This is a genomic window from Pseudomonas alcaligenes (assembly GCF_014490745.1).
Taxonomy (GTDB): domain Bacteria; phylum Pseudomonadota; class Gammaproteobacteria; order Pseudomonadales; family Pseudomonadaceae; genus Aquipseudomonas; species Aquipseudomonas alcaligenes_C.
In genome coordinates, this window is the sequence record NZ_LZEU01000001.1 from 507,680 (window position 1) to 564,904 (window position 57,225).

General features: G+C 61.7%; 47 protein-coding genes and 1 pseudogene (2 of these 48 only partly in view). 7 read left to right on the plus strand and 41 right to left on the minus strand.

Going from position 1 to position 57,225, the window contains the following annotated elements:
- The 9 genes from A9179_RS02310 to A9179_RS02350 form a co-directional block, all read right to left on the minus strand.
- Positions 1-1,116, minus strand: the 5' portion of a protein-coding gene (locus A9179_RS02310) for an HAL/PAL/TAL family ammonia-lyase (RefSeq protein WP_187804251.1). Its footprint begins 414 nt before the window's first position; only the first 1,116 of its 1,530 coding nucleotides appear in the window; its start codon is at positions 1,114-1,116; its stop codon lies off the left edge, out of view.
- Complete coding sequence (locus A9179_RS02315) at positions 1,109-2,041, minus strand: LpxL/LpxP family acyltransferase (RefSeq protein WP_187804252.1); 933 nt, start codon at positions 2,039-2,041, stop codon at positions 1,109-1,111. The genes A9179_RS02310 and A9179_RS02315 overlap by 8 nt, the downstream gene beginning before the upstream one ends.
- On the minus strand, positions 2,038-2,772 hold the full coding sequence (locus tag A9179_RS02320; RefSeq protein ID WP_187804253.1) for a glycosyltransferase family 2 protein: 735 nt from the start codon (positions 2,770-2,772) through the stop codon (positions 2,038-2,040). The genes A9179_RS02315 and A9179_RS02320 overlap by 4 nt, the downstream gene beginning before the upstream one ends.
- Positions 2,773-2,898: 126 nt before the next feature.
- Positions 2,899-4,560, minus strand: coding sequence for an acyl-CoA synthetase family protein (locus A9179_RS02325; protein ID WP_187804254.1), 1,662 nt, complete (start codon positions 4,558-4,560; stop codon positions 2,899-2,901).
- On the minus strand, positions 4,557-5,102 hold the full coding sequence (locus tag A9179_RS02330; protein ID WP_187804255.1) for a COG4648 family protein: 546 nt from the start codon (positions 5,100-5,102) through the stop codon (positions 4,557-4,559). Before A9179_RS02330 ends, A9179_RS02325 begins: the two co-directional genes overlap by 4 nt.
- A gap of 3 nt (positions 5,103-5,105) precedes the next feature.
- Positions 5,106-5,366, minus strand: a complete 261-nt coding sequence (locus tag A9179_RS02335) for an acyl carrier protein (protein WP_187804256.1) — start codon at positions 5,364-5,366, stop codon at positions 5,106-5,108.
- 10 nt (positions 5,367-5,376) lie between these two features.
- Positions 5,377-5,637 (minus strand): phosphopantetheine-binding protein, encoded by a 261-nt coding sequence (locus tag A9179_RS02340; RefSeq protein WP_187804257.1) that lies wholly within the window; start codon positions 5,635-5,637, stop codon positions 5,377-5,379.
- Entirely contained in the window at positions 5,618-6,427 is an 810-nt protein-coding gene (locus A9179_RS02345) for a lysophospholipid acyltransferase family protein (protein ID WP_187804258.1), read from the minus strand. Before A9179_RS02345 ends, A9179_RS02340 begins: the two co-directional genes overlap by 20 nt.
- Positions 6,400-7,113 (minus strand): beta-ketoacyl synthase chain length factor, encoded by a 714-nt coding sequence (locus A9179_RS02350; protein WP_187804259.1) that lies wholly within the window; start codon positions 7,111-7,113, stop codon positions 6,400-6,402. The genes A9179_RS02345 and A9179_RS02350 overlap by 28 nt, the downstream gene beginning before the upstream one ends.
- A 309-nt stretch (positions 7,114-7,422) precedes the next feature.
- Here A9179_RS02350 and A9179_RS02355 point away from each other — a divergent pair, with 309 nt between their 5' ends.
- On the plus strand, positions 7,423-8,187 hold the full coding sequence (locus A9179_RS02355) for a ParA family protein (protein ID WP_187804260.1): 765 nt from the start codon (positions 7,423-7,425) through the stop codon (positions 8,185-8,187).
- A gap of 96 nt (positions 8,188-8,283) precedes the next feature.
- Here A9179_RS02355 and A9179_RS02360 read toward each other — a convergent pair whose 3' ends face one another.
- The 5 genes from A9179_RS02360 to A9179_RS02380 form a co-directional block, all read right to left on the minus strand.
- Complete coding sequence (locus tag A9179_RS02360) at positions 8,284-9,078, minus strand: universal stress protein (protein ID WP_187804261.1); 795 nt, start codon at positions 9,076-9,078, stop codon at positions 8,284-8,286.
- 109 nt (positions 9,079-9,187) lie between these two features.
- Positions 9,188-9,631 (minus strand): PaaI family thioesterase, encoded by a 444-nt coding sequence (locus A9179_RS02365; RefSeq protein ID WP_187804262.1) that lies wholly within the window; start codon positions 9,629-9,631, stop codon positions 9,188-9,190.
- 228 nt (positions 9,632-9,859) lie between these two features.
- A complete protein-coding gene (gene trxC / locus A9179_RS02370) occupies positions 9,860-10,294 on the minus strand; it encodes a thioredoxin TrxC (protein WP_187804263.1) in 435 nt (144 codons plus the stop codon).
- A 60-nt stretch (positions 10,295-10,354) separates the two neighbouring features.
- Positions 10,355-11,632, minus strand: coding sequence for a bifunctional O-acetylhomoserine aminocarboxypropyltransferase/cysteine synthase (locus tag A9179_RS02375; RefSeq protein ID WP_187804264.1), 1,278 nt, complete (start codon positions 11,630-11,632; stop codon positions 10,355-10,357).
- A gap of 129 nt (positions 11,633-11,761) precedes the next feature.
- Positions 11,762-12,739, minus strand: coding sequence for a sulfite exporter TauE/SafE family protein (locus A9179_RS02380; RefSeq protein ID WP_187804265.1), 978 nt, complete (start codon positions 12,737-12,739; stop codon positions 11,762-11,764).
- 199 nt (positions 12,740-12,938) lie between these two features.
- On the opposite strand from A9179_RS02380, the gene A9179_RS02385 reads away from it, so the two are divergent.
- A complete protein-coding gene (locus tag A9179_RS02385; protein WP_187804266.1) occupies positions 12,939-14,183 on the plus strand; it encodes an MFS transporter in 1,245 nt (414 codons plus the stop codon).
- Between the two features lie 34 nt (positions 14,184-14,217).
- Here A9179_RS02385 and selO read toward each other — a convergent pair whose 3' ends face one another.
- From selO to A9179_RS02405, 4 genes are all read right to left on the minus strand, one after another.
- A complete protein-coding gene (gene selO, locus A9179_RS02390; RefSeq protein WP_187804267.1) occupies positions 14,218-15,678 on the minus strand; it encodes a protein adenylyltransferase SelO in 1,461 nt (486 codons plus the stop codon).
- Positions 15,679-15,757: 79 nt separating this feature from the next.
- Entirely contained in the window at positions 15,758-19,126 is a 3,369-nt protein-coding gene (gene mscK, locus A9179_RS02395; protein ID WP_187804268.1) for a mechanosensitive channel MscK, read from the minus strand.
- A gap of 127 nt (positions 19,127-19,253) precedes the next feature.
- On the minus strand, positions 19,254-20,996 hold the full coding sequence (locus tag A9179_RS02400; RefSeq protein ID WP_187804269.1) for a potassium/proton antiporter: 1,743 nt from the start codon (positions 20,994-20,996) through the stop codon (positions 19,254-19,256).
- 283 nt (positions 20,997-21,279) lie between these two features.
- Entirely contained in the window at positions 21,280-23,082 is a 1,803-nt protein-coding gene (locus tag A9179_RS02405; RefSeq protein WP_187804270.1) for an acyl-CoA dehydrogenase, read from the minus strand.
- Positions 23,083-23,262: 180 nt separating this feature from the next.
- Between A9179_RS02405 and A9179_RS02410 the strand changes: the two genes are divergently transcribed.
- A complete protein-coding gene (locus A9179_RS02410; protein WP_187804271.1) occupies positions 23,263-24,099 on the plus strand; it encodes a 23S rRNA (adenine(2030)-N(6))-methyltransferase RlmJ in 837 nt (278 codons plus the stop codon).
- Positions 24,100-24,109: 10 nt separating this feature from the next.
- On the opposite strand, the gene A9179_RS02415 is transcribed toward A9179_RS02410, so the two are convergent.
- From A9179_RS02415 to A9179_RS02425, 3 genes are all read right to left on the minus strand, one after another.
- A complete protein-coding gene (locus A9179_RS02415; protein WP_262410509.1) occupies positions 24,110-25,165 on the minus strand; it encodes a methyl-accepting chemotaxis protein in 1,056 nt (351 codons plus the stop codon).
- Positions 25,166-25,290: 125 nt separating this feature from the next.
- Positions 25,291-26,547, minus strand: coding sequence for an HD-GYP domain-containing protein (locus tag A9179_RS02420; RefSeq protein WP_187804272.1), 1,257 nt, complete (start codon positions 26,545-26,547; stop codon positions 25,291-25,293).
- A gap of 65 nt (positions 26,548-26,612) precedes the next feature.
- Positions 26,613-27,149: a PadR family transcriptional regulator gene (locus A9179_RS02425; protein WP_187804273.1), complete on the minus strand. Its 537-nt coding sequence runs from the start codon at positions 27,147-27,149 to the stop codon at positions 26,613-26,615.
- A 125-nt stretch (positions 27,150-27,274) separates the two neighbouring features.
- Here A9179_RS02425 and A9179_RS02430 point away from each other — a divergent pair, with 125 nt between their 5' ends.
- Entirely contained in the window at positions 27,275-28,924 is a 1,650-nt protein-coding gene (locus A9179_RS02430; RefSeq protein WP_187804274.1) for a phytoene desaturase family protein, read from the plus strand.
- A 225-nt stretch (positions 28,925-29,149) separates the two neighbouring features.
- On the opposite strand, the gene A9179_RS02435 is transcribed toward A9179_RS02430, so the two are convergent.
- The 9 genes and pseudogenes from A9179_RS02435 to A9179_RS02475 all read right to left on the minus strand — a co-directional run bounded on the left by A9179_RS02435 (position 29,150) and on the right by A9179_RS02475 (position 35,610).
- Positions 29,150-29,656 (minus strand): tetratricopeptide repeat protein, encoded by a 507-nt coding sequence (locus tag A9179_RS02435; protein ID WP_187804275.1) that lies wholly within the window; start codon positions 29,654-29,656, stop codon positions 29,150-29,152.
- A 356-nt stretch (positions 29,657-30,012) separates the two neighbouring features.
- Positions 30,013-30,150, minus strand: a pseudogene (locus tag A9179_RS23135) (RHS repeat-associated core domain-containing protein); the annotation flags it as partial.
- A 33-nt stretch (positions 30,151-30,183) separates the two neighbouring features.
- Positions 30,184-30,585: a type II toxin-antitoxin system MqsA family antitoxin gene (locus A9179_RS02445; protein ID WP_187804276.1), complete on the minus strand. Its 402-nt coding sequence runs from the start codon at positions 30,583-30,585 to the stop codon at positions 30,184-30,186.
- Positions 30,586-30,587: 2 nt separating this feature from the next.
- Complete coding sequence (locus tag A9179_RS02450; protein ID WP_187804277.1) at positions 30,588-30,884, minus strand: type II toxin-antitoxin system MqsR family toxin; 297 nt, start codon at positions 30,882-30,884, stop codon at positions 30,588-30,590.
- A gap of 72 nt (positions 30,885-30,956) precedes the next feature.
- Entirely contained in the window at positions 30,957-31,907 is a 951-nt protein-coding gene (locus A9179_RS02455) for a tyrosine-type recombinase/integrase (protein ID WP_187804278.1), read from the minus strand.
- Positions 31,897-32,751, minus strand: coding sequence for a hypothetical protein (locus A9179_RS02460; RefSeq protein WP_187804279.1), 855 nt, complete (start codon positions 32,749-32,751; stop codon positions 31,897-31,899). The genes A9179_RS02455 and A9179_RS02460 overlap by 11 nt, the downstream gene beginning before the upstream one ends.
- 2 nt (positions 32,752-32,753) lie before the next feature.
- Positions 32,754-33,503 (minus strand): IS21-like element helper ATPase IstB, encoded by a 750-nt coding sequence (gene istB / locus A9179_RS02465; protein ID WP_187804280.1) that lies wholly within the window; start codon positions 33,501-33,503, stop codon positions 32,754-32,756.
- Positions 33,496-35,040, minus strand: coding sequence for an IS21 family transposase (gene istA / locus A9179_RS02470; protein WP_187804281.1), 1,545 nt, complete (start codon positions 35,038-35,040; stop codon positions 33,496-33,498). The genes istB and istA overlap by 8 nt, the downstream gene beginning before the upstream one ends.
- 267 nt (positions 35,041-35,307) lie before the next feature.
- Positions 35,308-35,610 carry a hypothetical protein gene (locus tag A9179_RS02475; protein WP_187804282.1) on the minus strand — a complete coding sequence of 101 codons (303 nt, stop codon included), beginning with the start codon at positions 35,608-35,610 and terminating at the stop codon, positions 35,308-35,310.
- A 204-nt stretch (positions 35,611-35,814) separates the two neighbouring features.
- Here A9179_RS02475 and A9179_RS02480 point away from each other — a divergent pair, with 204 nt between their 5' ends.
- Positions 35,815-36,657 carry a hypothetical protein gene (locus A9179_RS02480; protein ID WP_187804283.1) on the plus strand — a complete coding sequence of 281 codons (843 nt, stop codon included), beginning with the start codon at positions 35,815-35,817 and terminating at the stop codon, positions 36,655-36,657.
- 447 nt (positions 36,658-37,104) lie between these two features.
- On the opposite strand, the gene A9179_RS02485 is transcribed toward A9179_RS02480, so the two are convergent.
- The gene (locus A9179_RS02485) at positions 37,105-40,389 is read right to left on the minus strand and encodes a P-loop NTPase fold protein (protein ID WP_187804284.1); all 3,285 of its coding nucleotides are present in this window, start codon (positions 40,387-40,389) and stop codon (positions 37,105-37,107) included.
- Positions 40,390-40,661: 272 nt separating this feature from the next.
- Between A9179_RS02485 and A9179_RS02490 the strand changes: the two genes are divergently transcribed.
- Entirely contained in the window at positions 40,662-41,594 is a 933-nt protein-coding gene (locus tag A9179_RS02490) for a HEPN domain-containing protein (protein ID WP_187804285.1), read from the plus strand.
- 315 nt (positions 41,595-41,909) lie between these two features.
- On the opposite strand, the gene A9179_RS02495 is transcribed toward A9179_RS02490, so the two are convergent.
- The 8 genes from A9179_RS02495 to A9179_RS02530 all read right to left on the minus strand — a co-directional run bounded on the left by A9179_RS02495 (position 41,910) and on the right by A9179_RS02530 (position 55,082).
- Positions 41,910-42,149 (minus strand): hypothetical protein, encoded by a 240-nt coding sequence (locus tag A9179_RS02495; protein ID WP_187804286.1) that lies wholly within the window; start codon positions 42,147-42,149, stop codon positions 41,910-41,912.
- On the minus strand, positions 42,146-44,845 hold the full coding sequence (locus A9179_RS02500; RefSeq protein WP_187804287.1) for an RHS repeat protein: 2,700 nt from the start codon (positions 44,843-44,845) through the stop codon (positions 42,146-42,148). Before A9179_RS02500 ends, A9179_RS02495 begins: the two co-directional genes overlap by 4 nt.
- A 19-nt stretch (positions 44,846-44,864) precedes the next feature.
- Positions 44,865-46,508 carry a DUF6531 domain-containing protein gene (locus A9179_RS02505; protein ID WP_187804288.1) on the minus strand — a complete coding sequence of 548 codons (1,644 nt, stop codon included), beginning with the start codon at positions 46,506-46,508 and terminating at the stop codon, positions 44,865-44,867.
- A 21-nt stretch (positions 46,509-46,529) separates the two neighbouring features.
- A complete protein-coding gene (locus A9179_RS02510) occupies positions 46,530-47,705 on the minus strand; it encodes a DUF6531 domain-containing protein (protein WP_262410510.1) in 1,176 nt (391 codons plus the stop codon).
- Between the two features lie 402 nt (positions 47,706-48,107).
- Positions 48,108-49,643 (minus strand): DUF6531 domain-containing protein, encoded by a 1,536-nt coding sequence (locus tag A9179_RS02515; protein ID WP_187804290.1) that lies wholly within the window; start codon positions 49,641-49,643, stop codon positions 48,108-48,110.
- A gap of 62 nt (positions 49,644-49,705) precedes the next feature.
- Positions 49,706-51,211, minus strand: a complete 1,506-nt coding sequence (locus tag A9179_RS02520) for a DUF6531 domain-containing protein (protein ID WP_316851810.1) — start codon at positions 51,209-51,211, stop codon at positions 49,706-49,708.
- A 391-nt stretch (positions 51,212-51,602) separates the two neighbouring features.
- Positions 51,603-52,250 (minus strand): peptide-methionine (S)-S-oxide reductase MsrA, encoded by a 648-nt coding sequence (gene msrA / locus A9179_RS02525; protein ID WP_187804292.1) that lies wholly within the window; start codon positions 52,248-52,250, stop codon positions 51,603-51,605.
- A 132-nt stretch (positions 52,251-52,382) separates the two neighbouring features.
- Positions 52,383-55,082, minus strand: a complete 2,700-nt coding sequence (locus A9179_RS02530; RefSeq protein WP_187804293.1) for a putative bifunctional diguanylate cyclase/phosphodiesterase — start codon at positions 55,080-55,082, stop codon at positions 52,383-52,385.
- 81 nt (positions 55,083-55,163) lie between these two features.
- Between A9179_RS02530 and A9179_RS02535 the strand changes: the two genes are divergently transcribed.
- Entirely contained in the window at positions 55,164-55,694 is a 531-nt protein-coding gene (locus A9179_RS02535) for a hypothetical protein (RefSeq protein WP_187804294.1), read from the plus strand.
- Here A9179_RS02535 and A9179_RS02540 read toward each other — a convergent pair.
- Both A9179_RS02540 and aceF read right to left on the minus strand, forming a co-directional pair.
- Positions 55,660-55,896 (minus strand): hypothetical protein, encoded by a 237-nt coding sequence (locus tag A9179_RS02540; protein ID WP_187804295.1) that lies wholly within the window; start codon positions 55,894-55,896, stop codon positions 55,660-55,662. The two genes, A9179_RS02535 and A9179_RS02540, sit on opposite strands and share 35 nt — an antisense overlap.
- Positions 55,897-56,092: 196 nt before the next feature.
- Positions 56,093-57,225, minus strand: the 3' portion of a protein-coding gene (gene aceF / locus A9179_RS02545; RefSeq protein ID WP_187804296.1) for a dihydrolipoyllysine-residue acetyltransferase. Its footprint extends 523 nt past the window's final position; 1,133 of the gene's 1,656 nt are visible here — the last part of the coding sequence; the start codon falls outside the window, past its right edge; its stop codon occupies positions 56,093-56,095.

A 57,225-nucleotide genomic window follows, 5' to 3' on the forward strand; every position in this document is an offset into this window, starting at 1 on the left:
CAGGTTGCTCGGCAGGCCGTGGTTGTAGCGGGTGTCGACCAGCAGGGCGAGCTGGCGGTCGAGCAGGTCGGCGACGTTGCCGACCAGGTTCTTCAGGCTGTCCATGGCGAAGGCGATATGCCCGCCGTAGAAGTGGCCGCCGTGCAGGGTGCGCTCGGTTTCGGCGTCGAACAGCGGGTTGTCGTTGGCGCTGTTCAGTTCGATCTCGATGAACTGACGGAGCAGGCCCAGGCTGTCGGCCAGCACGCCGAGCACGTGCGGCGCGCAGCGCAGCGAGTAGCGATCCTGCAGGCGGTGCAGCGGCGGCAGCGGCTCGGCCACGGCCAGATCCTCGCGCAGCCAGGCGGCGACCTGGGTTTGGCCCGGATGCGGCTTGGCGGCGAACAGGCGCTCGTCGAAGTGTTCCGGATTGCCTTCCAGCGCCACCACGTTGAGCGCGGTGATGCGCGTTGCCAGTTGCAGCAGGTAGTCGGCGCGCGAATAGGCCAGACAGGCCAGGGCGGTCATCACCGCCGTGCCGTTCATCAGCGCCAGCGCTTCTTTCGGGCGCAGGGTCAGTGGCGTCCAGCCGAGTTCCTTGTGCACTTCGGCGGAGCTGCGGCGCTCGCCCTGGTACATCACCTCGCGCTCACCGCTGAGGGTGGCGGCCACATAGGACAGCGGGGTCAGGTCGCCGCTGGCGCCGACCGAGCCCTCTTCCGGGATCAGCGGCAGCACATCAAATTCGAGGAAGGCCTGCAGGCGCTCCAGCAGCTCCACGCGCACCCCGGACACACCGTGGCACAGCGACTGCAAGCGCGCGGCCAGCACGGCGCGGGTGCTGGCCTCGTCGAGCAGCTTGCCCAGGCCGCAGCCGTGGAAGGTGAACAGGTGCCTGGGCAGCGCCTCGACCTGGTGCAGCGGCACGGCCACCACGCAGGAGTCGCCGTAGCCGGTGGTCACGCCGTAGATCACGCCTTCCTTGTCCAGCAGGGTGTCGAGGAAGCGCGCGCCCTTGGCGATCTTCTCGCGGTAGGCGGCATCGCCCTGCAGCTGGGCGCGGGCGTTGCGGCTGGCCAGGGCGACCACCTGCTCGATGGTCAGCTGGGCTTCGCCGAAGGTCACGTGGTCAGTCATGGGCATTCCAGAACGGGTAGAAGTTGAACCATTGCCGCGGAGCGTTCAGGCAGCGTTCGCCAAGACGCTCGGCATAGCGTTGTACCCAGCCGCGGATCACCTCGTCGCGCTCCTTGCGTGTCCACTGCACGCGTTTGGCAAAGCGTTCGAGGATCACCTGGTAGCGGCCGTCGATCTTCAGGCAGCTCATCAGGTTGACCGGGCATTGCAGGAGTCCTGCCAGCAGCCAGGGGCCCTGGGGGAAGGCGGCCGAATGGCCGAGGAAATTCACGCTGACGTTGCGCCCGCCATGCAGCGGCACGCGGTCGCCGGCGATCGCCAGCCACTCGCCGCGCTCCAGGCGCTCGGACAATTGCAGCATGATCGCCGCATCCAGTTCGCTGACCTGGATCAGGCGCAGGTGGCTGGCGCCGGCCTCGCCGAGCAGGCGATTGAACTGCTCGGCGTGCTTGGTGTGCACCAGCACGTTCATCTGCACCTTCTCGCCCAGCTCGGCCAGGGCGCGGCACACCTCGAGGTTGCCCAGGTGGGCGCCGACCAGCATCTGCCCGCGCGGCTCGCTGTGCAGGCGCTGGCGGATGCCGTCGGGGTCGACCAGGGTGATCTGTTCCAGGCCGAGGCGGCCGTTCCACACGTCGAGCTTGTCCAGCAGGGCATCGGCGAAGGCCATGAACTGGGCGAACACCGAGCCGAAGCGCGGCGCCAGTTCGCTGCGTCCGCTCCAGCTGGCCAGGTTGTGCTGGTACTGGCGGATGCTGCGCCGCGCCTGGCGGCCGAAGGCGAAGAAGTACAGGACGATGGCGTACAGCAGTGGCGTCAGCGCGCGGCGGCCGAGCAGGCGCACGGCGCCGGCGGTGAACTTCATCAGCAGGAAGTGGCCGCGCTCGCGCTGGCCGGCCCAGTGTTCGGCCTTCTGCCCGTTCATCCGCGCCACCTGCGCCAGAGAATCAGCGGCGCGCGCAGCAACATGCCGAAGAACAGCTTGGCGTGCATCTTCGAGATCAGCGCGTTGTCGTGCAGCAGGCGGAAGTGCGACAGGCCATCCAGCGGGTAGTGCACCTTGGTCGGCAGCCACTGCATCGGCTGGTTGCGCCAGGCCAGGCGCACGAGGATTTCCGGGTCGAAGTCCATGCGCTTGCCCAGCTTGCTGGCCTCAATCAGCGCCACCGTGGCCGGCAGCGGGTAGACGCGAAAGCCGCACATGGCATCGCGGATCGACAGCGACAGGCTGTTGATCCACACCCACACATGGGTCAGATAACGGGCATAGAGACGGCTCTTCGGCACGCTGGCGTCGTACTGCGGGTAGCCGCAGACCAGCGCCTGCGGATGCTCGCGGGAGGTGCCGAGGAAGGTGGCGATATCGGCCAGGTCGTGCTGGCCGTCGGCGTCCACCTGCAGGGCGTGGGTAAAGCCCAGGCGCTGCGCCTCGCGCAGACCGGCCATCACCGCGCCGCCCTTGCCCTGGTTGAGCGGCAGGCGCACCAGGTAGGTGTTGTCCTGGGTGGCCAGCTGATCCATCACCGCCGCGCAGCTCGGGCTGGAAGCATCGTCGACCAGCACGCAGGGCAGGCCGGCCTGGTGCAATGCGGCGACCACCACGGGCAGGGCGTGCTCGTGGTTGTAGACCGGGATGACGGCACAGGGCTTATGCATGGGTTTCCCTCACCCCAGCCCTCTCCCAAAAGGAGAGGGGGCTGTCCGCGCGGGAGGCGAGTGCGTGCTTCCCCTCTCCCCTTGGGAGAGGGGCCAGGGGTGAGGGGCTGCCAGGCGCGAACAGACTCACTGGGCAGCCCCCAGCAAGATGCGCCCGGAGGAGCAGGGCACCTCGCCATTGCGGTAGGCGAAGTACAGCTTGCCGCGCTCGGCGTCGAAACGCAGGGTCAGCTGGATGCGGTCGCCGGGGCGTACCAGCTGCTGGAACTTGAGTACTTCCATGCCGCAGAAACGCGGCGGCAGCTCGGTGATCAGTTGGCGCGCCAGCTGCTGGGCCCAGTCGATCTGCACTACGCCAGGCAGTACCGGGGTCTGCGGGAAGTGGCCGGTGAAGTGGGCCAGATCCGGCGGCACGTCCAGTTCCAGCTGCCATTCGCCATCGACCAGCGCGGCCTGGCGCGGCTCGACGCGGGTCGGTCGCGGCGCGGCGACCAGTGCGTCGACAGTTGCCTGGGCCAGCTTGCCCTGGCTGCTGTAGGGCAGCTCCAGCAGCAGGCGCCAGCGGCGTGGCAGGGCGATGGCCTCGCAGTGGCCGGCCAGGTGCTTGCGCAGTGTCTCGGTGACGGTCTTGCGGCCCTGGTTGCGCAGGGCATGCAGGCCGGCCGGGCTCAGCGCCAGCAGGGCGCCGAGGAAGGCGCGGCCTTCCTGGATCACGCCGAGGCGGGCGTCGGCGACCCACTCATGTTGGCTCAGCGCCTGCTCCAGCATGGGCAGGGAGATGCGCTTTTCTTCCAGCTTGACGATGCGATCCAGGCGCCCGCGCAGGGCGAAGCGACCATCGGCCTGCAGTTCGGCGGCATCGGCACTCTGCTCGATATGCCCGGCCGGCAGGTAGGGCGAGGCGATGCGCAGGGCGCCTTGGTCATTCAGGCTCAGCTCCACGCCGGCAAACGGCGTCCACAGCTCGCCGCCCTGGCGCCAGGCAATGCCGCCAGTCTCGGAGCTGCCGTAGATCTCGGCGGGCTGCTGGCCGAGCTGGGCGCCCAGCTCGACGGATACCTCTGCCGGCAGCGCGCCGCCGGAGGAGAACACCCGGCGCACGGCGCCCAGGGCATTCCAGTCGAGGTTGTTGCCCATGCGTTTGAGCAGTGCCGGGCTGGCCACCCAGGCGAAGGCCGGTTGGCCCAGGCTCTCGCGCTGCAGGTCTTCGGGGAACGGCAGGGCGCGGCGCCAGAACGGCCGACCGGCGCACAGCGGCCAGAGCACGCGGAACAGCAGGCCATAGATATGCTGGGCGGCGACGCTGCCGAGAATGGTCGCGCCAGCCAGATCCTGGCCCCACAGCTGTTCCAGGGCCTCGACCTCGTTGGCCAGCTGGCGCAGGGACTTGTCGATCAGCTTGGGCTCGCCGCTGGAGCCGGAGGTGCACAGGGTCAGGCGGCAGCTGTCGAGATCGAGAGTGGCGGGGGCCAAAGCTTCGCCATCAAGACCGTCGAGGCTGTCCAGCCACAGATCGGCCTGCTCGCTGAGGCGCTGGCGGCTCTGCGCCTGGGCATCGGCCGGCAGCAGCACGGCAGCGCCGGCACGCCAGGCACCGAGCAGGGCGATGGCCAGCTCACCGGCATCTTCCAGGTACAGTGCCACGCGCTGCACACCGCGCGCCTGCAGGGCGCCGGCCAGGCGCAGGGCGCGCTGCTGCAGCTGGGCATGCTCGAGCGCCGGCTCCAGCGCCACGGCGCGGCCGGCCAGGGGTTGCAGCAGCTGCTCGGCGAGTCCCAGCCAGCTCATCCATGTCTCCTTACTTGCTGGCGGATCAACCACTCAGCGGCAAACAGCAGGCCCATCAGGGCGTAGGCGATCAGCCCGGTATACAGCGTCCACCAGCTCAGCGGCGCCCACAGGGTCAGGGCGCTGGCGATCAGCGCGTTGACCAGGAAGAACCCGGCCCACACCGCGGTGACCTTACGGGTGTAGCGCACCGCATGTTCCGGCAGCTCCGGCTCGCGCAGGCGCGCCAGGCGCTCCACCAGCGGCGGGCCGAATTTCAGCGACAGGCCGAACAGCGCCAGCAGCATCAGGTTGAGCAGCACCGGGTACCAGCGCAGCAGCGCCGGCTCGCCGGCCAGGCCGAGCAGCAGGCAGAAGGCCAGGGCGGCGCCGGCCATCCAGCGGCTGCCGGGCTTGTCGCGGTTGCTCAGCGCGCGCGCCAGCCACAGGCCGCCAAGCAGGGCGGCGAACAGGCGCGGCGACAGGTGCTCCATGCCGTAATACACGGCGAACGGGTAGAGCAGGCCGGCTACCACCAGCAGCAGGCCAAACAGGCGAGCCATTGCTTAGTCTTGGGCCGGGGCGTTGACGACCTGGAACACGGCTTCGACTACGTCGCCGACGGTGCGCACGGCCTTGAATTCCTCGGCGGCGATCTTCTTGCCGGTCTGGCGCTTGATGTGGTCGATCAGGTCGACGGCGTCGATGCTGTCGATTTCCAGATCCTGGTACAGGTTGGCTTCGAGGGTGACACGCTCGGCGTCCAGTTCGAACAGCTCGACCAGGGCGTCGCGCAGGGTGGCGAAAATCTCTTCACGGCTTTGCATTGCGACGTCCTCAGGCAGCCTGTTTCGCGGCAACGAACGCCGCCAGGCTGGCCACGTTGGCGAAGTGCTGGCGGGTGTCCTTGGCTTCGGCGTCGATCTTGATGCCAAAGCGTTTCTGGATGGCCAGACCCAGTTCGAGGGCGTCCACCGAGTCCAGGCCCAGGCCGTCGCCGAACAGGGCGAGGTCGGCGGCGATGTCTTCGGCGGCCATGTCTTCCAGGCCCAGGGCCTCGATGATCAGGTTCTTGATCTCAGTTTGCAGATCGCTCATCTGTTGCGAGCTCCTTCATGAAGTGGTGATGCAGGTGGTCATTGAGCTTGCGCGAGGCAATCGGCAACGGGGCCCGCTCGGTGAATTGTCGCGGGTCGATATCCTCCCCGACCCGCAGGCGAAAATGGAAACGGCGCGACGGAATGCTGTACCAGGGCTCGGCCTTGGTCAGGGTGGTGGGCGTCACGCTGATCACCACCGGGGTGACCACGCTGGCGCCGCGCACCGCAATGGCCGCGGCGCCGCGATGAAATTCGGGTGTCTGCCCCGGCGTAGTGCGGGTGCCCTCGGGGAATACGATCAGAGTCTGGCCCTGCTGCAGGGCGCCGGCGGCCTCGTCGAGCATGTCCAGGCTGCCGCTGTTGCTGATGTAGCCGGCGGCGCGGATCGGCCCGCGCATGCACGGGTTGTCCCACAGGCTCTGCTTGACCACGCAGTTGGCGTCGCGGATGAAGGCGATCAGCACCACCACGTCGATCAGCGAAGGATGGTTGGCGATCACCATCTGCCCCGGGCGGCCAAGGCGCTCGGCGCCTTCCACTTCGTAGGTCAGCACGCCGCTGCGGAACATGAACTGGACGAACCAGTAGAAGGTGCGGCTGACCACGGCGCGAGCGCGGGTACGGCGGGCCAGGGCGTCGCCCGGCAGCAGGGCGAGCAGCGGGAACACGACGATGCGCAGCAGTACGCCGCCGATGCCGAACAGCGAGAAGCTCAGCGCGGTGGCGATCAGGCGCCAGGCGTAGGGCGCGCTGCGTGGGCTCAGGCCCTGATGGGTGACCAGTTCCATTGCCGGTTGTTCCAGTGATGTTGCAGGGAGTCCGCTTGGCCACACAGGGCGCGAACCAGGTTGAGGGCGTGCGGCCAGACGGCACGCGGGCCGCTGCCCTGGCTCAACTCCAGTTGCCAGTCGTGGCCAGGTGTGAGCAGCAGGGCGACGGCATAGGGAAAGGGCACGTCGTCGATATAGGGGCCGTACAGCGCCGGCGGGGTTTCCTCGGCGATCACCAGCAGCACGGCCGGGGCGCCTTCGCCGAGCAGGGTACTGGCTTCCAGCAGGGCCTGCTCGAGGCCGTCGCCTTCGGCGGCCAGGGCGGTCATCTCGCTGGTGTCGCCGCGCTGGATCGACCACAGGCCGATAATCGCGTTGTGCACCGAGAGGCTGAACTGGGTGGGCGACAGCGGCTCGTCGTGGGCTAGGTCGGTGAGAATGGCCAGGGTGCGCGGGGTTTCGCCGTGGCGCGAGGCGAACACCAGCGGCAGCGGGCCGGTGGCATCGGCCAGCGGCCAGGCGACATGGAAGGCCATCCGTGCCAGGCGGCTCAGGCGGCGGCGTTGCAGGGCGGGGAGGAAGCCGACATCCGGCTGCTGCTGATCGTCGGCCAGGCGCAGCGGGGCCCGGCTCCAGTCGGCCCAGTCATCCCTGCTGTCCAGCCCAGGGGCCCAGGCGCGCCATTGATCGATCCTGAAATGCATCACGCGAAGCTCTGCTTGGCCCCTTCGGGCGTCCTTGTCTACTGCGGCTGACCCTCGTCGACAGGCGACGTGTGGCGGGCGCCATGGCGAGGTGCTGGCATTATCCAGACCGTGCGGGGGTGGCGCAAATATTGGCACGACCGTTCGGACAGGAGGGCGGCGGTCACGGGATGACCAAATGGCTCGCCCTTGTCATGCGCTTTGCATAGAATTCAACGCCGTTTTGGGCGCAGAATCCGTCCTGCAGCCGGCCGCTGTGCGCCTTGGGCGTGGCACCGGTGGCGCTCGGGACTCTCAGGGAGGTGTGGTATGCGGCGCGTAGTGTTCAACCAGAAAGGCGGTGTGGGTAAATCCAGCATCGCTTGCAACCTGGCGGCGGTGAGTGCGGCGGAGGGCTATCGCACCCTGCTGATCGACCTGGATACCCAGGCCAACTCGACTCATTACCTGACCGGCCTGACCGGCGACGATATCCCCCTGGGGATTGCCGAGTTCTTCAAGCAGACGCTGTCCAGCACGCCGTTCAAGAAGGGCAAGGTGGATATCTACGAGACCCCCTTCGACAACCTCCATGTGATCACCGCGACCGCAGAGCTGGCTGACCTGCAGCCCAAGCTGGAGCAGAAGCACAAGATCAACAAGCTGCGCAAACTGCTCGAAGACCTCTCCGAGGACTACGACCGGATCTACCTGGACACGCCGCCGGCGCTGAACTTCTATACCGTCTCGGCGCTGATTGCCGCCGACCGCGTGCTGATCCCCTTCGACTGCGACAGCTTCTCGCGCCAGGCGCTGTACGGCCTGCTGCGCGAGATCGAGGAGCTCAAGGAAGACCACAACGAGGAGCTGGAAGTCGAAGGCATCGTGGTCAACCAGTTCCAGCCGCGCGCCAGCCTGCCGCAGCAGCTGCTCGACGAGCTGCTCGAGGAAGGTCTGCCGGTGCTGCCGGTCAACCTGATGAGCTCGGTGAAGATGCGCGAATCGCACCAGGCCTGTGTGCCGCTGATCCACCTGGATCGCAGCCACAAGCTGACCCAGCAGTTCGTCGAGCTGCACAATCTGCTGGAAAGCTGAGTGCCCGCAGAGACAGAAAAGGCGCCCACGGGCGCCTTTTTCATTGCGTAGGGCGGGTGTAATCCGCGTGTCGGCCCGGTTGAGCCGACCCGGGTTCTAGCGCACCACGAAGATGTCGCAGGGTGCCTTGTGCAGGAAGTGCTGCGCCAGGCTGCCCAGCAGGGCCTGGGACAGCGCGCTGCGGCCGTGGCAGCCGAGTACCAGCAGCTGCGGCTGATTGACCGTGATGTATTCCTGCAGGCTGCGCTGGATGCCGCCCTGCCGAACCTCGTGGCTCAGGCTCGGGCTGCCGGTGGGCAGGCGCAGGGCCTCGTCGGCCATCAGCTGGTCGATCAGCGCGCGCTGGGTCAGCAGCTGCGCCTCGCTGGTGGCCTGGTTCTTGGCCGGCTCGAAGACGTGCAGGGCATGCACCTTGGCTTCGCCCGGCAGCAGCTGGCAGGCCTGGTTCAGCGCGGTGCAGGCGCACAGGGAGAAGTCGAGGGCGGAGACGGCGCTGAGATAGGGCGTGTTCTCGTCGCGGGCCACCAGCAGCAGCGGCACCGGGCAGCGCCGGGCGATGCGGTCGAGGGTGGTGCCGGAGAAGAACTCGTGGCGCTGGTGGTGGGCGCCCAGTACCAGCAGGTCGGCGCCGAGCTGCTGCACCTGTTCCAGCACCGCGTCGGCCGGTTTGCCCTGGCACAGCTTGAGCTGGCTGCCGGGTGGGGCGAACTGGGTCAGGCTGTTGTCCAGCATCTGCTCGATGCGTTCCTGGTCGGCCTGGCTGACGCGGCCGTCGATCACATGCAGCAGGGTGAGGCGGGCGTTGTGCTGGCGGGCCAGCTGGGTGGCGCGGCGCAAGGCGAGGTCGGCGGTGCTGCGCAGGTCGTGGGCAATAAGGATGTGACTGGTCATCGGGTATCCCCTCCGCGCGGCGCTCCCGCTGCGCTGTAAAACCTCTATTGGGTTCTTAATCTGACTCCCATTGATAGACCTGCTTTTGATCCACGGCAAGTCCCGTGCGTCAGTGTTTGCGCAATTGGTACAGGCCTCTGCTTTCTGCCACCACTTCGCCGCTGCCGTCGCGCAGCTGCAGCTCGAGTACATACTCGGCCTTGCCTTCGCGTTCGGCCTCGGTCTGGATGCGCTCGATCTCCTCGCTGGTCAGGCTGGCCTCAATAAGGATGTCGCTGCTGGCCGGGCGACGGAAGCGCAGGTTCATCTCCTTGATCACCGGGTAGAAGCGCTGGGCGTCGAAGCTGGTGAGGAACAGGGCGCCGCCGGGAATCTCGGCGAGGGTGAACAGGGCGCCGGCGTACATGCTGCCGATATGGTTCTGGTTGCCCTGCAGCGGCATGCGCAGGCACACGCGCCCGGGCTCGAGGACTTCGGCCTTGAGCCCGCTGCGTTTGACGAAGTCGATCTTCTCTTCGGTGAACAGGCGGGCCATTTCGACGGGCAGCGGCATGCTGGACTCCTTTTTCCAGGTGAGTCCCGAGCCTAGCTGTTTGCCCGCGCTGAACAATGACCGCAGCGCTCGCGGCCACTGACCGTTGTGCTCAGCACTTAGCCACGATCTTCTGAATTAGAGCCAGGCAAGGCGAAATTGGGCGAGGGTGCGGAGTTTACAAACCGTAAATGAGCAGCCCGAGCCCGATTTCAACGCAGGCTGGCCGACAGTCAGGAGAGCGTGTTCTTAGATGCCCTGGCTGCGCAGCCAGCTGAGCAATTGCGGCAGCGGCAGGGCGCCGCTCTGCCGGGCGACTTCGACGCCGCCTTTGAACAGCAGCAGGCTGGGGATCGAGCGGATGCCGAGCTGGGTCGACAGTTGTGGGTTGGCTTCGCTGTCCAGTTTGCCCAGGCGGCAGCGCCCCTGCAGTTGCCCGGCGGCCTGCTCGAAGGTCGGCGCAAAGCTGCGGCACGGCCCGCACCAGCTGGCCCAGACATCCACCAGCAGCGGCAGGTCGCCCTTGAGCTGGCTGGCGAAGCTGGCCTGGTTAAGCTCGAAGGGCTTGTCCGGCAGCACGGCGCTCTTGCAGCGCCCGCAGATCGGCGCATCGCCCAGACGTTCGGCGGGGATGCGGTTGAGGCCGTTGCAGTGGGGGCAGGGGATCAGCAGGGGTTGGGTCATGGCAGGGCTCCTGTATGCCACCAAGGTGGTGGCATACAGGCGGTAAAACAAGGGCGGGCTTTACTGCGCGGCGGCATCCAGCGCCTGGGCCAGGTCGGCGAGGATGTCGTCGCTGTGCTCGATGCCGATCGACAGGCGCACCATGTCGCGCGGCACGCCGGCCTTTTCCAGCTCCTCGTCGTTGAGCTGGCGGTGGGTGGTGGAGGCCGGGTGGCAGGCCAGCGACTTGGCATCGCCGATATTGACCAGGCGTACCACCAGCTTGAGTGCGTCGATAAAGCGCGCGCCGGCGGCCTGGCCACCGACTATGCCGAACGAGAGGATCGCCGCCGGCTTGCCGCCGGTGTAGCGCAGGGCCAGTTCGTGCTCGGGGTGGTCGGGCAGGCCGGCGTATTTCACCCAGGCCACCTGCGGGTGGTTCTGCAGGAAGTGCGCCACCTTGAGGGCGTTCTCGGTATGCCGCTCCATGCGCAGGGCCAGGGTCTCCAGGCCTTGCAGGATGAGGAAGGCGTTGAACGGCGACAGCGCCGCGCCGGTGTTGCGCAGCGGCACCACGCGGCAGCGGCCGATAAAGGCGGCGGGGCCGAAGGCCTCGGTGTAGGTCACGCCGTGGTAGGACGGATCCGGCGTGTTGAGCAGCGGGAAGCGCGCCTTGTTGGCGGCCCAGGGGAAGTTGCCGGAGTCGACCACGATGCCGCCGATGCTGGTGCCGTGGCCGCCGATGTACTTGGTCAGCGAGTGCACGACGATGTCGGCGCCATGCTCGAACGGCCGGCAGAGGATCGGTGTGGCCACCGTGTTGTCGACGATTAGCGGCACGCCATGGCGGTGGGCGGCGTCGGCCAGGGCCTGGAGGTCGACGATATTGCCGGCCGGGTTGCCGATGGATTCGCAGAACACTGCCTTGGTGCGCTCGTCGATCAGCGCTTCCAGGGCGGCGATATCGTCGTGGGCGGCGAAGCGGGTCTGAATGCCGAAGCGCGGCAGGGTGTGGGCCAGCAGGTTGTAGGTGCCGCCGTACAGCTTGGCCACCGAGACGATGTTGTCGCCGGCCTCGGCCACCGTCTGGATGGCGTAGGTGATGGCGGCCATCCCCGAGGCCACGGCCAGCGCGCCAACGCCGCCTTCCAGCGCCGCCACGCGCTCTTCGAGCACGGCGTTGGTCGGGTTCATGATGCGCGAGTAGATATTGCCGGCGACCTTCAGGTCGAACAGGTCGGCACCGTGCTGGGTGTCGTCGAAGGCAAAGGAGCTGGTCTGGTAGATCGGCACCGCCACCGCCTTGGTGCTCGGGTCGGGGCTGTAGCCGGCGTGGATGGCCAGGGTTTCCAGTTTCATGCAGGGCGTTCCTTCGGGCGATTGAAAGGTTCGCAGCATGTGAAAAACGCCAAGGCCCGGTCAATGCGCTGGAGCAATGAACCGGGCCTTTTGCCTAGAACGTTTTGGCAGGGGCTTATGCCCCTCGGATCAGGCCAGGGCCTTGTAGATGTTGAAGGCGCTGATCAGGGTGATCAGGCAGCCGACGATGGTCATCAGGGTGCGCGCCGGGATCTTCTTGCACAGGAAGGCGGCGAACGGTGCGGCGAACAGGCCGCCGAACACCAGGCCGGCCACCATCAGCCAGGTATCCAGCTCGCCGGCCAGGAGGATGAACGAGGCGGCGCTGGACAGGGTCAGGAAGAACTCGGCGAAGTTCACCGAGCCGATGGTGGTGCGCGGATCGCTACCGGAGCCGATCAGGCTGCTGGTGACCACCGGGCCCCAGCCACCGCCACCGGCGGCATCGACGAAACCGCCGAACAGGGCCAGCTTGGCCACGTGCTTGGGCGCCTTGCGCTGGGCCACATGGCGGTAGGCCTTGTACAGGATGTACAGGCCCATCAGCAGCAGATAGGCGGATATGAAGGGCTTCATCACCGCGCCGTCGAACTGGGTGATCAGTACCGCGCCCAGCACCGCGCCGATGATGCCCGGCAGCAGCAGGCGCAGGAACAGCGACTTGTTGACGTTGCCCAGCTTGACGTGGGAGATGCCCGACAGGCCGGTGGTGAACACTTCGGCGATGTGCACGCTGGCGCTGGCCGCGGCCGGCGAGGCGCCGGCGCTGAGCAGGAAGGTGGTGGCGGTGATGCCGTAGGCCATGCCCAGGGCGCCGTCGACCACCTGGGCGAGCAGGCCGACGGCCACTGCGCTCCAGAAGGTCGGGCTGTTCAGCGCGGCTTCGATGATATCCAGACCGCTTGCGCCGCCGTGGTCGCCGAAGAACAGGCGCCAGGCCAGGGTCGCGAGCAGGCTGACCAGGATCAGCACGGCCGCCCACATGGCCGCACGCAGTACCGGATGGTTGTCCGGATGGGCGACGTAGTCTTCTACAGGGGGCAGGCCCAGCGCTTCGTGCTCGGCATTGAGCGGGCTGGAACTGTAATCGAGATCGCGAATTTTCATGCAGTGAGGCGCCTGACAGCGGGTGGTAGAACAGGCTGGAATAAAGTAGCGGGCAAAGATAAGCGGCTTTGCTTAGAGAGTCTAAGAATGTTTGGGCAGGTTTATATTCTATTTTGTTTTTCTACGCCGCCTGCTGGCCACGGTTGCTCCCGCTCTCTGTGCCCCCTACGCTGGACGCCCTTTTCCAGGAGCTGCCTGCATGACCGCGAGCGACCGTCCCGGCAACGCCACCCTGTTGCTGCTGGCCAGCCTGTATTGCGCCCAGGGCCTGCCGTCCGGCCTGGTGGCCCATTCGCTGCCGGTGCTGTTGCGCCAGCACGGCGTCGACCTGGGCCTGATCGGCCTGTTCAAGCTGCTGGCCCTGCCTTGGTTGTTCAAGGTGCTGTGGGCGCCGTGGATCGACCGGATTGGCTCGGCGCGCCTGGGCCATCACCGCGGCTGGATCCTGCCGCTGCAGGCCACGGTGATCCTCTGTCTCGGCGGCCTGGCGCTGCTCGCCCCGCAGGCGCTGTTCGGCCAGGCGATCTGGTTGCTGCTGGGGCTGCTGCTGATCATCAACCTGGCCGCCGCCAGCCAGGACGTGGCCACCGATGGGCTGACCGTGCGCTTGCTGCCAGCGCGCTGGCGCGGCCTGGGCAACAGCCTGCAGGTGGGCGGCTACAAGGTCGGCATGCTGGCCAGTGGCAGCGGCCTGCTGCTGTTGATCGACCCGCTGGGCTGGAACCTGTCCATCGCCCTGCTGGCCTTGATTCTGGTGCTGCTGACCCTGCCGATCTGGCGCTTTCGCGAGAACCAGCAGCTGCCGCGCCACGAGGCCCTGGCCGAGCCGGCCGGCCCCGGCCTGCTATTGCGCCACTATCGTGGCCTGCTGGCACAGCCGGGCATGCTCGCCTGGCTGCTGGTGGTGCTGACCTTCAAGCTCGGCGATGCTCTGGGCTCGCCGATGATCAAGCCGATGTTGGTCGATCAGGGCTGGGACACCACGGCCCTGGGCCAGCTGACCCTGATCGGCAGCCTTGCCGGCATCGGCGGCGCGCTGCTTGGCGGCCTGCTGTATGCACGCCTGGGCGCCCTGCGCTCGCTGCTGGGCTTCGGCGCCCTGCAGGCGCTGGGCATCGCCGGTATGGCGCTGCTGGTGGGGCGTGGCGGCGACACCGGACTGGTCTATGCCCTGTGCCTGTTCGAACAGGTGGCCGACGGCATGTCCACGGTGGCCCTGTTCGCCGTGATGATGAGCCAGTGCCGCCCTGAGCACGAAGGCGCGGACTTCACCCTGCAGGCCAGTACCCAGCTGCTGCTGGCCGGCCTGGTCGGCGCCTGCAGCGGAGTGCTGGCCAAGCTGCTCGGCTATCCGGCGTTGTTCGTCGGCGCCGGGCTGCTGGCGGCGGCGATGCTGGCGCTGGTGCTGGGCTATTTCCTGCGGGCCAGGCCTGCGGCGGTCTGAGCACGGCGCCGGCCCCACGCGGATTGCACCCGCCCTACGAGGAGCAGCTGATTTCCAGGTGCTTGCCCCATTCCGGCGGGCGCTCGGTGTAGCGCTGCATCCCTGGCTGTTCTGTGAAGGGCCGACTGAGCACCGCGTGCAGCTCGCGCACCGGGCCGTAGTCGCCCTGCTGGGCGGCCTCGATGGCCTGCTGCGCCAGGTAGTTGCGCAGCACGTAGAGCGGATTGACCGCGTGCATGCGCGCCTGGCGCTCGGCCTGGCTGCCGCCCTCCTGGCTGACCCGCGCCAGGTAGTCGCTACCCCACTGATCGAAGCCGGCCAGGTCGACGAAGTCGTCGCGCACCACGCGCAGGGCCTCGGCCGGGGCCTGCTCGCCGAGGCGGCGGAAGAACAGCGAGTAATCCACCGCACCGCCCTGCATCAGCTGCAGCAGGCGCTCGACCAGCGCCTGGTCGCCGTCATCGGCGGTGGTCAGGCCCAGGCGTTTGCGCATCAGGTCGAGGTAGTGCGCCTGGTACAGCGGCAGGAACAGCTCCAGGCTCTCGCGCAGCTGCTCGACCTCGACCTGCGGCGTTAGCGCCTGGCCCAAGGCGGCCAGGTTCCAGTGGGCGATCGGCACCTGGTTGCTGAAGCTGTAGCGGCCCGTGTCGTCGGAGTGGTTGCAGATGTGCTTGGCGTCGAAGTCGTCGAGGAAGGCGTAGGGGCCGTAGTCGAAGGTGATGCCGAGGATCGACATGTTGTCGCTGTTCATCACCCCGTGGCAGAAGCCATAGGCCTGCCACTGGGCGATCAGCGCGGCGTTGCGCTCGACCACTTCGCGGAACATCGCCGCCCAGGGATTCGCCGCCGCCAGGCACTCGGGGAAATGGCAGGCCAGCACATGCTCGCCCAGCTCCCGCAGACGCTCGTGCTGGTTGCTGTAGTAGAAGTACTCGAAGTGGCCGTAGCGCACGTGGCTGGGCGCCAGGCGCAGGAGCATGGCGGCGCTTTCCTGCTTCTCGCGCCACACCGGGGTGCTCGAGCCGGTGACGCACAGCGCGCGGCTGGTGGGGATGCCGAGGGCATGCAGGTATTCGCTGGCGAGGAACTCGCGGATCGAGCTGCGCAACACCGCGCGGCCGTCGCCCATGCGCGACCAGGGCGTCTGCCCGGCACCCTTGAGATGCAGATCCCAGTACTCGCCGGCAGCGTTGACCACTTCGCCCAGCAGCAGGCCGCGGCCATCGCCCAGGCGCGGGTTGTAGCTGCCGAACTGGTGCCCGGAATAGACCATGGCGCGCGGCTCGGCATCGCTCCACAGCTTGTGCCCGGCGAAGATCTCGGCAAATACCTGGCTGTCGGCTTCGGCCGGGTCGAGGTCGAGCAGGGCCATGGCGCTGGGGCTGGCCACCACCAGGCGCGGCTCGGCGATGGGTTCGGGCAGCACGGCGGTGGAGAAGGCATCGCCCAGGCGGGCGTAGCGGTTGTCGAATTGCAGCTCGGAAAGCGACTTCACGGCCAGGCTCCGGCCGGGCGGCAGATGCCCGGCGTTGATAGGCGAATCGGGCCGGCAGCGCCGGCCCTGGCTGAACCACTCAGCGTGGGTTGATCGACGGTGGCGTGCCCGGCTTGGCCGGCGGCAGTTGCTGCTGCGCATCGGCGGCCGCGGTGGCGGCGACCATTTGCCCGGTGGTCAGGTTGAGCTCATCGCCATGCAGGTTCTTGATCATCACGTCGACCTGGTTGAAGGCCATTTCCACATTGTTCTCGCGGAAGCTCAAGGCGATGCGGGTGAGGATCTCGTCCGTCGAGGCGTTGCGGTCGCCCAGCTCGCGCACGTGGAAGCGCAGCTCGTAGTCGAAGGTGCTGGCGCTGATGCTGAGGAAGTACAGCACCGGCTCCGGGTCGCGCAGCACCCGGCTGTTCTCGTTGGCGGCCTGCAGCATCAGCTTGCGCGCCAGGGCCAGGTCGGTCTCGTAGGCCACGCCGATACGGATGATGACCCGGGTGACCGTGTCGTTGAGCGACCAGTTGATCAGTTGGTCGGTGACGAAGGTCTTGTTCGGGACAATGATTTCCTTGCGGTCGAAGTCGGTGATGGTGGTGGCGCGGATGCGGATGCGGCTGACCGTGCCGGACAGGTTGCCGATGGTCACCACGTCGCCGATACGCGCCGGGCGTTCGAACAGGATGATCAGGCCGGAAATGAAGTTGGCGAAGATCTCCTGCATGCCGAAGCCGATACCCACCGACAGCGCGGCGACCAGCCACTGCAGCTTGTCCCAGCTGACGCCGAGCACCGACAGGGTCATGACGAAGCCGATGCCGCTGATGGCATAGGACAGCAGGGTGGTGGTGGCGTAGGCCGTGCCCTGGGCCAGGGACAGCCGCGACAGCACCAGCACCTCGAGCAGGCCGGGCAGGTTGCTGGCCAGGGCCACGGTGATGGCGATGATCACCAGCCCGCCGAGCAGGTCGAGCAGGCTGAGCGGCACCATGGTCGCGGCGTCTCCGGCCCCGCTGCTGTATTGGTAGAGGGTGATGTTGTCCAGGTAGGTGAACACGCTGAGCAGATCGGCCCAGACCCAGTACAGGCAGATGATGAAGCCGCTGAGCAGGGCCAGGCGGATCAGGCGCAGGGACTGCTGGTTGACCTGGTCGATGTCCAGGGTCGGCTCCTCGACGGCCGGTTCGTTGCCTTCCGGGCCTTCCTTGGGCTGGCTCTGGCGCTTGGCCAGGGCACGGGCATAGGCCAGGCGCCGCGCGGCCACGGCCAGGCCGCGCTCGAAGGCGGCTTCCAGCACCAGCCAGAAAATCAGCAGGTAGAGGGTGTCGATCAGGCGGTCGGTGAGTTTCAGGGCGGTGTAGTAGTAACCGAAGCCCACGGCGATCATCAGGCCGACCGGCAGGGCGGTGAAGGCCAGGCCGATCAGCATGCGGAACGGCGAGGCATGCTCGCGCAACGGGCCGGACAGCAGCAGCTTGCTCAGCAGCCAGGTCATCAGGCCGAAGCAGGCCAGTACCACGAACACGCCGATCACGTCCTCGGCCAGGGCGGCCGGCTGGTGCTCGGCGACGGTGACCACGGCCACCAGGGCCATCACCACCAGGCCGAGGCGGCGTATCTGGGTGCTGAGAAAGGCCACTTGTGGGCGCGCCCAGCGGAAGTGCAGCTCACCCACGCCGGCAGGCGAGAGGATGCGGTAGAGGGTGTAGAACACCAGCCAGGTCTGCGCCATTTCCAGCAGGGCACTGCCCAGGGTGGCGTTCTGGCCACGGGCGTCGATCAGCAGGGCCACGCCGCACAGGGTCAGGAACAGGGTCACCGGCAGGGCCAGCAGCACGTTGATCAACAGCGCCAGCGGGGTGTGCAGCTGACTGTCGAGCTTATAGTGGCCGATGTCCTGGTGCAGGGCGCCGAGCTTGGTGTACAGCCAGCTGCGCCGCCACAACAGGGCGCCGATCAGCAGAGCCAGGGGGATGAACAGCCAGGGGCGGTCGACCAGGCCTGCGCCCAGCTCATGCACGGCCGAGCCCCAGGGCACGGCATCCAGCTGGGCCTTGAGGAAGGTCGGGGTCTGGCGCAGCCAGCCGAGATCCAGCGGCTTGTTGCTGGGAATCCAGAACATCTGTTCTTCGAGGGTGGCGCGCAGGGCGGAGGCCGTGCCCTGCAGCTGCTTCTGATTGAGCTGCAGGGTGATCGACTCGTTGAGCGCGGCGCTCATTTCGCGGTTGAGGCGCTCGAGCAGTTCCTTGCGGGTATCGACCAGGCTGGCCAGATCCTTGCGCAGGGTGTCGCTGATCTGCTCGGGCGGCAGCTTGGCGAGGATCTGCTCGATGTATTGCTCGGGGTTCTTCAGCTGGTCGCGCTGCTGGTTGATCTCGAACTGGTACAGGCGGATATCGGCGATGGCGTCGGCCAGGTTGGAGTCCAGGCTGATCTTCGGCAGGGCCTGCTTCTGCTGGTAGAGAATCTTGGCCAGCAGCATGCTGCCCTGCAGCACCTCGATCTGCTCGCTGAGCGCCTGGCTGCTCTGGTTGACGCTGTCGAGCTGCTGCTTGGTCTCGAGGTTCTTGCGGGTCAGCGAGTTGAGCCGCTCGGTGGTGCGCAGCAGGTAGTCGGAGAGGGTCAGGTTGGCCTGGTTCTCCTTGGCCAGCAGGCTGTCCGGGTCGGCCTTCTCCGCCTCGCGGGAGAGTTCGGCGACGGTCTGCTCGGACTGTGCGCGGCGCTTCTCGTTGATCAGGTTCTGCAGTTGCAGGTTTTCCTGCTCCATGCGGCGGATGCGCTCGCTGAGCAGATCATGGCGGCTGTTGCCGAGATCCTGCAGCAGGCTGTTGGCGGCCAGCTCCTGGCGGCGCAGCTCGCTTTGCGCCTGCAGGGCGGCCAGTTCGGCATTCAGCAGGTCGCGCTGCTCGGCGCTGAGCGGCTTGCCGGAATCCTTGCCGGCCTTGAGCAGCGCGTTGATCTGCATGACACGGGTCTGGTTGCTGCTGATCTCGGCCTGGGCGCGCTCGGGGCGGGTCTGCGAGGTGATGATCAGGCTGTTGGCGTCGGCCAGTTGCTGCTGCCAGGTGCTGAGCTGACCGTTGTGCTCGCTGAGCAGGGTTTCCAGCTGTTCCTCGCTGGACTTGGCGTAGCGCTCGGCGGTGTTCGCCGGCTGGCTGGCGTTGAGCCGTTCGAGGTCGCGCTGGGCTTCGCTGATCAGGCGTGGCGCGTCACGCAGCTGGCGCTTGAGCTCGACCAGGCGCTGCTGGCTGTCGTCGCGCTGGGCGAGGAAGTCGAGGGTCTGCTCGAGCTTCAGCTTCAGGGCGTTTTGCTCGGCTTCCGGTAGCTTGCGGTCGGCCAGGCCGTCGAGGCTGGTCTGGACGCTCTTGGCATCCGGGGCTTCGGCGGCCTGCAGCGGCGCGATGGAAAGGCTCAGGCCAAGGAGGGCGGCAGTCAGGAGTGGGCGCAGGAAAGACATGGTCGCGTTCGGCGGCTCGTGGAAATAGTGCGGCTAATGATATGCCAGAGGCACGCCCCATGGGGTGACGTGTCCCTGGCTTCGCAAAGCGAGGTTGGATCGGCGGATGTGACAGTAGTGCCGTGGACTAGAGGAACAGGCCCGGCTTGGCCTGCCCTTCGGGGAATTTGACGCCGACCTTGCGGATCTTGTTCCCGTCCATCACTGCCACCGTCCAGGTCAGGCCGTTCCATTCCACCTGGTCGCCGACGATCGGCTGGCCGCCGATTTGATGAGCGATGAAGCGGCCCAGGTGCAGCTGGCCCTCGGCGCCTTCCAGCTTGAGACCGTAGAGCGCGGCCACGGCGCTGAGCTGGGCGTCGCCTTCGAGCACGAAGTCGCCGAAGAAGCGCAGGTCGAGGCCGCGCTGCGGAGCCTGGCTGAACAGCTTGCCGAGGCTCGGCAGGTCGTGCTCGTGGCCGATCACGCAGAGAATGTCGGCGGCTTCCAGGCGGGTACTGCCGGACGGGTGCAGCAGTTCGGTGCCGCGGAACAGCGCGGCGACGCGGGTACCCTCGGGCATCTTCAGCTCGCGCAGCGGCGCGCCGATGCACCATTTCTCCGCACCCAGGCGGTAGATGAACAGCTCCCACTCGCTGGTCGGGTGCACTTCCAGGCCGGCGCGTGAGATCGGCGCCGGCTCCGGCGGTACGGTGACGCGCAGCAGCTTGGCTGCCCAGGGCAGGCTGGCGCCCTGCAGCAGCAGGGAGACCAGGACGATGAAGAAGGCCAGGTTGAAGTACAGCTGGGCATGTTCCAGGCCGGCCATCATCGGGAACACGGCGAGAATGATCGGCACCGCGCCGCGCAGGCCGACCCAGGCGATGAAGGCCTTCTCGCGGTCGTGGAAGGCGCGGAACGGCATCAGGCCGAGCATCACCGACAGCGGCCGGGCGAACAGGATCATCCACAGCGCCAGGCCGAGGGCCGGCAGGGCGATGGGCAGCAAGTCGTGCGGGGTCACCAGCAGGCCGAGCACCAGGAACATGCCGATCTGCGCCAGCCAGGCCATGCCGTCGAGCATGTGCAGGATGCTGTGGCGCGAGCGGATCGGCCGGTTGCCCAGCACCAGGCCGCACAGGTACACGGCGAGGATTCCGCTGCCGTGCAGGGCGTTGGTCAGGGCGAACACCAGCAGGCCGCCGCTGACCACCAGCAGGGGATACAGACCATTGGGCAGGCTGACCCGGTTGATCAGCTGCAGCAGCACCCAGCCGCCGCCGAGGCCGAGCAGGGCGCCGATACCGAATTCGCTGAGCAGGTGGCCGAGGAAGGCGATGCTGATGTCGCTCTGGCCCTTGGCGAGCATGTCGATCAGGGTCACGGTGAGGAACACGGCCATCGGGTCGTTGCTGCCCGATTCGATTTCCAGGGTCGCCGTGACCCGTTCGTTGAGGCCCTTGCCGCCGAGCAGGGAGAACACCGCGGCGGCGTCGGTGGAGCCGACGATGGCGCCGATCAGCAGGCCCTGCAGGATGTTCAGGTTGAACAGCCAGGCGGCGGCCATGCCGGTCAGCCCGGTGGTGATCAGCACGCCCAGGGTGGCCAGCGATAGCGCCGGCCACAGGGCCACGCGGAAGCTCGATACCCGTGTGCGCAAACCGCCGTCGAGGAGGATGATGGCCAGCGCCAGGTTGCCCACCAGGTAGGCCAGCGGGTAGTTGCTGAAGCCGATGCCGCCGGGGCCGTCGATACCGGCGACCATGCCCACGGCGAGGATGATCACCAGGATCGGGATGCCCAGGCGCGAGGACACCGAGCTCACCAGGATGCTCGCGCCCACCAGCAATGCGCCGATCAGGAACAGGCTATTGATGGTGCTGGCGTCCAAGGGCGTACTCCGGGCGGAAGGCGAGGGGTGACGCTCTAGGTTCTGTTCACGGGCGGCGCTGGCCGCACTGCTGCGTCAACAGATCCTAAGCAGAGATCATGCCGGATAATAACCTGCCGCTTCGCCATCCTGTCAAAAGGAAACGGCCTCTGAATGGGCGCTGTTCTTCTCGCAAATCAGCGGCTTAGCTGCGTGGCCAGAGTTGCGCCAGCGGTCAGATGGGTTTCCTCCGGGCAAAAAAAGCCCCGCATGTGCGCGGGGCGGAAAAAGCTGAAGCGTCGAATCAGAACCAGGCGTCCTGCATGCCCAGGCAGGTGTCGTCACGGGCTTCGAGGATGGCCAGGTCGTGGTGGCAGCTCGGCACTTCCCAGGTCAGGAAGTAGCGCGCGGCCTGCAGCTTGCCCTGGTAGAAGTCGGCATCGGCGGCATTGCCACGGGCCAGGCCTTCGGCGGCGCGGATTGCCTGCTCCAGCCAGCGCCAGCCGATCACCGCGTGGCCGAATACCTTGAGGTACAGCGCCGAGTTGGCCAGGCCCTGGTTGACCTTGCCGGCCATCAGGTCGCCGAGCAGGGCCAGGGTCACGGTGCCGAGGCGGTTGACCAGCTGTTCCAGCGGCTGGCGCAGGGCGTTCAGCGACTCGTGCTGGCTGGCGCGCTGGCAGGTGCCCTGGATCAGGGCCATCAGCTGCTTGAGTGCGGCGCCGCCGTTCATCGACACCTTGCGCCCGAGCAGGTCGAGCGACTGGATGCCGTGGGTGCCTTCGTGGATCGGGTTGAGGCGGTTGTCGCGGTAGTACTGCTCCACCGGGTATTCGCGGGTGTAGCCGTGGCCGCCGAGTACCTGGATGGCCAGTTCGTTGGCCTTGAGGCAGAACTCCGACGGCCAGGATTTGACGATCGGGGTGAGCAGGTCGAGCAGCTCCAGGGCCTTCTTGCGCTCGTCCTCGCTCGGCAGGCTGTGGGTATCGTCGAACAGCCGCGCGGCGTACAGGCCGAGGTCGAAGGCGCCTTCGACATAGGCCTTCTGGGTCAGCAGCATGCGCCGCACGTCAGCGTGCTCGACGATGGAGATCTGCGGGCTGGTCGGATCCTTGCCGTCGGCGTGGCGGCCCTGCGGGCGGTTGCGCGCATAGTCCAGCGAGTACAGGTAGCCGGCGTAGCCGAGCATGATGGCGCCCATGCCGACGCCGATGCGCGCCTCGTTCATCATCTGGAACATGTAGCTCAGGCCATGATGTGGCTTGCCTACCAGATAACCGACGCAGTCGCCGTTATCGCCGAAGTTCAGTGCGGTGGAGGTGGTGCCGCGCCAGCCCATCTTGTGGAACAGGCCGGCCAGGGTCACGTCGTTGCGCTTGCCCAGCGAGCCGTCGTCATTGACCAGGAACTTGGGAACGATGAACAGGCTGATGCCCTTCACCCCGGGTGGCGCGTCCGGCAGCTTGGCCAGCACCATGTGCACGATGTTCTCCGAGATCGGCTGGTCACCGCCGGAGATGAAGATCTTGTTGCCCTTGATCCGGTAGCTGCCATCGGCATGCGGCTCGGCCTTGGTGCGGATGTCCGACAGCGAGGAGCCGGCATGCGGCTCGGTCAGGCCCATGGTGCCGAAGAAGCGACCGTCGATGATCGGCTGCAGGAAGCGCTGCTGCTGTTCGGCACTGCCGAAGGACTCGATCAGGTTGGCCACGCCCATGGTCAGCATCGAGTAGGAGCTGGTGGCGCAGTTGGCCGACTGGAAGTGGGCGAAGCAGGCCTGCGACAGCAGGTGCGGCAGCTGCATGCCGCCGGCCTCGAAGTCGCGGGTAGCGTTGAGGAAGCCGGCTTCGTGGAAGGCGCGCAGGGCCGGTTCGACTTCCGGGATCAGCACGGCGGCGCCGTCCACGTACTGCGGTTCGTGCTCGTCGTTCTTGCGGTTGTGCGGGGCGAACAGCTCCTCGGCGATGCCACGGGCGGTGGCGATGGCGGCGTCGAAGGTCTCGCGATTATGGTCGGCGAAGCGCTCGCGCTGGGTCAGGGCTTCGGCGTCCAGCACTTCGTAGAGCTCGAAGGCCAGGTTGCGGGAGCTGAGCAGGGACTCGGACATGGACATGCCTCCTTTGAGATGGCCGGAGTCTAGTTCGGTGAATAAAGGCTGCCTAGCAACATCCATAAGCGTGATAAAGCCGCCAAACCTGCACGTTTCTGCCGCGCCGTCGCCTGTGCCCGACCTACGGCTGGCCGCCTGGTTCGGGCTACAATTCGCGCCTCGCGAGGAATCATCACCATGAACTACCGTCACGCCTTCCATGCCGGCAACCATGCCGACGTGCTCAAGCACATCACCCTGAGCCGCATCATCGCCCTGCTGTCGCGCAAGGAAGCGCCGTTCGTCTGCATCGATAGCCATGCCGGGGTCGGCCTCTACGACCTCAAGGGAGACGAGGCCAGCCGCACCGGTGAATGGCTGGAAGGCATCGCCCGCCTGTGGGATGCCGCCGATCTGCCGGAGGCGACTGCCGACTACTTCGGCGTGCTGCACGCCCTCAACCCGGACGATGAGCTGCGCTACTACCCCGGCTCGCCGGAGCTGGCGCGCCAGCTGACGCGCATGCAGGATCGCGTGCTGCTCAACGAGAAGCACCCGCAAGACGGCCAGCTGCTGAAAGACAACATGAAGGGCGACCGCCGCGTGGCCGTGCACCTGGGCGAGGGCTGGCACGTGCCGCGCGCCCTGCTGCCGGTGGCGGAGAAGCGCGCCCTGCTGCTGATCGACCCGCCGTTCGAGAAGGCCGACGAGCTGCAGCGCTGCGTCACCGCGCTGGACGAGGCCATCGGCCGCATGCGTCAGACCGTGGTGGCCATCTGGTACCCGATCAAGGACGAGCGCCAGCTCAAGCGCTTCTACCAGGATCTGGGCAAATCCAGTGCACCCAAGCTGCTGCGCGTCGAGCTGTTCGTGCATGCCGCCGACGACGCCAACCGCCTGGCCGGCTCCGGCCTGGTCATCGCCAACCCGCCATGGGGCCTGGAAGACGAGCTCAAGCAGCTGCTGCCGTGGCTGGCCGACAAGCTGGCGCAGAGCCAGGGCAGCTTCCGTCTGGACTGGCTGATCGCCGAGTAAGGCGCAGGCCTCAGCTGCCGGCCGGCTCGGCTCGATCGCTGCTGGCCTGCTGCTGCAGCCGCCCGGCCAGTTCGGCCAGGTGCCGTTGCTGTTCGTCCAGCTGCCCCAGTACGGCGTCCGTCTGGTTCGCCGGCGGGCTGAACTGGGCGGCCTGTCGGGCCAGCTCCTGCAGTAGCCCGCACAGCTGCCCGGCACTCGTCTGGGCGGCGGCCTGTTGCTCGGCGAGAGTTTCCAGCTGGGCGCCGATCTGCCGGCTGGCCTCATCCATACCCTGTTGATCGAGTCGGGCCAGCTGCCCGGCCTGCGCCGCCGTGCGCTGCAGGGCCTCGAGCATGCCGGCGACCGTGCTGCGGATGGCCTGGGAGAAGTCGGTGGAGCGGCTGGACAGGGCGCGCACCTCGTCGGCGACCACGGCGAAGCCACGCCCGCTGTCACCGGCCCGCGCCGCTTCGATGGCGGCATTCAGGGCCAGCAGATTGGTCTGCTTGGCGATGGCGTCCATGTCGTCGGTGGCGCGCAGGATGGTTTCGCCCTGCTGGGTGATGGCCAGCATCTGCCCGGCCAGTTCGCCGGCCTGGTCGCGGGTCTGCTGCAGGTCGGCGGCCAGGCCGGCAAGGGCCTGGCTGCTGTCCGTCGTGCTGGCGGCGGCGGGAGGCAGGAGCTGCTGGGCGCTGTGGCCGTACTCTGCAATCTGCTCGTGCAGGGCCTGCCACTGCTGGCCCTGGGCGCTGGCCTGCGCGTCCAGCTGCTGGCGCAGGCGGGCGAGCAGGGCCAGGTGCTGCTCATTGTGGGTGGCGAGTTCGGCGGCCAGTGCCGCGATCCAGGGTGCCGGCTCGGCTACCACGGCGCGTGGCTGCATCAGCGCCCGCCAGTGGGTGGCAGTGGCCAGCGCCGGCAGCACGCCGAGGCTCAGGCTGGCGCCGGCGAACAGGCAGATCCACAACGGCATGCCCAGCCAGGCGGCGGCGCCGGCCAGCAGCCAGGGGGCGATCTGCAGGGCCAGGGCGGCAGCGCTGAAGGCTTTCGGCGGAATCTCGTGGAGGTCGGAAAAGCGCGGGTTGTGCATGGCTGGCCGGGTCTACTGCTTAGGGGCGAACGGGCACGGTTCGCAGAGTTTAGGTCGCTTTGCGTAGGGCGGGTGTAACCCGCGAGTTGCGGTCACGCGGGTTGCACCCGCCCTACGGTGACGGCTTATTTTCCGCGTTGACGCGGGTCGACGTAATAGCTCAGCTGTTCGCGCGGGTTGAGGTAGTCCAGGGCTTCGGCCGGCAGCTGCGAGCGGCGCAGGCTGCGGGCGATGGCCAGCTGCGGCTCCTGTTCGAGGTTGACGATCAGCGCCTCGCTTTTCGGGATCTTCGGTTCGTAGAGGATCAATGTCGGCTTCAGCGGCAGGCTCGGGTGCATGCCCAGCACCAGGGCATAGCGCTCGTCCTCCAGCTGCACCAGGCTGCCTGGCGGGTAGACGCCCATGCTGCGGATAAAGGCCTTCAGCGCCACCTCGTCGAAGCGCTCGCGGTGCTGTTTGAACATCAGCGCCAGGGCTTCGTGGGGGCTCAGTGCCTCGCGCGGGTTGAGCGGGTTGCACAGGTTGTCGAAGTGGTTGGCGATGCTCACCACCCGGCTCAGGCGGCCGATGGCCGCTTCGTGCAGGCCGCGCGGGTAGCCGCTGCCGTCGCAGTGTTCGTGGTGCTCGTGGATGATCCGCAGCACTTCGTCGTCGAGCATCAGCTGCTGGCCGCGGCGCAGGCCGAACTCGGTGTGCAGCTGGAACAGCTGCTGCTCGGGGCGGCTTAGCGGCTCGGCCTTGAGCAGTACCTTGCTCGGCACTTCCAGCTTGCCGATGTCGTGCAGCAGCGCGCCGAGGCCCAGGCTGTGGCAGGCCTCGCTGTCATAGCCGAGCTGGCGACCGAGCATCACTGCCAGCACGGTGACGTTCAGCGGGTGTACGTAGGCGTCGTCGGCGGCCTTGCCGTTGATGCTGTGCAGGGCCGCGCCGTCCTCGCCGAGTAGCGCTGCCACCAGCTCGCGCACCACCTCGCCGGCCAGCTTGAGGGCGTCTTCCGGCTGGTTGCGCAGGGTCTGATTGAGGGTTTTGACCCGCTGGCTGGCCTGCACGAAGGTGCGGTCGACCTCGGCCAGGCGTTTGCGCAGGGCGCCGAGCTTGGCGGCGCGGGCCTGACGGGCGACTTCCGCGGGATCGGGCTTGGCCACTTCGACAGGCGCCGGGGCCTCGTCGGCAGCCAGCTCCAGCGGTGCGCAGTCGCTGCGCGCCGGGTCATAGCGCAGGCGTTGCAGGCCGAGCTTGCGCAGGGCCTGGAGCTGGGTTTCGTCCTTGATCTTGAAGCTGCTGAAGGTGAAATCATGCTCCCACCAGCCCAGGTCGAGCTGGATATACAGGCCGATGCACAGTTGCTCGGGGACGATGTAGACGGCGGGGGCGGCAGGCATGCTGGTATCGAGGACTGCTGGCTATTTGCTGGCAGTCTAGCGTTTTGCGCCGGGCCTGGCAGCCATCAGCCGCGCGCCAGTTCCTGTTCGACCTCGGCGGCCCAGGCCAGCCACGACTGCTCGCCAAGAATGCCGCGGCGCAGGGTCAGGTAGGGCAGGCGCAGGGCCGTGCGTTGCTCGGCGGGCAGGGCGTGGTAGTCGCGCTCGATACTGAGCAGGCTGTCCAGGGTCTTGCGGTGTACGGCCACGTGGCGAGCCATCTCCTCGCGCAGGTTGTCCGGCGAGGTGTGCGCGCCGGCGTAGAGTTTCACCAGCAGGGCATCGTTGATCCGGTTCGGCTGCACCGGCTCGGCCAGCCAGCGCTGCAGCTCGGCATGGCCGGCCGGGGTGAGGCGGTGGATCTTCTTGTCCGGGCGGGTGTCCTGGGCCTGTTCCTCATACTCCAGCCAGCCGGCGGCGTTGAGCTTCTTCAGCTCCTGGTAGACCTGCTGGTGCTTGGCGTTCCAGAAATAGCCGAGACCATCCTTGAACCGCTTGAGCAGGTCGTAGCCGCTGCCGGGCTGGCTTTCCAGAAGGATTAGGATGGCGTGTTTGAGCGACATGGGCGGGGTTCACAGGCCGAGGGGCGATGCGCCGCAGTATACGGATTATGCAAAAAGTTGCATGGTCTGCAGCTGCTATCTACTATGCAAAAACTTGCATAACAAGAACAACGCAGGAGACCCCCATGAAACGCACTGGTACCCGCTTGCGCTCGCGCCTGCTTCGCGACGACTACGACGCCATCATCATCGGCTCCGGCATCGGCGGCCTGACCACCGCCGCCCTGCTGAGCAAGCTGGGCAAGCGCGTGTGCGTGCTGGAGCAGCACTACACCGCCGGCGGCTACACCCACAGCTACGAACGCGAAGGCTACGAGTGGGACGTGGGCGTGCACTACATCGGCGAGGTGCACAAACCCTGGTCGGCGATCCGCCGCATCTTCGATGTGATCAGCGACGGCAAGATTGCATGGGCGCCGATGGACGCCCACTACGACCGCATCGTCATTGGCGACAAGACCTACGACTATGTGGCCGGGCGCGAGGAGTTCAAGGCCGAGATCAAGCCGCACTTCCCCGGCGAGGAGGCGGCGATCGACCGCTACGTCGAGCTGCTCAGCGAAGTCAGCGCGCGGGTGCCACGCTTCTTCGCCGGCCAGGCCCTGCCGCGCTCGCTCGGCATGCTCTACGCCAAGCTGCGCCGCCTGTGGCTGCCGACCTATTTCTTCAAGACCACCCGCGAAGTGCTGGAAGGCCTGACCCAGAATCAGGAGCTGATCGGCGTGCTCACCGCCCAGTGGGGCGACTACGGTCTGCCGCCGTCCGAAGCGGCCTTCGTCATGCACGCCATGGTCGCCAAGCACTACATCACTGGCGGCAACTACCCGGTGGGCGGTGCCATCAAGATTTCCGAAAACATCATCCCGCTGATCGAGGCGGCTGGCGGCCAGGTGTTCACCTATGCCGGGGTCGACAAGATTCTGGTGGAGAATGGCCGCGCGGTCGGCGTGCGCATGCAGAAGGATGGCCTGGAAATCCGCGCACCGCAGATCGTCAGCTGCGCCGGCCTGGTACCGACCTATACCCGCCTGCTCGATCCGGCGGTGGCCAACGAGCATGGCCTGCTGGCGCCGCTGCAGAAGGTCAAGCTGTCGGCCGCCACCCTGTGCCTGTACGCCGGCTTCAAGGGCAGCGCCGCCGAGCTGGGCTTGCCCAAGACCAACTACTGGGTCTACCCGGGCCATGATCACGACCACAATGTCAGCAGCTTCATGGCCGGGCAGAACCCGGCCATGCCGCTGATCTACATCAGCTTCCCCTCGGCCAAGGATCCGGCCTGGGATGCCCATTACCCGCACAAGGCCACGGTGGAAATCGTCGCGCCGACCCAGCCGCAGTGGTTCGCCCAGTGGAAGGGCACCACCTGGGGCAAGCGCGGCGCCGAGTACGAGGCGTTCAAGGCCCAGCTCACCGAACAGCTGCTGGAAACCCTCTACCAGCACCAACCGCAACTGCGCGGCGCCCTGGACTTCTGCGAGCTGGGCACGCCGCTGTCCACCGAGTGGTACCAGTGGAACGAGGAAGGCGAGATCTACGGCATCGACCACACGGTGCAACGCTTCGACCAGCACTGGATCCACAGCCAGACACCGATCAAGGGCCTCTACCTGACCGGCGCCGACACCGTCACCGCCGGAGTCGGCGGCGCATTGATGGCCGGCGTGCTGACCGCCACGCGGATGCTTGGCTGGCGCGGTTACCAGATTGGCAAGCTGCTGAAGAGCTGGAAGCCTGAGGAGAAGGCCGAGGCCGCGGAGCAGCCTCAGGCGTTATGAGTTAGTTGTAGGTTGGGGCAGTCTGCAGGCGCTGCTCCAACTTGAACACCGTGCCGGCCTAACCTGATACACGGCGCCGGAAAGGCTTGAACACCCTGCTGGCGAAAATGATTCGCCCGCGAAAGTGATTTAAGCTTGCGCGGAAATATCCCCCAACTGCCTGGGTTAGGCAGTTGGGGGATAAGAGATGACTAGAGTGAAGCGAGAGTTGGAGGGGCTGTGAAGTCAGATCGCGCTTGACTTGCTCTCTGCGGCCTTTATAAGTTCATCTTTTGAAGTGGGCGTGTTGAAGTTTGATATCCACATCTTCATGCCGTCCTTTATGTGGCTGCACGCCTCAATTGCCTCTTGATATAGCTCCAGCTTCACGAGGGTATATGCCCTGAGAAATACAAGCTCGTCAGTGTATGGCGTATGCGTTTCAGGCAGCTCTGCAATGCCCATGTTCACTGTTCGATATGCATCCTTGAATTTTCCAGCTCTAATTAAATATAAAGAGGCAAAGAAGATGTCCGCCTCCTCTTGGGCCTCGTCGATAAGCTCAAGGCGATCACCAATGGCTTGCTGATAGTCACCTAGTAAACTGTGTATATGGGATCTCTTGCGTAAAAGATCTCGATGCTCAGCGGAGTTCTTCTCTTCTAGCAGGATGTTGCAAAGAATGAGGGCCTCATCGTAATTTTTATTTTTGATGAGGGCGTCTAGCTTTTTGATATCGGTTAATTGATTCAATTTACTCTGTTGCCTCCGCAGCGTTGGGAAACACAACCCATCATGCAGGTGTTCCAGCTACCCCCCCATACATGTTGTCGGTTGGGGTCAGACATTGAGTCCTCACAGATTTGCTCGCAGTGTTTGACTTCGTCCTCACAGGGCTCTTCGTCGTCTTCAGAGCACCACTCAATAGCTTTGTCAGCTGCATGCCCAAGAGCTGTGCCTAGAGCGCCGCCGATTGCCACGCCAGCAGCTACTTCTGCAGGTGTAGCAAGAATATTCAGCCCGCCTGTTGCCGCATCAACAACCAAAGAGCCTCCAACTGCAACAGCTCCACCAGCCACGGCTCCAGTTGCCCCCCAAGATTCGGCGAGTTCCAGTCCAAATGGATCAATAAATCTCAGAGGATTTCCTGTGACATAGCCATAGGTATTCAGCCCGCCCCTTAGCCCAATCGGATCGCTCTCGACGTAGCGCCCGAGCTGCGGGTCGTAATCGCGGAAGTAGTTGTAAAGGAATTTTCCCGATTACCCGCTTGGGCGAGGTTATGCAGTCCTGACTTCGTTCAGCAGTTCGGGGTGGCGATCAAGCACCTTGAGCAGTTTCACCAGGGCCAGCGGAGGCTTGGTCTTGCCGTTCTCGTAACGCGAGAACGCATTGACGCCGCCGCCGAAAATTTCAGCTGCCTCACGTTGGTCGAGGGCGAGCTTCTTGCGGACGTTGGCGATGAAGTTCGGGTCGACGATCGAAGCATTCACCTGCTTGTTAAACCCCAGCATCGCTGCACTGACGCGGGCCGACTCACCTGCATCCAGAACCGTCTCGCCGCAGGCCGGGCAGAAGTCGCCGGTTACTGCCGGAATAGTGGTCGACTCGTTCTTGTAGGTGTACGGCAGGTCACGGGTGTCGTGCACCAGTTCCGCCGCTGCGCAGGATGGACATTTCATGTTCATAGCTCCTTGAAGGACACGATGAGCACATCATCAATGACCGTGAGTTTCAGGTAGACCTCTCCGGCTTCCGTGTCCGTCCGATACACGTCTTGCCAGACCGTGTGATCGGCGTGCGTGGTCATGCTCTTGTAGAAATCTGCCGGGGCCAGCGCCATGACAACGCCGACGATGCCCTCAAAGTCGAACCCCAACGCCGCCCCTCCAGTCAGGGCGGACATGGTGGAGCGCACTTTCCCAGCTTCGACCAAGGCTTTGACGGTCGTCAGCTTGCAGTGCGGAGTTCTTTTTTCCATATCGTTTACGCTAACCTATTAGGTTATATTTGGCAACTTGGTTAATGGAACTGTCCCATGGGATGTCTGTCCTCAGCGGTCGGAGCCTCGGGCCGCCGGATGCGTTTTGCTGTAAACGCCTTGCAGATCCGTGATGGTCACATGGGTGTAGATCTGGGTGCTCTCGATGCACAGGTGCCCGAGCATTTCCTGCACATACCGAATGTCCGCTCCATTGCGCAGCATGTGTGTCGCGGTGGCGTGGCGAAGGGCGTGGCAGGAGCCGCTCTTACCGATGCCGGAGCGGCGAATGCACCGGCCAACAAGCTCGGTCAGTTTGCTCTTCTGGATGCGCTTGCCTGTTCCTCCAAGAAAGAGCGCTTCACCGCTGGCCATTGTTGCCAGCTTGCTGCGGAGTTCGCTGAGATACCGCTCAATCGAATCGAGTGCCCGCTGTGCAATGGGAACCCGTCGATCCTGACTACCTTTCCCTTTGCGAACGGTGACGATCTGATGTTTGAAATCCACGTCCCGAATATCCAGCCCGGCCAACTCGGCTCGGCGTATACCGGTGGCGTAATAGACCTCCAGGATGGCCCGATCCCTTAGCCCCATCCGGCCGTTGATCGTCGTCTGATGCAGGATGGGCTCGATCTCTTCCTCGTCAGGGATCTGCTTGGGTATCTGCCTCGGTACCCTGGGCAACGGGAACCTAGCGTAGGGCTCCGACTGTAAGATGTCGTAGGCATGTAGGCGCTTGAGAAGGCCGGTCACCGCCATCAACCGCATGCGCTGGGTCGAGAGTTCCAATGGCTCGTGATCGCGACGCTTGCGGTAGCGATAAAGGTACTTGCGATAGCGCTCCAGCAAATCCAGATCGACCTGCGAAACATCGCAAATACCCTGCGGCTGGCACCAGAGCACGAACTGCTGCAGCAGCGCTGTCTTGGTGGTGGCCGTCGCATCACTTTGTCCGCGCGCCAGGCAGTCCTCGATGTAGAAGGACACACACCCTGACAGGCTGCTCGGATAATCAGTGTTCATGGCCACCTCCCTTGCTCTCCGGCAGCGCCAAGGCGTCCTTCAGCAAGCGCGACAGCTCCGCTGCTGGGTCATCCACCGACGAAGCAAAGCCGTTGCCGTCCAAGCCGAGAGGAAACAAAACCACGCGCACCTCGATACTGTTCTCAGCAAGCAGATGGGCGATCCGGCGAGCCTCATCCAGCTCGGGGCGAGAAGTGCCAAAGGCGATGTAGATCAGCTTGATCAAACTGTTCTGCAGGAGGTGCAGGTGCTCATCGTCAAAGCCGGCGAACCCCTGGATGGCCGCCACGTTTCTATGGCCGTGGTACCACCAGGTCAATGCCTCGATTGGGCTTTTGCAGAGAATCAACTCGGGAAACTCGAACAGCGCCGCCTGGTTGAAGAAGCCGCGATGCTCCAAATGCCAGTGCACGTGATAGGCCGAGTGTGCCGTCAGCTTGGGCGTGATCCGCCGCCCATAGCCACCGAGGATCTGCCCTTGCTGATCGAGCATTGGAAACAGCACTGCTCCACGAAACAGCTCGTGTCCCGACGTCCTTAGCAGCCCGACACGCTGCAAGGCACCTCTGATCATCTCCTCCTGCAGGCGGCTCATCTTGCGCAAATGATGACCCAGGGACCGGTCTGCAAAGCCCAGACGAAAGTGAGCCAAGAGATCGAGCCGATAGATACCTCGGCGTTGTAAAAAGGCTAGAGCCTTCGAGTGATTGCGCAGGGTTTCCGAGTAGTAGTCGAGCACCTGGTTGACCACCAGTCTGTCGGCCATGCCGTCGTTATAGGCGCAGCGAAGGATGGGGTAATGGATCAGCACATCCTGGTGCTGAATCTGATGGGGTTCGTACATAGCTAGTCCTCCCCATCTTCGAGGCCATGTTTTTTACGCATGGAGTCGCCGCGCATCTCGATCTTGTGTGCCCGGTGCACGATGCGATCCAAGATGGCATCTGCCAGCGTCGGCTCGTTGATGTACTCGTACCACTTGGTTGCTGGCAGCTGGGAGGCAATCAGGATCGCCCCGGCCCCAGTTCGGTCATCGACGAACTCCAACAGATCCTGCCGGCCGATATCAGAGAGCGGCGACATGCCCCAATCGTCGAGGATAAGTAGATGGCATTTCGCGAGCCTATTGCGAAAGCTGACAAGAGAACCGTCAGCCCTGGCAATTTCGGTTTCTTCCAGCAGGCGGCTGACCCGGTGATAGGCGACGGACCAGCCGCGTCGGATGGCCTGCATGCCGAAGGCGCAAGCCAACCAGGTTTTACCGACGCCGGTAGGCCCGGTAATGAGCAAATGCTGATGGCGCTCGATCCATTGGCACTGCCCGAGCGACAGCAGCTGTGCCTTATCCAGACCGCGCCGTGGCCTGTAGTCGATATCCTCCAGGCAGGCGTTGCGCATCTTTAACTTCGCCTGCGCCATAAGGCGTCGCTGCCGACGATTGTCACGATCATGGAACTCCGCCTCGACCAGCAGAGCAACGCGATCACTGAATGGCAGGCTCTGTGTGCTGGGACTTTCCAGCTGTGCAGTTAGGGCGCTGGCCATACCAAATAACTTCAGCGCTTGAAGCTGCTCGATTGTCTGCTGCTCATTCATGGCGGTTCTCCTCGGCGTAGTAGTCGGAGCCGCGTACATTGGCGTGGGGCGGGATCAGGACGGCAGCGGGATGCACGGGCCGGTGCAACTCATCCAGCCGGTGCTGCAGGATGGATCGCAGGCTCTTGATCGTTGGCGATTGGATGGCCAAGGCCCTCGCGCAAGCCGCCTCGACCCTGGCATTGCCGTAGTTCTTGGCCAGGTGCTGTAACTGCTGGCAGGCCTTGCTGCCGGCGACGGAAAAGTCAGCCTTACCCTGAAACTGCGCCTGCACGACCTCCGCGGTAGCCGTACCAAGACCACAAGCCCATTCGAGGTAGTGGTGCGCGGTCCGTGAGGCATAGGCTTGGTGAGCTTCTGGGCGGTGATTGGGGTTAGTTGACGCTTCCCCCGGTGTGTCGTCGCGAGGGTGAATAGCTACTCGCTTATTCAGGTGGAACAGGGCAATAGTCGAAGAGCTAATGCGGGCCTCTACCCGTTCTCCTACCAAGCGCCAGGGGACCGAGTAGGCGTGGTTCAGCACATAGACGTGGTAGTCCGGGCCAACCTTCTGAGCGGCCATCCACTCGCCGTACTCATAGGGGGTTGGTGGCAGTGTTTTCAGAGCAGGCTTATCCAGCTCCTGGAATCGCTCGAAGCGATTGCCGGGCAGGCGTTTGAAGGAACGCCGATTCAATTTCTCCAGCAGCTCAGCCAAAGCAGCGTTGATCTCTTCCAGGCTGAAAAACTGCCGTCGACGAAGAGGCATGGTCACCCACAGCGTGGCTAGCTTCACGCCGAGCTCTGCTTTGGATTTGTCCTGAGGTCTTCGTACCCGAGCTGGTACCACCACGAAACCGTAGTGCTCTGACAATTCCTGGTAGGTCTTGTTGATTACGGGCTCGCTGCCTGGAGTGATCACCGCGGACTTGAGATTGTCCGGGATCACCGTCATCGGTACACCACCGAAGAACTGGAACATCCGGTTGTGCGCCTCAATCCAGTCCGGTGACTTTTGGCTGGCACAGGCCCAGGCAAAAAGGTAGTTGGAACAGCCCAGTACGGCGACGAAGAGCTGGGCCTCGCGTTGCTTGCCGCGCACGGCGTCAAACCACGGAATAGTCTGGCCAGCGAAATCCACAAAGATGCAGTCGCCTGCGTAATGGATCTGCCGCATGGTGATGTCGATCTTGCTCAGGAACTCGCGGTAGTAGCAGGTGAACTGTGAGTAGGAGTAGGCCGCTGACTTGAGTTGATCGCGGTATTCCTCCCAGAGCTGGATCAAGGTCTGGTGTTTGGCCTGCATCAGTTTATGGATGGCCACCCAGTCCGGCATGACCTTGCCATTTTCCTGCTGCCGAACTCCGCGAAGGCAGGTTTTCAGTTGGCGATCGTCCATGTCCTGGACGGCTGCCCAGTCCCATTCGTTGGCTTGCGCGACAGACACGATCCTTTTGACGGTATTGATGGAAATGCTCGCCAGCCTGGCAATTTGTCGCTGACTCATGGTCGAGCAGCAGTGGAGATGCAACGCCTTACGGTAGGTTTGAACTTGCATGGCTGTACCCTCCGCGAGCCGGCTCCAGCCATCTGTAGGGCGCGCTGGGTCGGCATCGTTAGACGCAATCGAAAAAGGGATACAGCGAGGCCCCGAAGCCAGCGCCTGCGCACTGGCTCTCGTCTTGACAGGTTGGGCTTCGGGGATAAGACTGAAGACAGTCGGGCTTCATATCGACTGCCACAAAAGGCCTCTGGGATAGCCGTCCCGGGGGCTTTTTCTTATCCGCGCCTCACTGCGTTGGTTACGCGCACGGTAGTTAGCTCATCAGGGATCACCTCCTTGCTCACGATTGGGTGAAACGCCCAGCGCGGCACTGAAGCGCTGCTCGGCCAGATAGCGCGCAACGTCCTTCACCAACGCGTGCTTTCCACGCCGGTGCTCCAGGTTAAACAGAGGTACTGCGACGGTGTTTCGCATCCGCGACTGCCGGAAAGCCTCTTTCGACGTGTAGCCCAAAGCACGCAGCAGCTCATCCCCGCTCATTACAGGGCCGTAGCGGCCCAGCAAATCGCTCTCAAGGCTTTTGGCAAGCTCATCAACCAGCAGGGCTTTTTCTGCTTCGTCCATCGTGGCGGTTCCAAGTCGTGCGTATTAAAGCGTGACCTCGTGAAGTCTATTCCACGCCCTAGATAGCTGCATTTCGTCGCCTTATCGGAGAAAGTCTCAGAATTCGAAAATACTGGGACTACCTTTCTGCATGGATAGAGGGCTTTGCCAGTTATAACCCTGGTTCACTCCACGCAGTGTTAAATTCCTATCGCGTCGCTCTCTATGGAATATTTTCCGATATTGCCAGAGGCTGTGAGATCAATACGTAGCAAATACTATGTTGGCGTACTTCTTTGGCGCCTCGAAGCAAAACGAGTAGCTCAAATTCCTGCGGCTCTTGATGGGTTAATGCAACTCCCGGAGGTGGGGTGTTTCTCAAAATATCGCAGCGATCTGTTTAGATACTGGAGTGGTTCCCACATAAAAAATCCAGACTTTGTCGCCGATGTAAATCGTGCATTGCCGGGGACTGCCAGAATTTTAACTCACCCTGTATGGGAGTTAATTTCAGGGCCGATCGCAACAGGGAGTGTTTTGGTTACGCTTGCTCAAATGCTGAGCCCTGACCTTAATAAGTACATTATTAAGTACGATGAAACGATTCAGGAAGTCATATTCAAGAGGTTCTCAATAAGAAATCTTCGGGTAAGCGATGGCTCCAACTTTCTGCGTGCGATAGATAGGCGAGGGCTCGACGAGTTGGCCGCGCTGCTGGTGTTAATTAGGGCGCAGGAAATGCAAGGAAACTACGCCATATCTCAGCGCCTGAGGAAATTGCTCCTCAATTTCTTTATAGAAATAAGTCATCTGGATGAATTTCAAGCAGTTGTTGTGCGGATATTTCAACAGACTTGCCAGGTATTTTTTGATGATTTTCACAAGGATGCTAATGGTTTGGGATTCGAGTTTATGCTCGAAAATGGCCTGGAAAATCTTGACTATACACTCGGTGTTATTGAGCAGATCTCATCAATGGAGCCTCGCCGAGATGATCCATATAGCAGCATTCTCGGCGGCGCCAGAAACTTGGAGATAGGTGGCAACTCTAGAGCTAAGTCACATTAAATGTAGTGGGCCTTGCTATCCAAGGCTAGGTGCTAACTGCAGCTCCAAAAGAAACCCGCTGCGAGCTGGACAGAGTCCCTGCCCGGCCGCTGCGTGATACTCTCTAGCTACGACATAGCCCACGACGCAGCCCAAATGAGCAGATATCGCCAGTCAGATAGCAGTTTTGAAGAGATCGTTGAGGGCAAGGCTCGCCGGCGCGAGGAGCTGATGAATGCTATCCGATCGGCAGACCCCGCAGTCTTGGAGGAAGCCGCTGAGCGCCTCAGAGAGGCGATGCGTAAAAGGGGCCCTAGCCAGGGGCGCCGTAGGCTTGGCCCCCTCCGCTTTCTGCCAAATAGCCCAGAGTCATAACCAACTCTGAATAGACAGTGACGCACTAAAGGAGCAGAGATGCCCCTTGGACACTCACTGCCGAGAGGCTATCAAGTAGCCAGAGTAGTGGTTTCAGCCCTTTAGAAGCTTTCTAATCAATCCTTTGAATCCTCGCTTTTCAGAAAGAATTCCATATAAATTGGGAAGCCGATCTTTCATTTTTGCGGTAATTGACCCTAGAACCTCTTTCATTCCTTTGCTGTAATTAAAGCGGGTCAATTCTTCCGCCCGAGCGTCGAAGAATGTAGCCGCAGCAATGGAGCTATCTGGGTGGTCATTAATAAATTCAAGTATTTGCAGCAAGCGACCAGCCTCCGCAACATCTGCGGGTTGCGCATCTGGAATTAGATGCCCCACAACCTCTATTGCATAGGTAGCTGCCGCTAGGCTTGTTCCGCTGTCTAAGACAAGAGTGCGAATGTTCGTTCCCATGACTAGCTGTGCATCACGATCCAGGCAGTTGAGAACTGCTGTGATTTTTCCACTAAGCTCTTCATCGGGTCGCACATATGGTTCAAGCCCAGCTATAGATTGCAGTTTATCGAGTATCGCACCTCTAGCTTCGCTTTTGCTTTTGATTAGCATGTTCTTCTCAGCCATATACCGTAGCACCTGCAAGGCATTGACTGATTTTTGGTCAAAAAACTTAACCCAGTACTCCTTGGCTGTATCAGCTGAAAAATAACTTAGGAAAGTTTGCTTGAGCTTGGACACTGTTCCAGACTGCCTCGATAGCATATGCGCCACAAGATTGCTATCTGTGGACTCAAGCTCAGGTGCCAATTTAAATTCAGACCATCGCTTATCTATCCAATCGCAAACGTCACTCTCTGTTAAATCGTATGCCTCGACTTTGCGACAGATACGTGAAAAATCACTATATAGATAAGTGGTAGGCATGAAGTAGACGGAGTCTTCTGCAATGATTTTTGCAAGAAGTGGTGCAATGATGTGGGCACAGTCTTCGTTCCTGAGAGCCAAACATAGCTGCTCAAAACTGATAGCAGCCTTGACGAGAGCAACGAAGAAATCGGACATATGGAAGTCTTCAACACCTTGAATTGACCCTAAGGTGCTGTAGTCCTTTAGACGCAAGCATACGATAGCCATTGCCATTCTAATATGGCTATCCTTCGCTTGGGTATATGAGGAGAAGAAGGATTTATAGTCGCCGCTCAGGTTTTGAGTAAGTGCCAGCGCTACCCATAACCGGGGTTCAGCAGGAGTGCTTGAGATGATGTTGTTCACGGAGCTGAACTCTTCGTCGTTCAGTCCATAAGTTCTTTTTGTTGCAGTCAGCAGACTGCTTTTAAACGCATGGTTTAATGCCGGCTCCCATTCATCCTCATTAAGAGGAGTTAAACCGAAGTCCACATGATCATTGGCGCAGATTTGTCGAATGGCAGATTCAATACCGGTCGAGGTTAATTTAAGCTTATCCGGCTCAATTTTCTGCAGCCAATTGGCCGGCAGAACCAGGTGGTAAAGAACTTCCGCACTATCTAGGGATGCACTTGGTGGCTCCTCATCAAGGACGTGAAGGTAAGCGTCATACTCCTCTAGAACTAACTCCTCATCGTTCAGCTTTACATATGGCACTCCAAGGGACTTAGTGAACGAGCTGCGTAGAGACGTAATATTTGGAGCAAATAGTGATTTGTCTAGGCCCACACTAGTAAGAGTCTTGATGGCTTCTATATATTCACTGCTGAAGGGCACGCCAAGCAGTTCTGAGTCATTTATTAGCTTAGAGTTTAGCTCTGAAATAATTTGAGAAAAAAGAGGGGGTTGGAGCTTTTGGCGCGACTCACTGATTGCTCTCATCAGTAGAGTCCTAGATATGCCTTTCTCGATCACCCTCCTGAACCCATCGAGAAACCCAAACATTGTGCTTATACGACCGAGTTTCTCAGTATCTATATTCTCTATCGCTGTTGTGAGAGGAGCATCCAGCAACTCAGCTACAGCAATATCTGATGATGTTTGGAAGTGGATTTGAAGGAACTGTATCGGCCAGCCGGACTCCATCTCGCTACCAAATTTACTAGTCAGGAAGCTCCTGGTTTTGTCTAGATGAAGTTGATCTTGAGTGCTGTCTTTATCGTCAGAAAGTGACTGGTTAAGCACCGCCTCAATTGGTATCGAGTTATATTTGCACAATAGAATATAGGCTGCGATACAAAGAGGATTGGGGCTGCCTTCTGTAACAAGTGCCGTGGTTGCAATATCATTTAAGAACCGCTTCTGAAGCCTGGGAGTTACTAGCCTATTTTCCATAGGGCTATGCCGCTGCAATAGCGTACCGCAGTGGTCGGCTTCACTTGAAAAGTCATCACCGAAACTTTCCTTCCAGAGGCTCTTAAATGCATCCCTCCATCCGGAGGTAATTATAGGTGGCGCCCGGAAGACAACAGGAAACTTCTTGGCTATGAAGTCTTTTGAGTCGTAGCTTGCACTATCGCTAGCATCAAGGTATTTGGCGACCTTGGAGGAACAGAAAGGAACAATGACATGAAAGTTTTTATTGGCCGGCGGGGATGTAAATATCTCTAGATCGCTCCAAACTGTTCGCAACGAGTCCTTTGGCAATCTATCTAGGTTATCCAAAACAACCACATAAGCTGTGTCGGAAACAGTATCTAGGTGAGCAAGAAGCGCCTTCTTCAAATCCAAGGGGCTGACGTCTTTGCTAACCTCAACTGTTTCGCTAATATAATCGTCCGATGTTCCTTTGAAGAGGCTTAGCAAGCTCCACTTCTTTCGGCCCAATTTCTTTTTTCTATTAAAAATCCAAGCGAGAAAGAAAATTATTGCTGGAGAGGCGACGCCCAAGCCGAAACCCAAGTACCACCACCATTCAGTGGTGGTTGCTTGGCGTGCAATGGAAAGAAGTTCCTTTAGGAATGTAGAAGCAACAAAAAGTGAAGTTAGAAGCGCAATAGCCCAAGGGCTTACTTTGCTACTAGTCTCCTTTGAGTAGGTGAGGTGGCGACCAAGTGCAATATCGCGCGTTTTCTCTACGCCCGAGATTTTTACATCTTGCTTTTTCTCGCGCAAATTTGAGATTACTTCGTCTGTAAACAGTTCGATGAAGTTACTTTTTATAGATCCTTGATAGTTCTGCTCGCAGTCGAACGTCCATAACTTGTAGTGATTATTCAGGTTACTGATTCGAGTCTCGAGCATTTTGAGAATAGAGCTCTTGCCCGAGCCGAATTCACCGTCCAGACCAATGATCCGGGTTTGAGTGTCGCGGAGAATATGTCTGAAAATGGCTTCAGCAACGCGTTCATGGCTAGAACCGGGGAACAAGTCTCTAGATGAGGGCTGCTCGCTGTGAAAGCTCAAGGGCTTCATCAGAATTCCTTTTCGAGGTGATGATGGCTATATGGTAGCACCATTAATGGCAAGGGAGCAGACTGGAAAAATCCTTGTTTCTTAAGGTTTAAAGCTTCGTGATGCGGCTGTCCTAAGCGCTTGCTAGGGAGCCATTCCGGCGACTAGACACCATAAAACAATCAACCTAGTGCTAAGGGATTAAATTCGGGTGCAAATATTGAAACTCATATAACCCGTGCATGCCAACACATAACGACTTATTTTCTAGAAGCCACGAGCAAGAGACATTTATGAAGTTCACATTCATTACTGCGCTGGATTACTTGAGCATTCCTCAGAAAATTGAATGCAAGGTTGGATTTGACAACAGCCTCAGCCTAACCAATGACACGGAGAGAGTGTCTGCGCTTATTGAGGCTTATCATGCTAGCTGCATGGGAGAGCTAGAGCATAACCACTTACTATCTGGGCGCCCCGTAGTTTATGTCGAGAGAGATGTGCCTGGCCCGCATCATGTGTCTGACATGCTGGTCGATTTTCTTCGAGAGGTCCAGAGCCTCCTAGGTGAGCTGTGGTTGTGGAAAGATAATAGTATCAACTGTCAGCAAGCGTTCGCTTTGGCTAAGAATATGCCTTCGACATCTAGCAACTGCCTTCCTGTATTCAACTCATCTGCTACTGGAGAGGATATCAATACACGCATAACTGCGGACGAATTTGTTGGGGTGATAAAATCTCGGGTCGTGCAGATAGACAGCTTTAAGGAAAGCAATATTCCAAGGCAAACATCTATAAGGAAGTCAACGGGGCGATTGAATGTTGCCTTGTATCATTTGCAGAATGCTAGGAATAATAGGGATCTTGGGTTCAAAATTGCCAATTATTGTAGTTTCTTTGAGGCGCTTTTTAGCACTGACACTGCGGAGCTTTCTCATCAGCTATCACAAAGAATATCCTTTTTCTTGCATGACTGCCCTAATAAGCGTCTGGAAATGTACAGGATGACTAAGAAGGCTTATGCGGTCAGGTCAAAGACGGTTCATGGCGATATGCTGGACAGCTCAATCTCAAACCTGAGGGATATTTCTTTGCATTGCGACGATATTGCCCGGGGGTGCCTTATGAAGATATTCAAGAACCAGCATCTATTTGATATTTTTAACTCTCATTCAAAAGAGAAGGTTTCAAACTACTTGGTTGAGATGGTTTTTGGTGTTTCTTAATCATTATCATCTTGAGCCTCCACCTATGAGATATACGGGGCTACATGGCTGTCTTGCTCATAAGTGGGTTAAAAGCAGTAAGGTGCTGCGCTAGCAGTAGAGTGTTCAGGTTTTTTCGGCTCAAGGTGTCAGCTTCGGCCAGCAGACCGTAATAAATCTACCGGCCCCCACATATGTAGGGACTGCATCAACTTGAACACCGTGCCGGTACAACCTGATACCTTGAACCGATAAAGTGTGAACGGCCTGCTGGAGAAACTGATTGGTGCACAGTGGAGCACTGCGGCCTATTAATAGGCCGCAGCAGGAGTAGTTTTATTTTTTGCTGTGAGTATGAAAAGCGTAGAGCCTGGCTATTATGCTGTAGCCAAAATCAGCAAGTTCTTTCTCATCAAACACCAGGCTTTCAAATTGAGCTTTATCATAGTCTTTGAATGTATATAGAGCGTCTTGGCTCCAAGTTTTCCCACCCTGCTGATTAAGGTCGTCGAGGCAGACTCTCAATGTTCCAGGGTCTTCTTCTATTAGCCTCACAAGAACTGCTTTCTTGCTCATTTTGTTCCCCATGGTGGAAGTGGCGGGTTCACATCGCTGCCTCGCAAGCAGCGAGCATATCTAGCCATTGCTTGTCCTTCACATATTTTGTATGCAGAGGCCCCATCCCTTTTGCCAAGGGCAGCGCAGGTTGCTAGGTCTATTTCTAGCCTTTCTTCGCAGACTTTCTCTTTGTCTGGACACTCTTCGGCATCGTCGTCTGAGGTTGCCCATACCAGGCCACCAAGGGCAGCCCCTCCAACCCCATAGACAGCCCATTTGGGCCAGGCGAAATCTGAAGGCTCAGGTATTGCGGTGTCTGTAGCGACCCAAGTACCCCACGCCGCCAGCGCAGTCTCTCCTGCCAAGCCACTTCTATCGCTGTAGCCAAGCGGATTGCCCATGACGTAGGCATAGGTGTTCAGCCCGCCATTGAGCCCAATCGGATCACTCTCCACATAGCGCCCGGTCTGCGGGTCGTAATCGCGGAAGTAGTTGTAGTGCAGGCCACTTTCACTGTCGTAGTACTGCCCTGGGAAACGCAGGTTGATGGAGTTCAAACCGCTGCCGACGGCATTGGTTGCAACGCCGTAGCCGAATGCATCGGACTTCCAGCGCCAGACTTCCTGGCCGGCCTGGTTGGTAGCCAGGCGCGGGGTGTTGAGGTGGTCGCTGTGCAGGTAGAAGACGGTGCTGGAGCTGATGGCGCCGGCCGCGTCGAAGTTCAGGGTGATGCCGCCGAGCGGCATGCTGTCGAGCCACAGGTAGTACTGGCTGCTGAGCTTGAGGCCCTGGCTGCTGTAACGGTTCTCGCCGAGCAGCTGACCATCCGGGCCGTAGAGGAAGGTGGTGGTCGCGGTCTCGGTGATCTTGTGGGTGCGTTGGCCGAGGGCGTTGTAGCGGTACTCGGCAACCAGTGTGCTGCCCAGCGTAACTTTGCTTAGCCGGCCCTGGGCGTCGTACTCCAGGGCGCGGTTGGCGCGATCCTGGGTCAGGTTGCCTGCGGCATCGCTGGTCACTGGCTGGTTATCGACCTGGGTCAGGCGGTTGCTGGTGCTGGCATAGCTCTGGGTGGTGACGGTACTGGTCTGCGCCTGGCCATCGACGATGGGCGTGACGGTCTTGCTGGTGCGGTTGCCGACGGCGTCGTAGCTGTATTCCTGACGCTGGGTGGCGTGCTCTTCGGCAGTCAGTCGGTCGAGCTTGTCGTAGCTGTAGGCCAGGTCGCCGAACAGGTTGCTCTGCAGGCTCTGGATATTGCTGTTGGCATCATAGCCATAGCTGGCCTGCCACACGCCGACGTTCTGCTGGCTCAGGCGGTAGTCCTGGTCATAGCTGCGCGCCAGGCTGATGCCGTTGGCCCAGGTCAGGGTCTTGAGCGGGCCGAAGGGCAGGTAGCTGATGTTGTAGGCCAGGGCCGCAGGGGGCTGGGAGCCCATGACGATGTCGACTTCGCCGACCTGGCCGGCAGCGTTGCGCTGGTATTGCACGGTGAAACCGGCGGGGTAGGCGATGCTGCTCAGCTGGTTACTGTTGTCGTAGCCGTACTCCAGGCTGTCGTAGGTGTCATTGTTCACCACCACTACCGAGCGGATCTGCTCGACCAGGTTGCCGCGCTCATCGTAGCGATAGCCCAGTACGCCGCTGGCATCCTGCACGGCGGTCAGACGGCCGATGCCCTTGTTGCCTTCGGCGGTCATGTCGTAGTGGTACTGCACGTTGAGCGCCGGAGTGGCCGGGTACTGGCGACCGGTCAGGCGGTTCAGGGCATCGTAGCTGTAGGTGGTGACCACGCCACGGGCGTCGGTCTTGCTCAGCACGTTGCCGGCCGCGTCGTGGGTGTAGGTGGTGGTGCCGCTGTCCGGGCTGAGCAGTTGGGTCAGGTTGCCCAGGCCATCGTAGTGGTACTGGGTGGTAACGCCGCGCGGGTCTTGCACCTGGGTCAGGTTGTCCTGGGCGTCATAGCCGAGCGCTGTAACGCCATTGAGCGGATCGGTGCTCGACACCAGACGGTTCAGCGCGTCGTAGCTGCTGACGGTGCTGTCCTGCTTGGGCGTGGTGCTGCGCGTGGGATTGTTGTTGAGGTCGTAGCCATACTGGCTGGCCTGGCCGGCGGCGCCGACACTGCGCAGCAGGCGGCCCAGCTCGTCATACACCCAGCTCTGCTGCTGGGTGAGGTTGCTGGAGGCATCCTTCAAGCGCTGGGCGGTGCGGTTGCCCATGGTGTCGTAGTCGTACTCGACCGCTTCACCCAGGTTGTTGGTGATCCGGGTCAGGCGACGAGCGCCGTTCCAGGTGTACTCCAGCCAGCTGCCATCGCCACGGGTGACCTTGGTGATCTGGCCGATGGCATCGTGTTCGAAACTGGTGGTGCTGCCAGCAGTGCTTACCGACGTCAGCCAACCCTGCGGGGCATAGGTCAGGCTGGTGACTACGCCGTTGGGGTCGATCACCGTTTGCGGGTTGCCGAACACATCGAAGTTGGACAGCTGGGTGATGTGCCCCAGGGCATTGGTGACCTGGGTCAGGTGGCCCTGGGCATCGTAGGCGTAGGTGGTGACATCGGCGACGTCGGTGCGCGGGCCGTCGGCGGTTTCCACCAGGCCCAGGCTGTTGTAGGTGTAACTCCAGCTGCGTTCGGCGGCCTGGGCTGCGGGCAGCCCCAGGGCAGAGGCCAAGGCCAGAGCAAGCAGGCTTGCTCGGTGCAAGGTCTTCATCGGTCAGTTCCTTCTGTCATTAAAGTGAGTTAACAGTGCGGCTCAGTTGCCGTCCCTGGGTGTCGTACTGGTAATGGGTCACCTTGCCTGGCTCGGTTACCGTCTGTGGCAAGAACAGCGTCGGGTGCCATTCGGTGGTGATGGTGCGAGCCTGGGGCGTGCCGGAGGCCTCGGTACGGGATATCTCCAGGCCGCGGCTGTTGTAGGTGTAGGTGGTCAAGTAACCCTTGTTGTCGGTCTTGGTCTTGAGCAAGCCGTTGCTGTCGTAGGTGAAGCTGGAGTTGCTGTTGGGGCAGTTCGGCGAAGGCTCGCCCTGGATCGAGGTGATGCGGCGCACACCCTTGATGTACTGGAAGCTGTACTTCGCCACCTTGCCCAGTTCGTTGGTCACCGACACCGTGCCGTCGCTGTTGTAGGTCACACTGACATGTTCGGCGCCATCCGCGTGCTCACTGGAAGTGGCGCGTCCCTGATCGTCATACGCCCAGGTCGCATAGCGCACGCCGCGCTCATCAGTGATGCCGGTGAGCAGGTCAGGTTTGCCCGCGACTTCATAGTGGAACTGGCGCTGGGTAGTTTGCCCGCCAGCGACACGAGTTAACGAGGTCAGGCGTTTGCTGGCGTTGTAGGTGTAGGTGATCTGCACGCCGGGCGCGGTTAGGGTCAGCGGCTGATGATCGGCATCTTCGGTAAAAGACAGGCTGTTGCCAAGGTTGTCGGTGACCGTGACCTGGCTGCCAGAGTAGGTGAACTGCTGCACTGCGCCGTGGGCATCGCTCCATTGGGTGAGCTTGCCGGCGGTATTGAAAGTGAAACGCTCATTGGCCGTCGAAATGTATTGCCAGCCTGTCGTACCGGTTTTGCTCAGCACGCCAAGATCGGCAGAGGTTGGGGTGACCGTCGTGCCGCTGACGGTGAAAAACGACTCGCGGCCGTGGGCCATTACCACCGACACATACTGAGTGCCGGCAAAACGCAGGTAAGTCGAAAAGTTGTGACGCCACAGGCCATCGAGGCTGTTGTAGCTGCGTGCAAAATTCAGCACTGAATTTCCGCTGGCTGAATAATCGGCTTCAGTTTGGAATTTGTTGCCGATAGCGAAGTTAATCGGGTTGCCCGCAATAGATATGTTCTCTGTTGGTGGCGCTCCAGCACTGCATGACTGTTGTGGTGGGCCTTTCTGTTCATCAGGACTACAAGCCCCTGTTACCAGATTCGGGTTAACATCATTTGTACAGGTGTCGCCAGAGCGCCAGAGAACATTCAAAGAGTCAAAAACGACCGGATTGGTGTAGTCACTGGGAACCCATGATCTAATTGATGATGCCCCGCAGCTGTAAAAATAACCAGCAATCTGTCCGTATTTATTTTTGTTTGTGGAGTAGCCATATTTCCCTGTTCTGTTTATATATTTTACTGACGTGTTACCTTTTATGGAGTCGGTTTCTCTTTTGTCTAGTATTTCATTGCAGCCAATCCAGGGGTCGGCATAGGGTTTAGTTGTAATGTCTTCCTTCCAAGTGATTGGTGAGCCAGCACGTGCCGGTGAGGTCGCTAATAGAAGGCTGAGAGATGCATAAATTTTCCAATTTAATTTTGGTGTGTTTGAAAATATTTTATTGACTAGTGGTGTGAAGTGGGGCGCGAGTTTTATTTTTAGCATCTTGCTACGAGGGCTCCATGATTATCGTTCTTCTACAGTTCGGCTGAGTTGCCGTCCTTGGTTATCGTATTGGTAACGGATGATACGGTTGGGCTCGGTTACCGTCTGTGGCAAGAACAGCGTAGGGTGCCATTCGGTGGTGATAGTGCGAGCCTGGGGCGTGCCGGAGGCTTCGGTGCGGGATATCTCCAAGCCTCGGCTGTTATAGGTGTAGGTAGTTAGGTAGCCCTTGTTATCGGTCTTGGTCTTGAGCAGGCCGTTGCTGTCGTAGGTGAAGCTGGAGTTGCTGTTGGGGCAGTTCGGCGAAGGCTCGCCCTGGATCGAGGTGATGCGGCGCACGCCTTTGATGTACTGGAAGCTGTACTTCGCCACCTTGCCCAGCTCGTTGGTTACCGACACCGTGCCGTCACTGTTGTAGGCAACCCCCACATGCTCGGCGCCATCCGCATGCTCGCTGGAGGTGGCACGCCCCTGATCGTCATACGTCCAGGTCGCATAACGCACGCCGCGCTCGTCGGTGATGTCGGTGAGCCAGGAGTTGTTGCGGCTGTCTTCGTAGTGAAACTGGCGCTGGGTGGTTTGGCCGCCAGCTGTGCGAGTCACTGAGGTGAGGCGCTTATTGGTGTTGTAGCCATAGGTGATCTGTACACCCGGAGCACTTAGGCTCAGCGGCTGGTGACTGCTGTCTTCGGTGAAGGACAGGCTGTTGCCGATATTGTCGGTAACCGTGACCTGGCTGCCGGAGTAGGTGAGTTGCTGCACGGCACCGTGGGCATCGCTCCACTGGCTCAGCTTACCGGCGGAATCGAAGGTGAAGCGCTCGTTAGCCGTTGAGGTGTACAGCCAGCCGGTGCCGCTCTTGCTGAGTACACCCAAGTCGGCGGACGTGGGAGTGACTGTCGTGCCGCTAACAGTGAAGAAAGATTCGCGGCCGTTGTGCATGACTACCGATACGTACTGAGTACCGGCAAAACGGAGGTAGGTCGAGAAGCTGTGGCGCCAAATGCCATCGAGGCTGTTGTAGCTGCGAGTGAAGCTCAGTGATGAGTTATCGCTGCCTGAATAGTCGGTATCAGTCTGGAACTTATTGCCAATAGCAAAATTTATAGGGTTTCCGGCAGCTGTGCTAGGGCAAGTTTGTGGTGTTCCTTTTTGTTCATCTTTACTGCAAATTCCAGCTGTGGGGTTGTTTTGCAAGTCGTTTAAGCACTCATTCCCTCTTCTTCCTAAGCTATAAGTCAAGCTTTCGTATATGCTTCCGCTGGCTCGTTTTGTCGTGTACTTGCAGTCTGCAATTTGGGGGGGTCTAATTTTTGTTATTTGGGCTTGCGTCACAAGGCCATTAGTTGGTTTTCTAAAATCTGCATAAGCTGTGCATGCACTTTCCGGTGTAAGAAATTTTGCTGGGGCGGGGTCGGATGGTGAAGACCAAGTCCAGTAATACTCTTCAGCTGAGGAAGTAGGGGATGTTACGGTCACCGCCAGAAATAGAAAAATTGCGATTTTCTTGTCAGATAACAATGTGAGTGTCGGTGCATTTATGATGGAGGTCATAGGGTTTTAAGTCGCTTGGAATTGGTTTGTAGCCTTGAAACCACTCTACATTCTATTTTTTATAGAGCTTCTCAGCTGTTGTCCTTTGTTGTCATATTGGAAGGTGGTAGTTATTTCCGGTTCGGTCACGGTCAACGGTAGAAACAGAGTCGGGTGCCATTCAGTGGTGATGGTGCGGGCCTGTGGCGTGCCGGAAGCCTCGGTGCGGGAGATCTCCAGGCCACGGCTGTTGTAGCTGTACGTGGTGAGATAGCCCTTGTTGTCGGTCTTGGCCTTCAGCAGGCCATTGGTGTCGTAGGTGAAGCTGGAGTTGCTGTTGGGGCAGTTCGGCGAAGGCTCGCCCTGGATCGCGGTGATGCGGCGCACGCCCTTGATGTACTGGAAGCTGTACTTCGCCACCTTGCCCAACTCGTTGGTTACCGACACCGTGCCGTCACTGTTGTAGGCAACGCCCACATGCTCGGCGCCATCCGCGTGTTCGCTTGAGGTAGCACGCCCCTGATCGTCATATGTCCAGGTCGCATAGCGCACACCACGCTCGTCGGTGATGCCGGTGAGCCAGGAGTTGTTGCGGCTGTCTTTGTAATGGAACTGGCGCTGGGTGGTTTGCCCGCCAGCAACGCGAGTTACTGAGGTCAGGCGTTTGTTGGTGTTGTAGTCATAGGTGATCTGTACACCCGGAGCCGTCAGGCTCAGTGGCTGGTGATTGCTGTCTTCGGTGAAGGACAGGCTGTTGCCGAGGTTGTCGGTAACCGTGACCTGGCTGCCGGAGTAGGTGAGCTGCTGCACGGCACCGTGGGCATCGCTCCACTGGATCAGCTTGCCGGCAGAGTCGAAGGTGAAGCGCTCGTTAGCCGTTGAGGTGTACAGCCAGCCGGTACCGCTCTTGCTGAGTACGCCAAGGTCGGAGGAAGTTGGGGTGACGGTCGTGCCGCTAACAGTGAAAAAAGACTCGCGGCCGTGGTGCATGACCACGGACACATATTGAGTTCCAGCGAAGCGCAGATAGGTTGAGAAGCTGTGGCGCCACAGGCCATCGAGGCTGTTGTAGCTACGAGAGAAATTCAACGAGAGGTTATTGGAAAGTTTGTAATCGCTATCTGTCTGAAATTTATTGCCGATGGCAAAGTTAATAGGATTTCCAATAAAAGAAATATTGCTAGCCGGATAACTGCCTATGCTGCATGAGTGTGTAGGAGGGCCTTTCTGTTCATTGTTGTCGCATCCGCCAGTGGTCGGGTTATATTCGCTTAGTATGAGGCATGAGGTTCCCTTGCGCTGTAGGCCTGCGTAACTTTTGTAGAGTCTGTCATTTCCGGTGGATTGGAACCAGCAGCCATAGTCCGTGCCAGTTGAACCTACTATTCCTGTTTTGCTAAATGATACTAGTTTAGGGTAGTCTCTTAGTGCGGCTTCGCCGGCTTCTCGGCAGCCGTCGATAAAATTTTGGTATGAATTTCCCTGTATGGCTTTTGAGTAAGAAAGCGTGCTGCTGACCGTCCAGTAGTATTCGCTTGCAACTGATTTTGTGGTGGCGACTATTGCTGTTAGCAATACAAGTAAGTTAAGCGCTCTTTCCATAAAACCTTCCTTGGTTGACCAGGGGGCAATGCACGATTTTCGCTGTGCTTTTCGAAGCCATGTCAGCGGTCTTGTATGAGATGGCTGAGCTGCCGTCCCTGGGTGTCGTACTGGTAACGGGTCACCTTGCCTGTCTCGGTTACCGTCTGTGGCAAGAACAGCGTCGGGTGCCATTCGGTGGTGATGATGCGGGCCTGTGGTGTGCCGGAGGCCTCGGTGCGCGAGATTTCTAGGCCACGAGCGTTATAGGTGTAGGTGGTCAGGTGGCCCTTGTTGTCGGTCTTGGTCTTGAGCAAGCCATTGGTGTCGTAGGTGAAGCTGGAGTTGCTGTTGGGGCAGTTCGGTGAAGGCTCGCCCTGGATCGCGGTGATACGACGCACGCCCTTGATGTACTGGAAGCTGTACTTCGCCACCTTACCCAGCTCGTTGGTTACCGACACTGTGCCGTCGCTGTTGTAGGTCACACCTACATGCTCGGCGCCATTCGCGTGCTCGCTGGAAGTGGCACGCCCCTGATCGTCATATGTCCAGGTTGCATAGCGCACACCGCGCTCGTCGGTGATGCCGGTGAGCCAGGAGTTATTGCGGCTGTCTTCGTAATGGAACTGGCGCTGAGTGGTTTGCCCGCCAGCGGTGCGGGTTATCGAGGTCAGGCGCTTATTGGTGTTATAGCCATAGGTGATCTGTACACCAGGAGCACTTAGGCTCAGCGGCTGGTGACTGTTGTCTTCGGTGAAGGACAGGTTATTACCGAGATTGTCGGTAACCGTGACTTGGTTGCCCGAGTAGGTGAATTGCTGCACTGCTCCATGGGCATCGCTCCATTGGATCAGCTTGCCAGCAGAGTCGAAGGTGAAGCGCTCGTTAGCCGTTGAGGTGTACAGCCAACCGGTGCCGCTCTTGCTAAGTACGCCAAGATCGGAGGAAGTTGGGGTGACTGTCGTGCCGCTAACAGTAAAAAAAGACTCGCGGCCGTTGTGCATGACTACCGATACGTACTGAGTACCGGCAAAACGGAGGTAGGACGAGAAGCTGTGGCGCCAAATGCCATCGAGGCTGTTATAGCTGCGTGTGAAACCTAGTGATGAGCTGCTGCTAGCTTGGTAGTCGGACTCTGACTGGAATTTGTTGCCAATAGAAAAATTTATGGGGTTGCCAACAAACGAAATATTGGTAGTCGGGAGTTTTTCTACGTTGCAGGATTGTGGTGGGCCTTTTTGCTCGTCATTGCCGCATTGGCCCGTAAAGCGGTTGTAGTTTGTTGTTGTTTGGCACGTGTCACCCTTTCGTGTTGCGGTTATGTGAAATAAGTAACCATCACTTGGGCGGAATATATGGCAGTAAAAGGATGTGTCTGCGCGATACTCTGTGCTTATTAGGTGTCTTCCTGGGAAGTGCGTTACTGCGGCCTCGCAAGCTACTTGCGCAGAAATAAATTTACTATTTATGTCTACGACGGAGTACCAGTAATAAGGCTCTCCCCAGCCGAAGTTGCTATATGCTAATAAGCTTAGGGTGAGTGTGGAGTTGAGGAAGTTTATATTTATTCTTGACTTCATGTGTGTCATCCGTGATTAATGAGAGTCTGCAGGTTGTTCTGTCGTTTGGTTTTGTCTGCTTTCTGCGAGTCGTTGGGGCGGTTGCAGCCACAGTCAAGTAATTTCTCTGTCATTTATATATTAAGTGCAGCGTGCTAGCGCCGGTGAAGCTATTGTGCCAGTCGTGAGTTGGCTGCCGAAGTTGGTGTGTATCAAATATTTAATATCGGCGGTAGGCAGGAGTGGCTCGAAGCGTAATATTTTGGGGCGGAGAGCGTTTCATATAAGGTGCAAGTCCATCTGCAGTGATAGTCGCTGAGTCGTGTCACGTTAAAACAACTTGGTACTCTCTCGCCAGAGTGTCTCCTGCACAGGGGGCAGCCAGAGGGCATCGCTCCGGCGCAGGTGAGGGGCGTAGCACTTACCCCGGCAGGCACACCCCGGTGCCGCCCAGGCCGCAGTAGCCGCCGGGGTTCTTGGCCAGGTACTGCTGGTGGTAGGCCTCGGCGTAGTAGAAGGGCGGCGCCATGCCCAGTTCGGTGGTGATGGGGCCGAAGCCGGCCTTGTCCAGCTGGCCCTGGAACAGCGCCTGGCTGACTTCGGCGGCCTGCAGCTGGGCGTCGTCGCTGCAGTAGATGGCCGAGCGGTACTGGGTGCCGATGTCATTGCCCTGGCGCATGCCCAGGGTCGGGTTGTGCGCTTCCCAGAACACCTTGAGCAGGGCCTCGTAGTTGGTCTGCTGCGGGTCGAACACCACCAGCACCACTTCGGTATGCCCGGTCAGGCCGGAGCAGACTTCCTCGTAGGTCGGGTTGGGCGTATGGCCGCCGGCGTAGCCTACCGCGGTTGTCCATACCCCTGGCTGCTGCCAGAAGCGCCGCTCGACGCCCCAGAAACAGCCCATGGCGAATACCGCCTGCTGCAGGCCGGCGGGGAAGGGTGGCTTGAGTGGATTGCCATTGACGTAATGGCTGGCGGGCACCGGCATGGCTTCGCTGCGCCCGGGCAGGGCCTGTTCGGCGCTGGGCAGTTCGAGTTTGTGGGCGAGAATTTGCGAGCGCAGAACCATGATCCGTTCCTCGGGAATAGTGAGCGTGGGCCTAGCTTACTCCGCTGGTGCGGTGAGTGAAGCTGACAGGTAGACCAGGATTGGTCTCGGGGATTACAGCGCCAGCTTGCCGCCGGTCGGGATAGGGGTAACTCAGTTGCCGGGTGTGCGGCAGGGGTAGCGGCGCAGGCCTTCGATCAGCTGGCTGCCGGGAATTGGCCGGTCGAACAGGTAGCCCTGGCCTACATCGCAGCGCTGCTTGCGCAGGAACAGCAGCTGGGCGGCGGTCTCGATGCCTTCGGCGACCACCTTGAGCTTGAGGTTGTGGGCCATGGCGATCACCGCCGAGGTGATCTCCATGTCGTCCTGGTTCTCGGGGATGTCCTTGATGAAGCTGCGGTCGATCTTGATCACGTCGATCGGGAACTTCTTCAGGTAGCTCAGCGACGAGTAGCCGGTACCGAAGTCGTCCATCGCCAGGGTCAGGCCCAGGGCCTTGAGCCGTGCCACCTGCTGGCGAGTGTCGTCGCTGCCCTCGAGCAGCAGGCTTTCGGTGAGTTCCAGCTCCAGCAGGTGCGGGGCGATCTGTTCCTCGTCGAGGATGCTGGCGATCGAGCCGACCAGATCCGGGTCGGTGAACTGCTTGGCCGACAGGTTGATCGCCACCTGCACTTCGCCCATGCCCAGCGCCGCCAGCTCCTGGCTGGCGCGGCAGGCCTGACGCACCACCCACTTGCCGATGGGAATGATCAGGCCGGTTTCTTCGGCCACGCTGATGAACTGATCCGGGCTGATCATGCCCTTGTCCGGGTGGTGCCAGCGCAACAGGGCTTCGAGGCCGGTGAGCTGGCCGGTCTTCAGGCACAGCTTGGGCTGGTAGTAGACCTCCAGCTCGTTCTGGGTCAGGGCGCGGCGCAGGTTGTTCTCGACGAACAGCTTGTAGTGGGCCTCGGCGTTGAGCGCTTCGGTGAATACCTGCACCTGGTTCTTGCCGTTGGCCTTGGCCTTGTGCAGGGCCAGGCCGGCGTGCTTCATCAGGGTGTGCGGGTCGGCGCCGTGCTCCGGGGCGCAGGCCAGGCCGACCGAGCCGGTGACGCTGATCAGCTGGTTGTCGACGAACAGCGGCTTGTCCAGGGTCTGCAGCAACTGCTGGGCCTGTTCCAGGCCGCGGCTTTCGCTGGCGCCGTCGAGCAGCACGGCGAATTCGTTGCTGGCGAAGCGGGCCAGGCAGGTATTGCGGCTGAGGCTGTTGCGCAGGCGTCGGGCCAGGCTCATCAGCAGCTTGTCGCCGGTCTGGTGGCCGAGGCTGTCGTTGATCCGCTTGAAGTTGTCGATGTCCACCAGCAGCAGGCTGAAGCCTTTGCCGTTGCTGCGGGCGAAGCGCTCTTCGAGGCTGCGGATGAAGTACGGGCGGTTGCCCAGGCCGGTGAGGTTGTCGTTGTAGGCCAGGCGCTCGATGCGCTGCTGGGCCAGCTTGCTCTGGGTGATGTCTTCGTAGATGCCGATGTAGTGGGTCAGCTCGCCATGATCGTTGTGCACCTTGGAGATCGACAGCTGGCCCCAGTAGGGCTCGAAGTTCTTGCGCCGGCTGCGGAATTCGCCCTGCCAGCTGTTGCGCTCGTTGAGCCCGGACTTGGCGTCGAACAGCAGGTCGCTGAGGTTTTCCATCGCCGGCAGCTGGCCGAGGCGGCGGCCGCAGACTTCCTCGGCGCTGTATTGGGTGATCGAGGTGAAGCTCGGGTTGACGTATTCCACCCGGCCGTCGCGGTCGATCAGCAGGAAGGCGTTGGCGCTCTGCTCGACGGCACGCTGGAACAGGTGCAGGGCGCTGGTGGCATCACGCCGTTGCTGGTTGCTGATGACCTGGGCGTACTGGTCGGCCAGCTCGCCGGCGAAGGCGATCTCGTCGGTCTGCCACACGCGTTGGGCGCCGACATGCTCCAGGCAGAGCACGGCGACCACTTCGCCGCCGACGCGGATGCTGGCGTCGAGCAGGGCGCTGATGCCCTGCGGCTTGAGGTAGCCCTTGGTCAGCTCGCGGGTGCGCGGATCCTTGTGCGCGTCGTGGGCGTCGATCGCCCGGCCGCCATGCAGGGCTTCCAGGTAACGCGGGAACTGGCAGGCGTCGATCGGTGCCGGCAGCTCGTGGCGGTCGATGTCGCGGCGGTACAGGGCCACCGGCAGCAGGCGCTCGTCGTCCAGCCGCCAGATGCTGGCGCGGGCCACGTCGTAGGTTTCGCAGGCGGCCTGGGTGATCAGCTCGGCGGCTTCCTTGAGCGGGTCGCTGGCGCTGTAGCGGTGGCGCGCCAGGCGCACGATCAGGCTCTGCTGGGCGCGCGAGCGGATCAGGTGCTGCAGGTGCTCTTCCTGGGCGCGCTGGTACAGCTCCAGGGAGGTCTGCAGCTTGTTGTTCTGTGCTTCCAGCTCCTGCTGGCGCTGGCTGGCCGGGTCGTTCTCGAGGTCGGCGACCACCATCAGGTAGCCGCGCAGCAGGTCGCGCCCGTGCAGCTGGTAGGGTTCGCCGACTTCCAGCAACAGCAGCGTGCCGCGCGGCGAGTGCAGGCGGTAACGCACGCTGTAGTGGGGGGCGAGGGCGAGCTGGGCGAGCACTTCGTCGTGCAGCTTGTAGCGCGCCTCCGGTTCCATCAGGCTGGCGAAGGGCGAGTCGATCAGGGCGCAGAGGTCGCTGGCGGCCACGCCGAGCTGGCGCTCGCAGGCGGGGTCGAGGTAGAGCAGGGCCCAGCTGGGTTCGCTCAAACGCTCGAAGCGCAGCATCCCGAGCCGCGAGGGCACTGGCAACTGCGTCACAACCTCGGCCGCCGTACGGCTGGCGGCATCGGGATGGCTTTTCATCGAGCGGTGGGCTTCCAGTATGCTGCTGGGGCGGGCGGGTAACCGCCCATAACATCAATCAAAGTTCGGCAAGGGTGCATCATGCGGCTGGGACTGACAAGAAGACTGAGTGGGTTGTTGCTGGTGGCTGCTCTGGGAGGTGCCGCGCCGGTGCCGGCCGTGGCGGCAGAGGCCCAACTCAGCGGAGAGGAGCAGGCCCGTTATCTGGCCGAGCTCAAGCGCCTGTATCTGACCAAGGACGAGCGCAAGGCACTGCTGGCGCACAGCAACGCGCTGCTCGACACCTACGCCCTGACCGCCGCCTACCAGGTCGGCCAGGCTCAGCGCAGCGATCTGCGCTACCAGCTCAGCGTGGTCGCCCCGGGCGAGCTGCTGGTGCGCGAGGAGTCGCGGGCGCAGCAGGGCAATACGCTGGCGGTGCGCAATCACAAGCTGTCGGTGTTCGGTCTGGATCCCTACATCCGTTACGACTGCCCGCCCAGCGGCATCGTCTGCACCCTGCAGAACCCGGCCGACGGCAGCCCGTGGATCACCGTGCTGCGCGACCATCAGGGCGCGGCGGATCTGGCCAAGGCCATCAGTTTTCTGATTCGTAATCTGCAGAAGAGCTGAGTTCGTCGCGCGGTTGTGCCGTGGCCGGCTCGTCCGGCCGCGCTGGCGGCGGTTGCTGACGCAGGCGGCCGGGCTGGCTGGCTGCGGCGCGCTGGGCGGTTTCATGGGCTTCGGCTTCGCTGTGGCAGACGATGAAATACTGGTTGAGGTAGACCCGCCAGGTCGGCGGACTGCCGGCTATCGCCACAATTCGGATTTCCATTGCCGTTTCTCCTGCCGGCTTAGCGCGGGGCTGGCGACACCCTAGCAGGCGTCGGGCTCCGGGTTGTGTCTGCTTGGTATCGGGATGGCACTTTGCCTTTACTGGGTCGATACGATAGACCAGTGGCGAAAAAAAGCCCCGCCAGAGGCGGGGCTGAGGGGAGAGGCGTCGAGCCTCCAAAGCACAGCATGGTCGGTTACAGCAGCAGGGTGCGGATATCTTCCAGCACGTCGCCCAGGCGCTTGGTGAAGCGTGCGGCAGCGGCACCGTTGATCACCCGGTGGTCGTAGGACAGCGACAGCGGCAGCATCAGCCGCGGCTGGAAGGCCTTACCGTCCCACACCGGTTGCATGGTCGCCTTGCTCACCCCGAGGATCGCCACTTCCGGCGCGTTGACGATCGGCGTGAAGCCGGTGCCGCCAATGTGGCCGAGGCTGGAGATGGTGAAGCAGGCACCCTGCATGGCGTCCGCCGAGAGTTTCTTGGTGCGCGCCTTCTCCGCCAGTTCGGCGGCTTCGCCGGCCAGCTGCAGCAGGCTCTTCTGGTCGACGTCGCGGATCACCGGCACCAGCAGGCCATCCGGGGTGTCCACGGCGAAGCCGATGTGCACGTACTTCTTGCGGATCAGCGCCTTGCCGCTCGGCGCCAGCGAACTGTTGAAGTCCGGCAGCTCCTTGAGCAGGTGGGCGCAGGCCTTGAGCAGCAGCGGCAGCACGGTGAGCTTGACCCCGGCCTTCTCCGCCACGGCCTTCTGCGCTACGCGGAAGGCTTCCAGCTCGGTGATGTCGGCGCTGTCGAACTGGGTCACATGCGGCACGTTGAGCCAGCTGCGGTGCAGGTTGGCGGCGCCGACCTGCATCAGGCGGGTCATCGCCACTTCTTCCACCGGGCCGAACTTGCTGAAGTCCACTTCCGGGATCGGCGGGATGCCCATGCCACCGGCGGCGCCGGCCGCCGGAGCGTTCTTGGCCTTCTGCAGCATGGCCTTGACGTAGTTCTGCACGTCTTCCTTGAGGATGCGGCCCTTCGGCCCGCTGCCGGGTACGGCGGCGAGATCAACACCAAACTCGCGGGCGGTCATGCGCACGGCGGGGCCGGCGTGCACCTTGCTGCCGTCGCGCACCGGCGCGGTCACGGCGGCTGCTGCCGCGGACAGGGTGGCGATGGCGCCAACCTCGGCGGCCACCGCCGGTGCGGCGCCCGGTGGTGTGCTGTGTACGGCGGCAGCGGCAGGGGCCGATGCAGCGGCCGGCGCAGGCGCCGCAGCGGGGGCAGCGCCTGCGACCTTGAGCTTGAGAATCAGGTCGCCGGTGCCGACTTCGGCGTCCA

What these genes read in the sequence shown, in the direction of transcription:
- A9179_RS02315 (WP_187804252.1), bottom strand. Translation starts at nt 2,041, where the DNA reads ATGAACGGGCAGAAGGCCGAACACTGGGCCGGCCAGCGCGAGCGCGGC.
- A9179_RS02320 (WP_187804253.1), bottom strand. Translation starts at nt 2,772, where the DNA reads ATGCATAAGCCCTGTGCCGTCATCCCGGTCTACAACCACGAGCACGCC.
- A9179_RS02325 (WP_187804254.1), bottom strand. Translation starts at nt 4,560, where the DNA reads ATGAGCTGGCTGGGACTCGCCGAGCAGCTGCTGCAACCCCTGGCCGGC.
- A9179_RS02330 (WP_187804255.1), bottom strand. Translation starts at nt 5,102, where the DNA reads ATGGCTCGCCTGTTTGGCCTGCTGCTGGTGGTAGCCGGCCTGCTCTAC.
- A9179_RS02335 (WP_187804256.1), bottom strand. Translation starts at nt 5,366, where the DNA reads ATGCAAAGCCGTGAAGAGATTTTCGCCACCCTGCGCGACGCCCTGGTC.
- A9179_RS02340 (WP_187804257.1), bottom strand. Translation starts at nt 5,637, where the DNA reads ATGAGCGATCTGCAAACTGAGATCAAGAACCTGATCATCGAGGCCCTG.
- A9179_RS02345 (WP_187804258.1), bottom strand. Translation starts at nt 6,427, where the DNA reads ATGGAACTGGTCACCCATCAGGGCCTGAGCCCACGCAGCGCGCCCTAC.
- A9179_RS02350 (WP_187804259.1), bottom strand. Translation starts at nt 7,113, where the DNA reads ATGCATTTCAGGATCGATCAATGGCGCGCCTGGGCCCCTGGGCTGGAC.
- A9179_RS02355 (WP_187804260.1), top strand. Translation starts at nt 7,423, where the DNA reads ATGCGGCGCGTAGTGTTCAACCAGAAAGGCGGTGTGGGTAAATCCAGC.
- A9179_RS02360 (WP_187804261.1), bottom strand. Translation starts at nt 9,078, where the DNA reads ATGACCAGTCACATCCTTATTGCCCACGACCTGCGCAGCACCGCCGAC.
- A9179_RS02365 (WP_187804262.1), bottom strand. Translation starts at nt 9,631, where the DNA reads ATGCCGCTGCCCGTCGAAATGGCCCGCCTGTTCACCGAAGAGAAGATC.
- trxC (WP_187804263.1), bottom strand. Translation starts at nt 10,294, where the DNA reads ATGACCCAACCCCTGCTGATCCCCTGCCCCCACTGCAACGGCCTCAAC.
- A9179_RS02375 (WP_187804264.1), bottom strand. Translation starts at nt 11,632, where the DNA reads ATGAAACTGGAAACCCTGGCCATCCACGCCGGCTACAGCCCCGACCCG.
- A9179_RS02380 (WP_187804265.1), bottom strand. Translation starts at nt 12,739, where the DNA reads ATGAAAATTCGCGATCTCGATTACAGTTCCAGCCCGCTCAATGCCGAG.
- A9179_RS02385 (WP_187804266.1), top strand. Translation starts at nt 12,939, where the DNA reads ATGACCGCGAGCGACCGTCCCGGCAACGCCACCCTGTTGCTGCTGGCC.
- mscK (WP_187804268.1), bottom strand. Translation starts at nt 19,126, where the DNA reads ATGTCTTTCCTGCGCCCACTCCTGACTGCCGCCCTCCTTGGCCTGAGC.
- A9179_RS02405 (WP_187804270.1), bottom strand. Translation starts at nt 23,082, where the DNA reads ATGTCCGAGTCCCTGCTCAGCTCCCGCAACCTGGCCTTCGAGCTCTAC.
- A9179_RS02410 (WP_187804271.1), top strand. Translation starts at nt 23,263, where the DNA reads ATGAACTACCGTCACGCCTTCCATGCCGGCAACCATGCCGACGTGCTC.
- A9179_RS02415 (WP_262410509.1), bottom strand. Translation starts at nt 25,165, where the DNA reads ATGCACAACCCGCGCTTTTCCGACCTCCACGAGATTCCGCCGAAAGCC.
- A9179_RS02420 (WP_187804272.1), bottom strand. Translation starts at nt 26,547, where the DNA reads ATGCCTGCCGCCCCCGCCGTCTACATCGTCCCCGAGCAACTGTGCATC.
- A9179_RS02425 (WP_187804273.1), bottom strand. Translation starts at nt 27,149, where the DNA reads ATGTCGCTCAAACACGCCATCCTAATCCTTCTGGAAAGCCAGCCCGGC.
- A9179_RS02430 (WP_187804274.1), top strand. Translation starts at nt 27,275, where the DNA reads ATGAAACGCACTGGTACCCGCTTGCGCTCGCGCCTGCTTCGCGACGAC.
- A9179_RS02445 (WP_187804276.1), bottom strand. Translation starts at nt 30,585, where the DNA reads ATGAAATGTCCATCCTGCGCAGCGGCGGAACTGGTGCACGACACCCGT.
- A9179_RS02450 (WP_187804277.1), bottom strand. Translation starts at nt 30,884, where the DNA reads ATGGAAAAAAGAACTCCGCACTGCAAGCTGACGACCGTCAAAGCCTTG.
- A9179_RS02455 (WP_187804278.1), bottom strand. Translation starts at nt 31,907, where the DNA reads ATGAACACTGATTATCCGAGCAGCCTGTCAGGGTGTGTGTCCTTCTAC.
- A9179_RS02460 (WP_187804279.1), bottom strand. Translation starts at nt 32,751, where the DNA reads ATGTACGAACCCCATCAGATTCAGCACCAGGATGTGCTGATCCATTAC.
- istB (WP_187804280.1), bottom strand. Translation starts at nt 33,503, where the DNA reads ATGAATGAGCAGCAGACAATCGAGCAGCTTCAAGCGCTGAAGTTATTT.
- istA (WP_187804281.1), bottom strand. Translation starts at nt 35,040, where the DNA reads ATGCAAGTTCAAACCTACCGTAAGGCGTTGCATCTCCACTGCTGCTCG.
- A9179_RS02475 (WP_187804282.1), bottom strand. Translation starts at nt 35,610, where the DNA reads ATGGACGAAGCAGAAAAAGCCCTGCTGGTTGATGAGCTTGCCAAAAGC.
- A9179_RS02480 (WP_187804283.1), top strand. Translation starts at nt 35,815, where the DNA reads ATGGAATATTTTCCGATATTGCCAGAGGCTGTGAGATCAATACGTAGC.
- A9179_RS02485 (WP_187804284.1), bottom strand. Translation starts at nt 40,389, where the DNA reads ATGAAGCCCTTGAGCTTTCACAGCGAGCAGCCCTCATCTAGAGACTTG.
- A9179_RS02490 (WP_187804285.1), top strand. Translation starts at nt 40,662, where the DNA reads ATGAAGTTCACATTCATTACTGCGCTGGATTACTTGAGCATTCCTCAG.
- A9179_RS02495 (WP_187804286.1), bottom strand. Translation starts at nt 42,149, where the DNA reads ATGAGCAAGAAAGCAGTTCTTGTGAGGCTAATAGAAGAAGACCCTGGA.
- A9179_RS02500 (WP_187804287.1), bottom strand. Translation starts at nt 44,845, where the DNA reads ATGAAGACCTTGCACCGAGCAAGCCTGCTTGCTCTGGCCTTGGCCTCT.
- A9179_RS02505 (WP_187804288.1), bottom strand. Translation starts at nt 46,508, where the DNA reads ATGCTAAAAATAAAACTCGCGCCCCACTTCACACCACTAGTCAATAAA.
- A9179_RS02515 (WP_187804290.1), bottom strand. Translation starts at nt 49,643, where the DNA reads ATGGAAAGAGCGCTTAACTTACTTGTATTGCTAACAGCAATAGTCGCC.
- A9179_RS02520 (WP_316851810.1), bottom strand. Translation starts at nt 51,211, where the DNA reads ATGACACACATGAAGTCAAGAATAAATATAAACTTCCTCAACTCCACA.
- msrA (WP_187804292.1), bottom strand. Translation starts at nt 52,250, where the DNA reads ATGGTTCTGCGCTCGCAAATTCTCGCCCACAAACTCGAACTGCCCAGC.
- A9179_RS02530 (WP_187804293.1), bottom strand. Translation starts at nt 55,082, where the DNA reads ATGAAAAGCCATCCCGATGCCGCCAGCCGTACGGCGGCCGAGGTTGTG.
- A9179_RS02535 (WP_187804294.1), top strand. Translation starts at nt 55,164, where the DNA reads ATGCGGCTGGGACTGACAAGAAGACTGAGTGGGTTGTTGCTGGTGGCT.
- A9179_RS02540 (WP_187804295.1), bottom strand. Translation starts at nt 55,896, where the DNA reads ATGGAAATCCGAATTGTGGCGATAGCCGGCAGTCCGCCGACCTGGCGG.